This is a genomic window from Streptomyces sp. NPDC051173 (genome assembly GCF_040689515.1).
Classification (GTDB): domain Bacteria; phylum Actinomycetota; class Actinomycetes; order Streptomycetales; family Streptomycetaceae; genus Streptomyces.
This window is the reverse complement of sequence record NZ_JBFBBD010000061.1, coordinates 1-42269: the sequence shown is the minus strand read 5'-3', so window position 1 is coordinate 42269 and position 42269 is coordinate 1. Positions and strand designations below refer to the sequence as shown.

The 42269-nt window shown below is 70.4% G+C and carries 42 protein-coding genes and 1 rRNA gene; 24 read left to right on the top strand and 19 right to left on the bottom strand.

The genetic code is table 11. From position 1 onward, the window contains the following. Positions 1 to 295 precede the first annotated feature (295 nt). Positions 296 to 1153, top strand: coding sequence for a hypothetical protein (locus tag AB0435_RS26110; RefSeq protein WP_366007778.1), 858 nt, complete (start codon positions 296 to 298; stop codon positions 1151 to 1153). A 143-nt stretch (positions 1154 to 1296) separates the two neighbouring features. Continuing rightward, complete coding sequence (locus AB0435_RS26105; RefSeq protein WP_366428087.1) at positions 1297 to 2082, top strand: putative protein N(5)-glutamine methyltransferase; 786 nt, start codon at positions 1297 to 1299, stop codon at positions 2080 to 2082. Between the two features lie 12 nt (positions 2083 to 2094). Here the strand turns inward: AB0435_RS26105 and AB0435_RS26100 are convergent, their stop codons facing one another. Then, positions 2095 to 2553 carry a pyridoxamine 5'-phosphate oxidase family protein gene (locus tag AB0435_RS26100; RefSeq protein WP_366428086.1) on the bottom strand — a complete coding sequence of 153 codons (459 nt, stop codon included), beginning with the start codon at positions 2551 to 2553 and terminating at the stop codon, positions 2095 to 2097. 90 nt (positions 2554 to 2643) lie between these two features. Next, entirely contained in the window at positions 2644 to 3405 is a 762-nt protein-coding gene (locus tag AB0435_RS26095) for an NAD(P)H-binding protein (protein WP_366007775.1), read from the bottom strand. Between the two features lie 249 nt (positions 3406 to 3654). On the opposite strand from AB0435_RS26095, the gene AB0435_RS26090 reads away from it, so the two are divergent. The 3 genes from AB0435_RS26090 to AB0435_RS26080 all read left to right on the top strand — a co-directional run bounded on the left by AB0435_RS26090 (position 3655) and on the right by AB0435_RS26080 (position 5590). Then, positions 3655 to 4551, top strand: coding sequence for an RNA polymerase sigma-70 factor (locus AB0435_RS26090; protein WP_366428085.1), 897 nt, complete (start codon positions 3655 to 3657; stop codon positions 4549 to 4551). Further along, complete coding sequence (locus AB0435_RS26085) at positions 4539 to 5006, top strand: SRPBCC family protein (RefSeq protein WP_366428084.1); 468 nt, start codon at positions 4539 to 4541, stop codon at positions 5004 to 5006. Before AB0435_RS26090 ends, AB0435_RS26085 begins: the two co-directional genes overlap by 13 nt. An 89-nt stretch (positions 5007 to 5095) precedes the next feature. Continuing rightward, positions 5096 to 5590, top strand: coding sequence for a nuclear transport factor 2 family protein (locus AB0435_RS26080; protein WP_366428083.1), 495 nt, complete (start codon positions 5096 to 5098; stop codon positions 5588 to 5590). A 134-nt stretch (positions 5591 to 5724) separates the two neighbouring features. Here the strand turns inward: AB0435_RS26080 and AB0435_RS26075 are convergent, their stop codons facing one another. Continuing rightward, positions 5725 to 6018 (bottom strand): hypothetical protein, encoded by a 294-nt coding sequence (locus AB0435_RS26075; RefSeq protein ID WP_366428082.1) that lies wholly within the window; start codon positions 6016 to 6018, stop codon positions 5725 to 5727. Positions 6019 to 6356: 338 nt separating this feature from the next. Here AB0435_RS26075 and AB0435_RS26070 point away from each other — a divergent pair, with 338 nt between their 5' ends. The 3 genes from AB0435_RS26070 (at position 6357) to AB0435_RS26060 (ending at position 7799) form a co-directional block, all read left to right on the top strand. Then, complete coding sequence (locus AB0435_RS26070) at positions 6357 to 6734, top strand: helix-turn-helix transcriptional regulator (protein ID WP_361525517.1); 378 nt, start codon at positions 6357 to 6359, stop codon at positions 6732 to 6734. 16 nt (positions 6735 to 6750) lie between these two features. Continuing rightward, complete coding sequence (locus tag AB0435_RS26065) at positions 6751 to 7305, top strand: hypothetical protein (protein WP_366428081.1); 555 nt, start codon at positions 6751 to 6753, stop codon at positions 7303 to 7305. A 110-nt stretch (positions 7306 to 7415) separates the two neighbouring features. Next, positions 7416 to 7799, top strand: a complete 384-nt coding sequence (locus AB0435_RS26060; RefSeq protein ID WP_366007769.1) for a DUF2516 family protein — start codon at positions 7416 to 7418, stop codon at positions 7797 to 7799. 18 nt (positions 7800 to 7817) lie between these two features. Here the strand turns inward: AB0435_RS26060 and AB0435_RS26055 are convergent, their stop codons facing one another. Continuing rightward, complete coding sequence (locus AB0435_RS26055) at positions 7818 to 9095, bottom strand: fused response regulator/phosphatase (RefSeq protein ID WP_366428080.1); 1278 nt, start codon at positions 9093 to 9095, stop codon at positions 7818 to 7820. 917 nt (positions 9096 to 10012) lie between these two features. Next, entirely contained in the window at positions 10013 to 11038 is a 1026-nt protein-coding gene (locus tag AB0435_RS26050) for an NlpC/P60 family protein (RefSeq protein ID WP_366428089.1), read from the bottom strand. Positions 11039 to 11454: 416 nt separating this feature from the next. On the opposite strand from AB0435_RS26050, the gene pstS reads away from it, so the two are divergent. The 4 genes from pstS to pstB all read left to right on the top strand — a co-directional run bounded on the left by pstS (position 11455) and on the right by pstB (position 15569). Continuing rightward, positions 11455 to 12585, top strand: a complete 1131-nt coding sequence (gene pstS, locus AB0435_RS26045) for a phosphate ABC transporter substrate-binding protein PstS (RefSeq protein WP_366428079.1) — start codon at positions 11455 to 11457, stop codon at positions 12583 to 12585. A 110-nt stretch (positions 12586 to 12695) separates the two neighbouring features. After that, entirely contained in the window at positions 12696 to 13679 is a 984-nt protein-coding gene (gene pstC, locus AB0435_RS26040; protein WP_366428078.1) for a phosphate ABC transporter permease subunit PstC, read from the top strand. Continuing rightward, entirely contained in the window at positions 13676 to 14758 is a 1083-nt protein-coding gene (gene pstA, locus AB0435_RS26035; protein ID WP_366005226.1) for a phosphate ABC transporter permease PstA, read from the top strand. The genes pstC and pstA overlap by 4 nt, the downstream gene beginning before the upstream one ends. 31 nt (positions 14759 to 14789) lie before the next feature. Further along, the gene (gene pstB / locus AB0435_RS26030) at positions 14790 to 15569 is read left to right on the top strand and encodes a phosphate ABC transporter ATP-binding protein PstB (protein WP_366005227.1); all 780 of its coding nucleotides are present in this window, start codon (positions 14790 to 14792) and stop codon (positions 15567 to 15569) included. Positions 15570 to 15785: 216 nt separating this feature from the next. On the opposite strand, the gene AB0435_RS26025 is transcribed toward pstB, so the two are convergent. Together AB0435_RS26025 and AB0435_RS26020 are read right to left on the bottom strand one after the other, a co-directional pair. After that, a complete protein-coding gene (locus AB0435_RS26025) occupies positions 15786 to 16784 on the bottom strand; it encodes an inorganic phosphate transporter (RefSeq protein WP_366005228.1) in 999 nt (332 codons plus the stop codon). A 6-nt stretch (positions 16785 to 16790) separates the two neighbouring features. Continuing rightward, positions 16791 to 17411 carry a DUF47 family protein gene (locus AB0435_RS26020; protein WP_366005229.1) on the bottom strand — a complete coding sequence of 207 codons (621 nt, stop codon included), beginning with the start codon at positions 17409 to 17411 and terminating at the stop codon, positions 16791 to 16793. Positions 17412 to 17684: 273 nt separating this feature from the next. On the opposite strand from AB0435_RS26020, the gene AB0435_RS26015 reads away from it, so the two are divergent. After that, positions 17685 to 18086, top strand: a complete 402-nt coding sequence (locus tag AB0435_RS26015; protein WP_366005230.1) for a metal-sensitive transcriptional regulator — start codon at positions 17685 to 17687, stop codon at positions 18084 to 18086. A 49-nt stretch (positions 18087 to 18135) separates the two neighbouring features. Here AB0435_RS26015 and AB0435_RS26010 read toward each other — a convergent pair whose 3' ends face one another. Next, positions 18136 to 18312, bottom strand: coding sequence for a hypothetical protein (locus tag AB0435_RS26010; RefSeq protein WP_366005231.1), 177 nt, complete (start codon positions 18310 to 18312; stop codon positions 18136 to 18138). A 111-nt stretch (positions 18313 to 18423) separates the two neighbouring features. Beyond that, entirely contained in the window at positions 18424 to 19266 is an 843-nt protein-coding gene (locus AB0435_RS26005) for a hypothetical protein (RefSeq protein WP_366005232.1), read from the bottom strand. Between the two features lie 112 nt (positions 19267 to 19378). Here AB0435_RS26005 and AB0435_RS26000 point away from each other — a divergent pair, with 112 nt between their 5' ends. Next, positions 19379 to 19573 (top strand): hypothetical protein, encoded by a 195-nt coding sequence (locus tag AB0435_RS26000; RefSeq protein WP_366005233.1) that lies wholly within the window; start codon positions 19379 to 19381, stop codon positions 19571 to 19573. Between the two features lie 151 nt (positions 19574 to 19724). Here AB0435_RS26000 and AB0435_RS25995 read toward each other — a convergent pair whose 3' ends face one another. The 3 genes from AB0435_RS25995 to AB0435_RS25985 form a co-directional block, all read right to left on the bottom strand. Further along, positions 19725 to 20438 carry a phosphatase PAP2 family protein gene (locus tag AB0435_RS25995; RefSeq protein WP_366428077.1) on the bottom strand — a complete coding sequence of 238 codons (714 nt, stop codon included), beginning with the start codon at positions 20436 to 20438 and terminating at the stop codon, positions 19725 to 19727. A 196-nt stretch (positions 20439 to 20634) separates the two neighbouring features. Further along, positions 20635 to 21639 (bottom strand): bifunctional lytic transglycosylase/C40 family peptidase, encoded by a 1005-nt coding sequence (locus tag AB0435_RS25990; protein ID WP_366428076.1) that lies wholly within the window; start codon positions 21637 to 21639, stop codon positions 20635 to 20637. Positions 21640 to 22180: 541 nt separating this feature from the next. Next, entirely contained in the window at positions 22181 to 22603 is a 423-nt protein-coding gene (locus tag AB0435_RS25985) for a hypothetical protein (RefSeq protein WP_366428075.1), read from the bottom strand. A 1033-nt stretch (positions 22604 to 23636) separates the two neighbouring features. Between AB0435_RS25985 and AB0435_RS25980 the strand changes: the two genes are divergently transcribed. Beyond that, positions 23637 to 24449 (top strand): helix-turn-helix transcriptional regulator, encoded by an 813-nt coding sequence (locus AB0435_RS25980; RefSeq protein ID WP_366428074.1) that lies wholly within the window; start codon positions 23637 to 23639, stop codon positions 24447 to 24449. Further along, on the top strand, positions 24449 to 24718 hold the full coding sequence (locus AB0435_RS25975) for a DUF397 domain-containing protein (protein ID WP_366005258.1): 270 nt from the start codon (positions 24449 to 24451) through the stop codon (positions 24716 to 24718). Before AB0435_RS25980 ends, AB0435_RS25975 begins: the two co-directional genes overlap by 1 nt. A gap of 70 nt (positions 24719 to 24788) precedes the next feature. Here AB0435_RS25975 and AB0435_RS25970 read toward each other — a convergent pair whose 3' ends face one another. From AB0435_RS25970 to AB0435_RS25955, 4 genes are all read right to left on the bottom strand, one after another. Then, a complete protein-coding gene (locus AB0435_RS25970; protein ID WP_366428073.1) occupies positions 24789 to 24962 on the bottom strand; it encodes a hypothetical protein in 174 nt (57 codons plus the stop codon). An 80-nt stretch (positions 24963 to 25042) separates the two neighbouring features. Next, positions 25043 to 29638, bottom strand: coding sequence for a putative T7SS-secreted protein (locus AB0435_RS25965; protein WP_366428072.1), 4596 nt, complete (start codon positions 29636 to 29638; stop codon positions 25043 to 25045). Beyond that, positions 29638 to 30180 (bottom strand): hypothetical protein, encoded by a 543-nt coding sequence (locus AB0435_RS25960; RefSeq protein WP_366428071.1) that lies wholly within the window; start codon positions 30178 to 30180, stop codon positions 29638 to 29640. The genes AB0435_RS25965 and AB0435_RS25960 overlap by 1 nt, the downstream gene beginning before the upstream one ends. After that, on the bottom strand, positions 30177 to 30560 hold the full coding sequence (locus AB0435_RS25955; protein WP_366005249.1) for an SseB family protein: 384 nt from the start codon (positions 30558 to 30560) through the stop codon (positions 30177 to 30179). The genes AB0435_RS25960 and AB0435_RS25955 overlap by 4 nt, the downstream gene beginning before the upstream one ends. Positions 30561 to 30704: 144 nt before the next feature. Here AB0435_RS25955 and AB0435_RS25950 point away from each other — a divergent pair, with 144 nt between their 5' ends. Further along, a complete protein-coding gene (locus tag AB0435_RS25950) occupies positions 30705 to 30908 on the top strand; it encodes a DUF397 domain-containing protein (protein WP_361525583.1) in 204 nt (67 codons plus the stop codon). 375 nt (positions 30909 to 31283) lie between these two features. Here the strand turns inward: AB0435_RS25950 and AB0435_RS25945 are convergent, their stop codons facing one another. Further along, positions 31284 to 32570, bottom strand: a complete 1287-nt coding sequence (locus AB0435_RS25945) for a protein kinase (RefSeq protein ID WP_366428070.1) — start codon at positions 32568 to 32570, stop codon at positions 31284 to 31286. Positions 32571 to 32974: 404 nt separating this feature from the next. Between AB0435_RS25945 and AB0435_RS25940 the strand changes: the two genes are divergently transcribed. From AB0435_RS25940 to AB0435_RS25915, 6 genes are all read left to right on the top strand, one after another. Continuing rightward, positions 32975 to 33286: a hypothetical protein gene (locus tag AB0435_RS25940; protein WP_116213239.1), complete on the top strand. Its 312-nt coding sequence runs from the start codon at positions 32975 to 32977 to the stop codon at positions 33284 to 33286. Positions 33287 to 33564: 278 nt separating this feature from the next. Next, on the top strand, positions 33565 to 34452 hold the full coding sequence (locus AB0435_RS25935; RefSeq protein ID WP_366428088.1) for a hypothetical protein: 888 nt from the start codon (positions 33565 to 33567) through the stop codon (positions 34450 to 34452). Further along, a complete protein-coding gene (locus AB0435_RS25930) occupies positions 34442 to 35812 on the top strand; it encodes a hypothetical protein (RefSeq protein ID WP_366005251.1) in 1371 nt (456 codons plus the stop codon). Before AB0435_RS25935 ends, AB0435_RS25930 begins: the two co-directional genes overlap by 11 nt. Positions 35813 to 35814: 2 nt before the next feature. Beyond that, positions 35815 to 37368: an SCO6880 family protein gene (locus AB0435_RS25925; RefSeq protein WP_366005260.1), complete on the top strand. Its 1554-nt coding sequence runs from the start codon at positions 35815 to 35817 to the stop codon at positions 37366 to 37368. A gap of 193 nt (positions 37369 to 37561) precedes the next feature. Continuing rightward, entirely contained in the window at positions 37562 to 38980 is a 1419-nt protein-coding gene (locus AB0435_RS25920) for an ATP-binding protein (RefSeq protein ID WP_366005252.1), read from the top strand. Positions 38981 to 38983: 3 nt separating this feature from the next. Continuing rightward, on the top strand, positions 38984 to 40456 hold the full coding sequence (locus AB0435_RS25915) for a type VI secretion protein (RefSeq protein WP_366005253.1): 1473 nt from the start codon (positions 38984 to 38986) through the stop codon (positions 40454 to 40456). A gap of 30 nt (positions 40457 to 40486) precedes the next feature. Here the strand turns inward: AB0435_RS25915 and AB0435_RS25910 are convergent, their stop codons facing one another. Further along, entirely contained in the window at positions 40487 to 41023 is a 537-nt protein-coding gene (locus AB0435_RS25910; protein WP_366005254.1) for a GNAT family N-acetyltransferase, read from the bottom strand. A gap of 76 nt (positions 41024 to 41099) precedes the next feature. Between AB0435_RS25910 and AB0435_RS25905 the strand changes: the two genes are divergently transcribed. After that, positions 41100 to 42107 carry a hydroxyacid dehydrogenase gene (locus AB0435_RS25905; protein ID WP_366428069.1) on the top strand — a complete coding sequence of 336 codons (1008 nt, stop codon included), beginning with the start codon at positions 41100 to 41102 and terminating at the stop codon, positions 42105 to 42107. A 74-nt stretch (positions 42108 to 42181) separates the two neighbouring features. Here the strand turns inward: AB0435_RS25905 and rrf are convergent. Beyond that, positions 42182 to 42269, bottom strand: a 5S ribosomal RNA gene (gene rrf / locus AB0435_RS25900); the annotation flags it as partial.

Sequence of the window (42269 nt, the reverse complement as noted above, 5' to 3'; positions counted from 1 at the left end):
TTTCTTTTCAGCCCGTTGGGGGCACCTCCCAGCGGTAGCTGGGGGAGTTTGAGGACAGCGCGCGAAGCGTGCTTCGGGGGTCTGGGGGCTTGCCCCCAGTTTCGGGAAGGGGCGGGGTAGGGGAACAAAGCCCGCCGCAGGCGCCCACCAACCCGCACCCGGGGGCCTGGGGCACACGCCCCAGTTCGGGGAGGGGCGGGGCTGGGGAACAAGCCCGCCGCAGGCGCAACGCACCCACACCCACACCCACACACCCCGTGTAATTTGGCGAGCAGCCGATCCACCAGGAGAAACCATGCCCGCCGAGCCGAACCGCCGCCGCCTCCTCTACGTCACCGACCTCGCCTACGAGGCCCGCGGGCGCCGGTACTGCGACGAGGACATCTTCCTCTCCTCCCGGCTGCGCGGGGAATTCGACATCGCCCTGTGCCATCCCCTGGACGCGGCCGCGCTGATGGCGGACTTCGACGCGGTCGTGATCCGTAACAGCGGGCCCGTGCTGCACTACCAAGCCGCGTACGACGATTTCCGCGCGCTCGCGGAGAAGCGCGGGGTGCGGGTCTACAACCAGTTGTCCGGCAAGGCCGACATGGTCGGCAAGCAGTATCTCCTCGAGCTGACCGCCGCCGGTTTTCCCGTCATCCCGACCATCGACGACGCGCGGGACATCGGCCGTCTGCCGGAGGCGGACGAATACGTCGTCAAGCCGAAGCTCGGCGCGGATTCCATAGGTCTGGAATTCGTCTCCAGGGACCGGCTCGCGGAACTCCCTTACGGGGACGTCCTGGTGCAGCCGCGCATTCCCTTCGCCTACGAGGTGTCGTTCTACTTCGTGGACCGGGATTTCCAGTACGCCCTTTACGCGCCGCGGCCCGACCGGCGCTGGGAGCTGGTGGCGTACGAACCCACCGCCGCCGACCTGGAGTTCGCGCAGCGGTTCGTCGACTGGAACGACATCGACCACGGCATCCAGCGCGTGGACGCCTGCCGGGCGCCCGGTGGTGAACTCCTCCTGGTGGAACTGGAAGACCTCAATCCGTATTTGTCCCTGGACCTGCTGGAGCCCGCGGCCCGGGACGCCTTCGCCGCGAGCATGGCGGCCTCGGTCCACAGGCTGATCGCCGACGGCCTCCCGGCCGGACCCGTCGGGTAGGGTGGGCGGTTCAGGCAGTACGCAGATCGAGGAGGTGAGACCCATTACCGCTGTTCAGGCCGGGTGCTCTCCCCTCGTGGCCGTACGGTCCGCCCCGCGCGGGTGAACCGCGAGAGCGCCCTTCGGTTTCCCGGAAGGCTCTCATGTCTGCTCCCACACCTCTCGTTTCCCCCTCCGTCGTCACCCGGCTGCGCGCCGCGGGCTGCGTCTTCGCCGAGGAGGAGGCCCGGCTGATCCTCACCACGGCCCGCACGCCGGAGGACGCCGCCCGCATGGTCGACCAGCGGGTCGTCGGCCTGCCTCTCGAACACGTCCTCGGCTGGGCCGAGTTCTACGGCCTGCGCATAGCCGTGGACCCGGGCGTCTTCGTGCCCCGGCGGCGTACGGAACACCTCGTCCGGCAGGCCGCCGCGCTGTCCGGCGGCCCCTCCCCCGTGATCGTCGACCTGTGCTGCGGCTCCGGCGCGGTCGGCGCCGCGCTCCTCGCGGCCCTGCCCGGCGCGGAGTTGCACGCCGCCGACATCGACCCGGCCGCGGTGCGCTGCGCCCGCCGCAATCTCGCGGCGGGCGCCCCGGTCCACGAGGGCGACCTCTACGCCCCGCTGCCCGCCACGCTGAAGGGCCGCGTCGACGTCCTGGTGGCCAACGCGCCGTACGTCCCCACCGAACAGATCGAGTTCCTGCCGCCCGAGGCCCGCGTCCACGAGCCCCATGTGGCGCTCGACGGCGGCTCGGACGGTCTCGCGGTGCAGCGCCGCGTGGCCGCCGAGGCCCTCACCTGGCTCGCGCCCGGCGGGCACCTCCTGGTCGAGACGAGCGGACGCCAGGCCGCCGCCACGGCCGCCTCGTTCACCCGCGCCGGCCTGATCGCCGAGGTGACCCACGACGAGGACCTGTACGCCACGGTGGTCTCGGGCAGGCGCCCCTGAACCGGGGCTCCGTCAGACCACCCACGCGCCGTCGCGCATGATGTGACGGCCTTTCAGTTCGCGCTCCTCGTGCCACGCCTGGACGGACTCGGGGCGCACCTGGAAGTACGCGTACGGTTTGCCGCTCCCGCGCGGGTCCCAGCCCGTACGCCGCTGGAACGCCTCCGCCGCCGCGGCCGGGACCCCGGCCGCGGTGAAGGTCTCCACCGCGCCGTCGATGATGACGACGTCCCGCGTGTGACCGAGCGCGAGGCGGGCCCGGCCGGTGTCGCGGAGGTTGCGCCCGGTCGGGTTGGTGGCGACGGTGGAGAGCCACAGCGCCCCGTCGTGCCACACGAACCACAGCGGGACCAGGCACGGCGCCCCGTCCGCGGACGCCGAGGCGACCCAGATGTCCAATTCGCTCTCCAGCCGCGCCAGTACGTCGGCCTTGCGCCGCTCGGGGCCGCGGGGCGGGTCCATGATCTTCATGACCGGTGACGCTACCGACGCGGCACGCGGGACACATCGGGCCGAGGTCGTAGGCGTGCGGACGGAAGCCCCACGCGCCCGGCGGACCGACTACCCCACCCGTTCCGCCAGGAAGTCCTCCCACGTCCGCCTGCCCACGACCGCGCCTTCGAGCGTCAGATTGGCACCGGAGCGATAGGCGCGGCCGACCTTCCCCGGCATGCGGACCGGCAGCGTCAACCGCTTCTTGCCGCACGCCCGCAGATATCCGTGGGTGAGCTCGGCGAACCCGTACACCGCGGGCCCGGCCAGGTCCGGCACCAGGCCCGCCGGTTCGCCGAGGGCCAGTTCCACGAGCCGGGCCGCCACCTCGCGGGAGTCGACCGGCTGCCACCGGAGCCCGCCCGGCGCGGGGACGACCGGCATCTTCGCCATCTTCCCCGCCACGGTCAGGGCCAGGTCGTGGAACTGGGCGGCGCGCAGCGTGGTCCAGGGCAGGCCGGATCCGGCCACGGCCCGCTCCGCGCCCAGCTTGGACCGGAAGTAGCCCAGCGGGATCGTGTCCGCCCCGATGACCGAGATGTAGATCAAGTGCCGCACCCCGGCGCCCACGGCGGCCCGCACCAGGTTCCGGGTCGCCTCGTCGTCGCCCTTGGCGCCGCCCGCGAGGTGCAGCACGACCGGGGCCCCGGCCACCGCGGCCTCGATGCCCTCGTCCTTGAGCAGGTCCCCGGTCACGTACTCGACGCCGTCCACGGACTCACGGACGCCCCGGCTGAGCACCCGCACCTCGCGGCCGGCCGCCCGCAGCAGGGGGACGACATGGCCACCCAGGGTGCCCGTACCGCCGGTGACCAGGATGGTCGGTGTCATGGCTGCTCCACATCTCGTCGGCTGTGCTCCGCGGGATCCCGTCGGCTGCGCTCTGCGGGTTCCGCGGATCCACAGCGATGACTCCCGGCGGGGCGGGAATGTGACGCGGCGGCCGGGGCGAACCCCTTCGGAGGCTGTGACGTGAACCACAGTCGCGACCTGTCACGGTTCGCCGGTGCGGTGTGTCTCATGGGCGTACGGCCCGGTGGGCACACGACGACCGGTCCGAGGAGAGGAGCGGGATCAGCCATGAGCGAGGACGCCTTCAGCGAGCACCGGCCGCTGCTGTTCACCATCGCCTACGAGATGCTGGGCAGCGCGGCCGACGCCGAGGACGTGCTCCAGGAGAGCTATCTGCGGTGGAGCGCGGTCGACCCGGCCACGGTCGAGCACCCGCGGGCCTACCTCGTCCGCGTGGTGACCCGGCAGGCGCTCAACCACCTGCGGGCGGTGAAGGCGCGGCGCGAGGAGTACGTCGGCAGCTGGCTGCCCGAGCCGATCCGCACCGCGCCCGAGGTGAGCGAGGACGCGATCCTGGCCGAGTCGGTGTCGATGGCCATGATGCTCGTCCTGGAGACGCTGGGACCGGCGGAGCGCGCGGTGTTCGTGCTGCACGACGTGTTCGGCTACACCCACGGCGAGATCGCCGCCTCGATCGGCAAGACCGAGGTCACCGTCCGGCATATCGCCCACCGGGCCCGCCGTCACGTCCACGCGCGGCGGCGCCGCTTCGAGCCCGACTCCGACGCCGGCCGGGAGATCGTCCAGCGCTTCCTGCTCGCGGCGTCGACCGGTGAGGTCCAGGCGCTGATGGACCTGTTGGCGCCCGACGTCGTGCAGATCTCCGACGGCGGCGGGAAGGTCGTCGCCGCCCGCCACCCGATCACCGGCAGCGCCGACGTCGCCCGGTTCGTCATCGGCGTGCTCCGTACGACGACCGAGGCGACGCGCGTCGAGCACGCCACGTACAACGGCATGCCCGCGGCACGGTTCGTCACCGGCGGCGAGCTCGACTGGCTCGTCGCGTTCGAGATCCACGACGGACGGATCACGGGCCTCTACGGCATGCGCAACCCGGACAAGCTGCACCGCGCCGAGGCGGTGCTCCCACTCGACAGAGGAGGCCACCAACCGTGGAAACCATGACAGTTGAGCGTGTCATCGACGCCCCGATCGAGGACGTCTTCGCCTGGCTCACCACGACCACCAACTACACGAAGTCGCCCCTGGTGGTGCGCTGCCGGCTGACCCGGCGGGGCGAGTCGGCGCCGTACGGCGTCGGCGCGGTGCGCAGCCACCTCTGGCTGATCGGCTGGTTCCGGGAGCGCATCACCCTCTACGACGCGCCGTACGCCACGGAGTACGTCGTCGACCGCAGCTTCCCGCCGTCGAGGCACGAGCTCGGCCGCATGACCTTCGCCGAGACCGACGCCGGCACCCACGTCCGCTGGACCACCCGGGCCGGACTCCCCATCCCGCTGATCGGCCCCGCCCTCACGCGCCACGCCGTACGCCCGATCCTCACGCGCACCTTCACGAACATCCTCGAAGCGGCGGAGCGTGACCTGACTCAGCACACCGACCGGTCGGCCCAGCTCTGAGCGGCCCGACCGCGTCACCCACCTGGGCAAGGGACATATGGGCAGGGGACATACGCTGAAGACCGCTCGTCCCGCCCCTGGAGGAGACCTTGTCCACGCCCGCCCGTACGCCCGCCGACCCGACGCCGAGCCACCGGGCGGTCGAGAACCTGATCGCGCGCTACGCCGAGCTCGTGGACGACGGTGATTTCGCGGGGCTCGGCGCCCTTCTCGCCGAGGCCGTCTTCATCGGTTCCACCGGCAGCGGCGCACCGGTGAGCGGCCGCGACGCGATCGAGAAGATATTCCGGGACACCGTCATCCTCTATGCCGACGGCACACCGCGGACCCAGCACGTCACGACCAACATCGCCGTCGAGGTCGACGAACAGGCCGGCACGGCGGTCTCCCGCTCGTACGTCACCGTGCTGCAGGCCCTGCCCGACCTGCCACTGCAGCCCATCGCCGGCGGCCGCTACCACGACCGCTTCGAACGCCGCGACGGACAGTGGCACTTCACCGAACGGCGGGTCCGCATCAACCTCGTCGGCGATGTGACCCGCCATCTGCGCCGGGCCGGGGCGAACGATCACGGCTGCGACTGAGCGTTGCAGGTGGCCAGTTGAACGGTTGGCGAGCAGTACGGCGCGCTGCCGCATGGTGTCGACCGGGCGCGGGTGCGGGGGTTCCGCTGCCCTCGCGGTGGCGGCCGACGCGAGATCACCGGCCGGGGCGCCGCCTAGTGGAAGGCGACAGACCATGCGTGCGGCACTGTCCCTTCCTGCAACGGCAGCACAATGGAGATGAACTGCTCGCAGTACAGGTCCGAGTACACGTAGGCGATGCTGTCGGTGCCGTTGATGATCAATGCGGGGTCGCCGGGCCAGTTGCTCGCGTGGCAGCCGGTGGGGTTCTCCCAGCGGCCACCGTTGAACATCAGGGTTCCGGTCGCGGCCGAGGCCGATTGAGTGAGACCGAGCGTGAGCGCAACGCTCGAGCCGAGCACTCCGAGTGTGGTGGCAAGACGCCGCATGCGAATCTCCCTTGATCCGAGCCGTCGGCCCCGCCCCGCGCCTGTCCGGTGAGGGGCGGCACCTGAACGACCCGAGCGTGCCGGGCACCCCGCCCGCGCCGCCACAAAATCCAGGCACTCCGGAACGCGGAAACGCTCTTCGACCAGGGCAGCCGCAAGCCGCCTGGAACGCGAAGCCGGAACGCCTGACGCCGTCCTTCCGGGCGCGACCGCAGCCACCCCTCCCAGGCCGGCCACAACACTCACGGGCCACCTACAGCGCTCAGCCACACACCGCCACAGACACTTTTGCAAGCAGCCGCTTGCAAAAGTTAGCAACGTGGGGCAGCATCGAGCGCATGGGATCACTCAACGTCGGCAATCTCGGTGAGTATCTGCGGGAGCAGCGGCGCAACGCGCAGCTGACGCTGCGGCAGCTCGCCGATGCCGCGGGGGTGTCCAATCCGTATCTCAGCCAGATCGAGCGCGGCCTGCGCAAGCCGAGTGCCGAGATCCTCCAGCAGCTCGCGAGGGCGCTGCGGATCTCCGCCGAGACCTTGTACGTGCAGGCCGGGATTCTCGACGAGCGGGACCGGGGCGACGCGGAGGTCCGCAGTGTGATCCTCGCCGACCCCGCGATCAACGAGCAGCAGAAGCAGGTGCTGCTCCAGATCTACGAGTCCTTCCGTAAGGAGAACGGGCTCGCGACGGACGACGACAGCAAATCTTCGAGCTGACCGGGAGACCATCGCCATGGCCACCACCCAGGATTTCCGCAAGGCCGCGACCGACACCGCGTACGCCGCGGCCGGGGCCGCCGACCTCACCTTCGAGGTGATCGGGCAGGTCGTCGCCGAGGCCCCCCAGCGCTTCGAGCAACTGCGGAACACCGACCCCAAGGCCCTTCAGCAGAAGGTGACCCAGCGGGCCAAGGAGACGCAGGCGACGGTGAGCGCGAAGTTCACCGAGATCGTCGGCAACTTCGACAACGACGCGAAGAAGTTCGGCCAGTCCGCCCAGGACCTGCTGCTCCAGGGCGTCGGCCAGGCCGTGGGCTACGCGGCGAAGGCCGGCGAGCAGTACGAGAAGCTGGCCGAGCGCGGGCGCGTCGCCGTGAAGACCTGGCGCGGCGAGGCCGCCGACGAGGTCGCCGACATCGCCGTCGCCATCGAGCCGGAGAGCGACGCGAAGCCCGCCGCCGACGCGCAGGACGCCGACGCCAAGCCCGCCGCGGCACGGAAGCCCGCCGCCGCCCGCAAGACCGCGGCCGCCCCGAAGAAGACGGACGCCAAGTCCGAGGACCAGTAAGCAGGACGGGCCGGGAGCGGTCCGGGGCGGTGTGCCGCGTGCCCGGACCGTTCTCCCGGTACCGTGGCGGGCGCAAGCGCCCGTAACGGAACGACCTTGAGGTGAGCCACGTGTTGGTTGACGGGTTCGGCAGCGCCATCGGCTGGCTCGCGGAATGGCTCCCCAGGGTGCTGTGCCTGTTCGCGCTGGCGGCCGTCGTCGACGCGGCCACCACCCGCGAGGACGCCTTCCGCGCGGCCGACAAGCAGACGAAGCGCTTCTGGATCACTGTCATGGCCCTGGCGGCGCTCGTCTCCGGGCTGCCGTCGGCGCGCTATCTGGGCGGCGGCTGGGCCGCGCTGGCGGGCATCTTCGGCGGCCTCGGCTTCCTCCTGATCCTCGCGGCCCTCATCGCCACCATCGTCTACTACGTGGAAGTACGGGCGACGCTCAAGCGAATCAACGGCCGGCGGAGCTGGCCGAGGCGGGGACCGCGGGGCGGCGGCAGGTACTGAGCCGCGGACGGACGGGCCTCAGCCGCGGTCCAGCAGGAGCACCGCCAGGTCGTCCGTCAACTCGCCGCCGTTCAGCGCCCGTACCTCCGTCACCGCCGCGTCGAGCAGCGCCTCCCCGGACAGGCCGTCCTTGACCTGCCGGGTGACCAGCTCGACGATGCCCTCCTGGCCCAGGCGCCGCGCGCCCTCGCCGATCCTGCCCTCGATCAGGCCGTCGGTGTACATCATCAGGCTCCAGCGGCCGCCCAGTTCGATCTGCCGGCGCGGCCAGCGGGCGTGCCGGAGCAGGCCGAGCGCGGGGCCGCCGCTGTCCTGCGGCAGCAGGCGCGGGGCCTGGCCGGGGCGTACGAGCAGGGGCGCCGGGTGGCCCGCCAGACTCAGGCCCGCGCGGCGCCCGTCCGGCGATATGTCGACGGCACACAGCGTCGCGAACGTCTCCTCGTCCGCGCGCTCGTGCTCGAGCACCTGCTGGAGCGTGGAGAGCAGCTCGTCGCCGCACAGCCCGGCGAGCGTCAAGGCCCGCCACGCTATGCGGAGTTCGACGCCGAGCGCGGCCTCGTCCGGCCCGTGGCCGCTGACGTCGCCGATCATCGCGTGGACGGTGCCGTCGGGCGTCCGCACGGTGTCGTAGAAGTCGCCGCCGAGCAGCGCACGGCTGCGGCCCGGCCGGTAGCGGGCGGCGAACCGCAGGTCGGAACCGGCCAGCAGCGGCGTCGGCAGCAGCCCGCGCTCCAGCCGGGCGTTCTCCTGGGCGCGCAGCCGGGACTCGGTGAGCTGGTGCTGGGCGAGGTCCGCGCGCTTTCGCTCGACGGCGTAGCGGATGGCCCGGCTGAGCACCCGCCCGTCGAGCTCGTCCCGGAAGAGGTAGTCCTGCGCCCCCACTCGTACGGCCTCGGCGGCCCGCTCGGCGTCCGTCTCCGCGGTCAGCGCGAGGACGGCGTGCCGGGGTGCGAGGCGCAGCACCTGGCGCAGGGTGTCCAGCTCGTCCCGGGCCTCGGGCACGTGCGCCTCGCCGTCACCGGCACAGCCGGCGGTGACACAGGCCGGCTCGCAGACCCGGTCGGGGGCGGGCAGGGCGAGGTCGAGAAGGATGCAGTGCACGTCGTCGGTGAGCAGCCGCTCGGCCTCGGTGAGGTTGCGGGCGGTACGGATACGGACCGGCTTGCCCGCCGGACCGGACATCTCAGCCATCTCGGGCACGGACAGCGAGCCGCCGGGGTCGCTCTCGATCACCAGCAGGGTCAGCCCGGCGTCGAGCGGGGGCGCCTCCGCAAGCCTCGGCGCGGGTACGGACATGGTGACGGCTTCCTTCCGTTCCCCCCGAGAACACGGCGCCCACCGATCGGTGAGCGCCGAACGCGACCCTAGCGGCCGCCGCGTTCGAACGGAATGGAACGGGGCCACTCGCCGCTGTCATATGCGCTTGCCTGGACGGCATTTGGCGCGTGAGGGGAGAAACACGCAATGAGAAACGTCACCCCATGGGGTGACGGGGGTCACATGGGATGACGCGTCCGGCGCCTGCCTGGCGCTTTCGCTTCGCGGCGCCGCGCTGGGCTCTTCGGGGTTGCGGGTTCGTTGTGCGGGCCCGTGGCGCCTGCGGCGAGCTTCTTCCCCAACCCCGCCCCTTCCCGGCTGCATCTGATCCGCGGCTCCGCCGCGCGGGGGGCGCGCCCCAGCCCCCGAGTGCGGATCCGTGGCGCCTGCGGCGGGCTTTCCCCCACCCCGCCCCTTCCCGTAACTGGGGCGCTGCCCCAGACCCCGACGTGCGGGTCCGTTGCCGCCTGCGGCGGGAGCTCCCCCAGCTACCGCTGGGAGGTGCCCCCAACGGGCTGAATTTCGCGCACCCGGCGGAAAAGAAAAGACCAGCGCACCCGGCCGAAGGAACAGCGCATCCGCCGGAAAAGGATCGCGCGCCCGGCTGAAGAGGAAGGCGCCACCGGCCTTCATGTTGCCCACCGGCGGAGGGGGTGGGGCCGGAGGGTGAGGTTCTGGAACGCGGTGCGTCGTCACGGCACTCAATACGTAAGGCGGCGCCACGCACCGCGTTCCAGGTCCTCAGCCCGGAGGCCACACCCCCGGCCCAGCCACCAACCCAGCCCGGCCGGCACCTGAGGCCACACCCCCGGCGGCCCAGCCACACACCCAGCCCGGCCGGCGCTTGAGGCCACGCCCGAAGGGCGAACCAACCCCAGCCACACACAAACCCGCCGTCACCCAGGCCGCACAACCCCCAAGATCGGCATAGTCCCCGCCCCCGCAAGCGTCACCTGCCGCCCAGGCCGCGGCGCATGCACGATCGTCCCGTCCCCCACGTACATCCCCACATGGCTCGCGTCCGCGAAATAGATGATCAGGTCGCCCGGCCGCATGTCTTTCACGTCGACCCTGGGGAGCTGTCGCCACTGCTCCTGGGAGGTCCGCGGGATGGCCCGGCCGGCCGCGGACCAGGCCTTGAGGGTGAGGCCGGAGCAGTCGTACGTGTCGGGGCCCTCCGCGCCCCACACATAGTCCTTGCCTATCTGGGCCGTCGCGAAGTCGACGGCCCGCTTGCCGTCACCGGAGGCCGAGGACGCGGCGCCGGCGCCGGAACCCTGGAGGGCCTCCTCGACGGTCACGCCCTTCTCGGACCGGGAGGCGAGCCACTTCCGCTGGTCCTCGCGGGCCCGGTCCTCCTCCAGTTGACGCAGCCGTTCCTTCTCCTTCGCCTCCAGCCGCGACTCCAGCTCCTTGGCGGCGGCGAGCTTCGCCTCGATCTCCTTCTTCGCGGACTCCTTCTTCTTCCGCTCGCCGTCCAGCGTCTTCCAGCGCTCGCCGGCGGCCTTGGCGTAGCCGTCCAGGGTCTTCTGGGTGGCCGCCTGCTGGGCGATCACGCCACGGGTGGCGGCCTCGCCCTTGTGGGCGAGCGCGATGCCGTCGAGGAAGGTCTCGGGTGAGGGGGAGAGGAAGAGCCGGGCCTGGGGCGGCATGCCGCCGTCGCGGTAGCGGGCGCGGGCCAGGGCGCCGGCCTGGTCCTTGAGCCGGTTCATCCGCTCCTGCGCGGCGGCCGCGGAGCGGGCGAGCCCGGCGATGGACTTCTCCTGGAGGCGCTGTTCCTCACCGGCCGCGTTGTACGCGTCGGTGGCGGCCTCCGCCTGCCGGTAGAGGCCCTCCACCTCCTTGTGGACGTCTTCGAGGGCGCGTGGCGGAGGGCTGGGATCCGCGTACGCCGCGCCCGGCAGGAACGCGGCCCCCGCCACGGCCACCACGCAGACCAGGGCCGTCGTCGCGATCGGGCGGCCGCCGCCCCCGGGCGTCCCCGTGTCCCCACTGCCCGTACCCCTGCCGTGCCACCTCACAGGCCACCTCCGCGGCTTCCGCCCTCAGGTCTGACATAGCGTCACGCGAGAGTCGGATGCTGCCACGGCGACCGGAAAACGGACAGAGATCTGCGTCACACTGGCAGCAAACTGGCCGCCCGACCGGCTACCACCCTGACCGGTGAGGTTCACCCTCCGTTCACTCCGCCCCATCGACCGCTTCACCTGTTCTGCCTAATTTCGGTCGTAGAGGGTGCGGGTCCCGGGCATTCGGGGCCACAGCGGAACGGCTGGACCGCACCGACCACCTCTCGCACGCCGCCCCAGCGGCGGCTCCCGGAAGGAACTCCCGAAAAGTGAAGCTTCAGCGCAAGAACCGGCTCCGCGCCGTCGCCTTCGGCGCCATCGCCGTCTCCGGCGCCCTGGTCCTCACGGCGTGCGGTTCGGACAACAACAGCGGCAGCGACACCAGCAGCGGTGGCGCCACCAAGGCCGCAGGCAACATCAAGTGCGACGGCAAGGGCCAGCTGCTGGCCTCGGGCTCGACCGCGCAGAAGAACGCCATGGACCTCTGGGTCAAGAACTTCATGGCGGCCTGCAAGGACATCCAGATCAACTACAAGCCCACTGGTTCGGGCGCGGGCATCCAGGAGTTCCTCCAGGGCAAGACCGCCTTCGCCGGCTCCGACTCCGCGCTGAAGCCGGAGGAGGTGGCCAAGTCCAAGAGCGTCCTCAAGGGCGGCCAGGGCATCGACCTCCCGATGGTCGGCGGCCCCATCGCGATCGGCTACCACCTCTCGGGCGTGGACAACCTGGTCCTGGACGCGGACACCCTCGCCAAGATCTTCGACGGCAAGATCGAGAAGTGGGACGACCCGGCGATCGCCAAGCTCAACAAGGACGCCAAGCTGCCGGCCACCAAGATCCAGGCGTTCCACCGCTCGGACGAGTCCGGCACCACGGAGAACTTCACGAAGTACCTCAAGGCGACCGCCGACAAGTCCTGGCCGTACACGCCCGCCAAGGCGTGGGCGCCCAAGAGCGGCCAGTCCGCCGACGGCTCCGCCGGTGTCTCCTCGCAGGTCAAGCAGACCGAGGGCGCCATCTCCTACTTCGAGCTGTCCTACGCCACCGCCAACTCGATCAAGACGGTGAAGCTCAACACCGGCGCCGCCGCCCCGGTCGAGGCCACCTCGGACAACGCCTCCAAGGCCATCGCCGAGGCGAAGATCGTCGGCACCGGCCAGGACCTCGCGCTCCAGCTCAACTACAACACCAAGGCCGAGGGCGCCTACCCGATCACCCTGGTGACCTACGAGGTCGTCGGTGACAAGGGCAACAAGGCCGACACCCTGGCCGCCACCAAGTCCTTCCTGACCTACATCGCGAGCGAGGACGGCCAGTCCGTCCTCAAGGGCATGGGTTACGCCCCGCTGCCCGCCGAGATCGCGAAGAAGGTCCGCGAGAACATCGCGAACCTGTCCTGACCCCGTGTGCGGCCGGACCCCCAGCGGGCGTCCGGCCGCACCGTCCGGTGCACCGCCGCGCCAGGAGAGCGGCCGGCCCCAAGGCCGCCTCCGCAGACCGGAGACAACCCATGGACATATCCAGCACGACCGCAGCGGGCCCACCCGGCCCCGCGGCCCCCGCGGGACGGCCGAAGTCCGCCGCCCGCGCCGGCGACCGCGTCTTCCTCGCCCTCTCCCGGGGCTCGGGAATCCTGCTGCTGGTGATCATGGCCGCCATCGCGGTCTTCCTCACCGTCCGGGCCGCCAACGCCCTCTCGCACGACCACGGAAACTTCTTCACCACCTTCGAGTGGAACGCCAACGCCACCCCGCCGGTCTTCGGCATCGCGGTCCTGGCGTTCGGCACGGTCGTCAGCTCGCTGATCGCGATGGTCATCGCGGTCCCCGTCGCCATCGGCGTCGCGCTCTTCATCTCCCACTACGCGCCGCGCAGGCTCGCCACCCCGGTCGCGTACGTGATCGACCTGCTCGCCGCCGTCCCGTCCATCGTGTACGGCCTGTGGGGCGCCCTCTTCCTGGTGCCGCACCTCGGCGGGCTCTACAGCTGGCTCGACGACTACTTCGGCTGGACCGGCGTCCTCGCCTACCACGACGGCGCCGCCCGCTCGCTCTTCACCATCGGCATCCTGCTGGCGATCATGATCCTGCCGATCGTCACCAGCGTCAGCCGCGAGGTCTTCCTCCAGGCCCCGAAGATGCACGAGGAGGCGGCGCTGGCGCTCGGCGCCACCCGCTGGGAAGTCATCCGGATGTCGGTGCTCCCCTTCGGCCGGTCCGGCGTCATCAGCGCCTCGATGCTCGGTCTGGGCCGCGCGCTCGGCGAGACCATGGCCGTCGCGACCGTCCTCTCCCCCAGCTTCCTCATCGGCAAGAGCCTGCTCGACCCGGGCGGCGGCACGTTCGCGCAGAACATCGCGAGCAGCTTCAAGGAGTCCGGCGAGATCGGCAAGGACGCCCTGATCGCGTCCGGCCTGGTCCTGTTCCTGCTGACCCTGCTGGTCAACGGCGCGGCACGGATGATCATCGCGCGTCGCAAGGAGTACTCGGAATGAGCGACGTGACGATCGACCAGCCGCGGGTCGCCGACCAGGCCCCGCAGCCCGGCAGCAGCCTGCGCCGGCCGCGCCTCCCCCGCTGGGCACCGCCCGCCGTCGCCGTGGCCTCGGCCGCCGTCGGCATCGCGATCGGCCTCGGCGCCGGCCTGAGCAGCCGGATCCAGTGGGGCCTGATCGCCGCGCTCCTCTTCGTCCTCGGGATGTACGGCCTCGCCGCCCGCGTCGAGGGCCGCAGGCAGGCCAAGGACCGGCTGGCCACCAGCCTGGTGTGGGTCTGCTTCCTGGTGGCCGTCGTCCCGCTGGTCTCCCTGGGCTGGGAGACGGTCAGCCGCGGCTCGAAGGTCCTCGACGGCACCTTCCTCACCCACTCGATGGCCGGCGTGCTGACCATCCAGCCCGGCGGCGGCGTCTACCACGCGATCATCGGCACCCTGGAGCAGGTGGGCATCGCCACCGCCATCGCGGCACCGGTCGGCCTGCTGACCGCGGTCTATCTCGTGGAGTACGGGCGCGGGCGGCTCGCCAAGGTGGTCACCTTCTTCGTGGATGTGATGACGGGCGTCCCGTCGATCGTCGCGGGCCTGTTCGTGCTGAGCTTCTGGATCCTCATGCTGGACTTCGGCTACTCCGGCTTCGCCGGGTCGATGGCCCTGGCGATCCTGATGATGCCGGTGGTCGTCCGCTCCACCGAGGAGATGCTCAAGCTCGTGCCGAACGAGCTGCGCGAGGCGTCCCTCGCCCTCGGCGTGCCGAAGTGGCGCACGATCCTCAAGGTCGTCCTGCCCACGGCCATCGGCGGCATCGCCACCGGCATGATGCTGGCGGTCGCCCGCATCGCCGGCGAGACCGCCCCCATCGTCCTCCTGGTCTTCGGCTCCCAGGTGATCAACAACAACCCCTTCGACGGCGCCCAGTCCTCCCTGCCGTACTACATCTACGAGCAGTGGGCCGCGGGCAACGAGGCCAGCTACGACCGCGCCTGGGCCGCGGCCCTGGTCCTCATCGCCTTCGTCATGATCCTCAACCTGGTGGCCCGCGGCATCGCCCGCTGGAAGGCCCCGCAGACCGGCCGCTGACCGGCAGTTCACGAAAGAAGCAGTGATTCCCATGGCCAAGCGCATCGACGTCGGCGGCCTCAACGCCTACTACGGCAACCACAAGGCCATCGAGGACATCTCGATGACCGTCGAGCCCCGCTCCGTGACGGCCTTCATCGGCCCCTCCGGCTGCGGCAAGTCCACCTTCCTGCGCACCCTCAACCGGATGCACGAGGTCACCCCGGGCGGCCGCGTCGAGGGCAAGGTGATGCTCGACGACGAGAACCTCTACGGGCCCGGCGTCGACCCCGTCTCCGTGCGCCGCACGGTCGGCATGGTCTTCCAGCGCCCGAACCCCTTCCCGACCATGTCGATCTACGAGAACGTGGCCGCGGGCATCCGCCTCAACGGCGGCCGGGTCCGCAAGGCCGACATGGACGCGACCGTGGAGAAGTCGCTCCAGGGCGCCAACCTCTGGAAGGAGGTCAAGGACCGGCTGAACAAGCCGGGAGCGGGCCTCTCCGGCGGTCAGCAGCAGCGCCTGTGCATCGCGCGGGCGATCGCGGTGGAGCCGCAGGTGCTGCTGATGGACGAGCCCTGCTCGGCGCTCGACCCGATCTCCACGCTGGCCATCGAGGACCTGATCGGCGAGCTGAAGGAACGGTTCACGATCGTCATCGTCACGCACAACATGCAGCAGGCCGCGCGCGTGTCGGACCGTACGGCCTTCTTCAACCTCGCGGGCGTCGGGCAGCCCGGCAAGCTGGTCGAGATCGACGAGACCGCGCGCATCTTCTCGAACCCCTCCGTCCAGGCCACCGAGGACTACATCTCGGGCCGCTTCGGATAAGGGCCGCCTACGGCGGAGCGGGCCCCTCGCCGGGCGGGCCGCTCCGCGTACGGGCTTCCCCCGGGGGCCCACGCCCCCGGCCCCGACCGCCTTACGGCGCTGCTTGGCGGTGCCGCCGCAAGGCGAAGGGCCCGCCCCCTGTCGGTAGCAGGGGGCGGGCCCATCCGTATGTGACGTGTATGTGACGCCCGCGGTGAGACGGGCGGGTGGGAAAGGTCAGCCGAAGGCCAGCAGCACGAGCCAGTAGCTGAACGCGGCCACGAGCGCCGCGGCCGGCATCGTGATGAACCAGCCCATAACGATGTTCTTGGCCACGCCCCAGCGCACCGCGCGCGACCCCTTCGTGGAGCCCACACCCATGATCGCGGAGGTGATGACGTGCGTCGTGGAGATCGGCGCCTGGAACATGAACGAGGACGTGTACATCACGGACGCGGCCGTCGTCTCGGCCGCGAAGCCCTGCGGCGGGTCCAGCTCGATGATCCGGCGCCCGAGCGTCCGCATGATCCGCCAGCCACCGGCGTACGTACCCGCGGACAGCGTCAGCGCGCACGCGAGCTTGACCCACAGCGGGATCGCGTCGCCCTTGCCCTCGACGTCGCCGATGACCAGGGCCATCACGACGATGCCCATGGTCTTCTGCGCGTCCTGGAGACCGTGGCCGAGCGCCATGCCCGCCGCGGAGACGGTCTGCGCGATACGGAAGCCGCGCTTGGCCTTGTGCGGGTTGGACTTACGGAACATCCACATGATCACGACCATCACCAGATAGCCGAGGATCAGACCGACGAAGGGCGAGAGGAACATCGGGATGACGACCTTCTCGATCACCCCCGACCAGATCACCGTGGTGCCGCCCGCGAGCGCCGCGCCCACCATGCCGCCGAACAGGGCGTGCGAGGAGGACGACGGAAGCCCGAAGTACCAGGTGATGAGGTTCCAGGCGATCGCGCCGACCAGCGCCGCGAAGAGGATGCCCATCCCCTTCTGGCCCTCCGGCGTGGCGATCAGGCCCTCACTGACGGTCTTGGCGACGCCGCTGCCCAGGAAGGCACCGGCGAGGTTCATCACCGCCGCCATCGCGAGGGCCGCCCGCGGGGTCAGCGCCCGCGTGGAGACCGAGGTCGCGATGGCGTTCGCGGAGTCGTGGAAGCCGTTCGTATAGGTGAAGCCGAGCGCGACCCCGATGGTCACGACGAGAGCGAAGGTGTCCACCGGGGGTCAGGACTCCTTGACCGCGATGGTCTCGACCGTGTTGGCGACGTGCTCGAACGCGTCGGCGGCCTCCTCCAGCACGTCCACGATCTGCTTGAGCTTCAGCACCTCTATGGCGTCGTACTTGCCGTTGAAGAGCTGGGCCAGGAGCTTGCGGTGGATCTGGTCCGCCTGGTTCTCGAGGCGGTTCACCTCGATCCAGTACTCGGTGAGGTTTGTCATGGTCCGGAGGTTGGGCATGGCCTCGGCGGTGAGCTCGGCGGCCCGCGCGAGGACCTCGATCTGCTGCTCGACGCCCTTCGGGAGCTCCTCGACCTGGTAGAGCACGACCAGGTCGACGGCCTCCTCCATGAAGTCCATGATGTCGTCGAGCGACGAGGCGAGGTTGTAGATGTCCTCGCGGTCGAACGGCGTGATGAAGGAGGAGTTCAGCTGGTGGAAGATCGCGTGGGTCGCGTCGTCCCCCGCGTGCTCCGCTGCCCGCATCCGCTCGGCGATCTCGGCTCGGGCGGACGCGTCCGCTCCGAGCAGTTCCATCAGGAGCTTGGAGCCCGTGACGATGTTGTCCGCTGACGCGGCGAACATGTCGTAGAAGCTCGTCTCCCTGGGGGTCAGACGAAAGCGCACGTGGGATCCTCGGGGTGCAGCGGATTCGGTCTCGTTGATGCTAGGCGCATCATCCGGCCACGGCTAACTGGCATTCCCTCAGTGTCGCCCATCGGGCAGAGTGCTCACGAAGGCAGGTACCGCCTCCGGCCACCGAATTCTGTACCATATACCGGCCGGGGGTATGCGAGTGGGGTATACCCACCGACAGGCGCGACACCCTTGGCCCAGGGCCCGGGCCGGCGCCCGGTGCACCCCGGACTCCAGCTCCGGGAAGGGACGACGGAGGACGCCATGACCACCACGGAAGCCGGAGCCGGCACGACCGGCGCCACGTCCTGCCACGGCGAGGCGCCCGGCGCGGACGCGTCGGCCGAGCAGATCCAGGGGCAGGCCCAGGGGCACGGCCACGGCCCGCACGGCTACAGCGACCAGAAGGACCAGCACCTCAAGCGCCTGCGCCGGATCGAGGGCCAGATCCGCGGCCTCCAGCGCATGGTCGAGGAAGACGTCTACTGCATCGACATACTCACCCAGGTGTCGGCGAGCACGAAGGCCCTCCAGTCCTTCGCCCTCCAGCTGCTCCAGGAGCACCTGCGCCACTGCGTGGCGGCCGCCGCGGTGAAGGGCGGCGACGAGATCGACGCGAAGGTGGCGGAAGCGAGCGCGGCGATCGCGCGGCTGCTCCGTACGTGACGCCCGGGGCTCCGCACGGAGCGCCGGCGGCGTGCCGCGGACCGGGCCGTTACTCGCCCCGCTTCTTCTCCGCCGCCCGGACGACCTTCAGCACCTCGTCGATGCGGTCCGGGCTCAGGCGGTCCTCGTCCGCGCTCGAGGCCGCGATCATCAAATCACCGTAGAGATCGATCTCGATGAGGGCCACGGGATCCGGCCCACCCGACGAACCGCGTCGCGAAACCACGTGATTCACCTCCTCGGGTCCTGGTTCTTCGACTTACCAGCGTAGTGATCGGTACACATGGCGCGCATGGCACAGAAGGACCATTTCCATGGCCAAGCACACCGTGCCGCGTTATTTCCGCGGCGAACCCACGGTCCCCGCATAGATATCGGCGGAAGCCGGGAGTGCCACATCGAACTTGGTGCCGAAGTCGTAGAGGTCGACGGTCGAGACGACCGTCATCGGCGCCGCCGGCCCGCCCCGCACGACACCGAACCGGTGGGAGAGCCTGCGCGGCAGGCCCTGCCGGTCGAGGTACGCGTCGAACCGCACCGTGCCGCTGGAGAACCCCCTCGCCGCCACGGCCAGCGGACCGCGGTCCCGCTCGGGCGCGGCGCGCGCGGCCCGGCCGAGGTCGACGGTGCCCCAGTAGTGCCGCACGCGGACCCCGTCCACCCACTCGTCCCTCATATACGTCACCTCACGCGCCCCGCCGAGCAGTTCCGCCGCCGCGAGCGGGTCCGTGGCGCCGTTGGTGAGCAGATTGCCGTCGGCGAAGGCCGGCGTCGACAGCCTCACCCACTTGTCCGCGGGGACGCCCGCCCCGCGGTTCTTCATGAAGAGCGCACCGGGCACGAACACCTCGGTGACGGCACGGTGTTCGGTCGCACCCGCCGCGTCCGCGGGCACCAGCACCGTCAACTCACCGGCGGGCCGGGCGAAGTCGTAGCCGCCCGCCCCGCGGATGATCAGCCGGGTGCCGCCGCTGACGGTCTCCATCGACGTACGCACCTTCGCGCCGCCCGCCTCGGCGAGCGCCCGGGCCGCGCGGCGCAGCGCCTCGCGGGCCCGGCCGGGGTCGTCCGCCTGGCGGGCCTCGCCGCTCAGGCTCTCGAGATCGCCCCGCAGCTCCGGCCGCGCCTGGCCGGCGCAGCCGGACACCAGCAGGCCGAGGGCGATGCCGCCCGCCGTCACGCGTCCTCTCCGCCGCACCACCATGACCGTCAGCCCCCTGCCAGCGCGCTGTGGAACCCGTAACTGTCAACGACCCCCGGTGACCGCCGTCACGGCCGGGTAGCGTGGTCACGTGTCCGACACAGCCGCCGCGGGCCCCTCCGCGGCACACTCCACCAGTACCGGCGAGACGGGTTCCTTCTGCAGCGCCCGCTGCACCTGCGGCTGGCGCGGCCCGGCCCGCAGGGCCCGCTCACTCGCACGCGAGGACGCGGCGTCCCATACGGCGACGGCTTCGGGCACGCAATTCAGCCCGTCCGGCGTTTGAGGACAACGCGCGAAGCGTGTTGCGGGGTCTGGGGCGCATCCCCAGTTTCGGGAAGGGGCGGGGTGGGGGAAAGCCCGCCGCAGGCGCGAACAACCCGCAGCCGTGGGGGCCGGGGCGCAGCCCCGCACGCGGCGGAGCCGCAGGCGCCCCGCTACGCCGCCAGGTCGTTGTCCCGGGGCAGCGGCCGCTCCGGCCGCCCCGCCGCCGCGACCACGGGCGCCACCGCCCCGCCCGACCGCACCAGCCACCCCGCCCGCGACCCCGCGAGGAACCGCATCGCCGGAGTGAGCAGCATCATCGCCAGTGGAGCCAGCAGCAGCGCGACCGCCGTGCCGAGCGCGAGCCCGCCGACGACGTCCGTCGGATAGTGCACGCCCATATAGACGCGGCAGAAGCCTTCCAGGAAGGCGAGGCCGATGCCGATGAGGCCGTACTTCCGGTTGGCGACGAAGAGGCCCACCCCGAGCGCCATGGTCAGCGTCGCGTGATCGCTGACGAAGGAGTAGTCGGTCTTGCCCTTGACGAGGACGTCCAGCCCGGTGTGGTCGACGAAGGGCCGCGGCCGCTTGACGAAGTCCCGGATCGGGATGTTGACGAGCAGCGCGATCCCGGCCGCGAGCGGCGCCCACAGCAGCCCTGCCACGGCGGCCGGCGCGTCGTCCCGCTTGCGGACGCTCCACCAGGCGCAGACCATCAGCACGGCGAGCCCCAGGACGATCCCGTACTCGCCGATGAACTCCATGGCGTGATCCAGCCAGTTGGGGGCCGCCTTGGCGATGCCGTTGATGTCGTAGAGCAAGCTGTTGTCGGGGCCCGGCCCGCCCCCGGCCTCCGACACGAGGTGCCCCACCGCGAGTCCAGCCATGTGTCGTGGCCCCTTATCTGTCGCCTCGTGCTACGTCCAGCTGCCGACCCCCGTGGTCCGTTGCGCACGCCGATGGCGGCGCTGCTTTCCCACTCTCATGGAACGCGCCACTCCGGCCGGGCGTTCCACTCTCCACTCAATGATCACCAGGACGTTATCGAAGGGTGACCCATCGTCGCGGTCCGGGGTCGGGAGTTCAGCCCCCCTTCGCCTTGGGCAGCGCTTTCGCGCCGTCCTCGGTGACCCGGGTCGCCCCGATGTAGTCCGGTGTGTCGATCTTGTCGAAGCGGATCAGCGCCCCTGTGTGCGGCGCATTGATCATGTACCCGCCGCCCACGTAGAGGCCCACGTGGTGGATGCTGCGGGGGTCGTTCAGGTCGTGCGCGAAGAAGACCAGGTCCCCGGGGAGCAGCTCGTTCCGCTTGGGGTGCGCGCCCGCGTTCCACTGGTCGTTGGCGACGCGCGGCAGGGTGATGCCCACCGTTTCGTACGCGGCCTTGGTGAGCCCCGAGCAGTCGAAGCGCCCCCCGTCCGCGGCGGTGCCGTCGCCACCCCACAGATAGGGCGTGCCGAGCTTGTCCTGCGCGTAGTAGATGGCACCGGCCGCCTGCTGCGAGGGTGCCACCCGGGCGACGGGCCTGGCGAAGCTCTTCGCGAGCGTACGGATCTCCTTCACATAGCCCTGCGTCTCGTTGTACGGCGGCACGCCGCGGTGCTGGATGACCGCGTACGCACCGGCGTTGTACGACGCCAGCATGTTGTCCGACAGGTCGCCCGGGACACTCTGGACGTCCTTGGAGAGCTCGCAGTCGTAGACGGCCGCCGACGGGATGGCGTCCTGCGGGTCCCAGATGTCCCGCTTGCCGTCCTTGTTGGCGTCGATGGCGTGACTCGCCCACGTCTCGGGGAGGAACTGCGCTATCCCCTGGGCGTTCACGGGGCTCACGGCCTTGGGGTCCCAGCCGCTCTCCGAGTAGATCTGCGCGGCGAGGATGGCCGGCGACAGGGCGGGGCAGATGTTCCCCCAGTCCTGCACCAGCTTCTGATACTCCGCCGGAACCGCGCCGCCCGCCAGCTCACCCGACCCGCCCCCGCCGCCGACCAGGTTCGCCGCGGCCGTGTACACGCCGACGACGAGCAGCCCGATGAAACACAGGCCCATCCCGATCCCGACACCCACGCCCACCCAGACCTTCCGCACCCCGCAATCCTCCCCCACGAGCCCGCCGTGTATCCGTCAAATTCCATTGACATGAGGAGCGTCGGGGAAGCGCGCGGGGTGACCGGCTCCACTGAGCTTCGCGCAGACCATGTCGCACCCGGGCGGGGATCCGGTACCGTAAAGCGCGAAGGGCCCCCGCCCAGGAACCGGAATCCGTAGGCGGGAGCCCACGCCGAAAGCCAGGGGCTATCGGCCTGAGCCTCGTGCTTCGGGGCTCAGGTCAGCCCTTGAGCCACCTCCCCAGCATTCGCACGACACGGACCAGAAGGTCCTCGACGCGCTGCCGTACCGATGGCTTCGGCTTCCCGCGACGCCCCATGGGCGCCTCCCCTCAGACCGGCTGCCGAAATCCCGGTCGGCAACCATCTTCAGGTTCGGGCCGGGCCCCGAGGGCCGGGGTCCGGAGACGATCCATGAGGGGAGGCGCACCGCAGTGCGCGAGGCCACTCTACCGCCCAACTCGCGGCGCACGTCTGCGTTCTGGCAACTTCCGCACCGCATCGCGGGTGAGCCTCAAGCGCTAAGCCGGAGCCATCACGACCTCCACCCCACGTAGCGCCGCTCTCGCAACGGCCGCGCCGCGGAGTGCGGCCGCCACGGCGCCCGACGTGTCGTCAGCGGGTGGGGCGGGGGCGGTTGGCCGTACGGGCGGTGGTGGTGGCGTGAAGCGCTGTTCGGCAGCGCGTTGCTCCGCGAAGGTGGGGGCGTCCGGCATCTTGCGGAGTAAGCGATTCCGGATGATCCCGGCGGCGAAGTGGACGTGATCGGGCAGACCACCGGTGAGCGCCTCCCGGATCTCGGCCAGAGACGCGCCCCGCTGGAACCACTCCCCGGCGAGCGGAGCGAGGCTGGCGATGTCCATGACGGTCAGACGCAGCCGCCGTTCGGTCCGGGAGACGGAGGTCAGGGCGTGGGCGCCTTGGGCGACGAAAGGCGCGGGCACGAACGCGGAGCGGTCGGGAGGCGGGGCGGCTTGGGGTTTTGGCGGGGATGCGGGCGCGGGTGCTGGCGCGGGTGCTGGCTCCGGCGTCGGCTGTGGCGTCGGCTGTGGCTCCGGTTCGGGCTCTGGCTCCGGTTCGGGCTCCGGTGTTGGCTCCGGCCCCGGCCCCGGTTCTGGCCCCGGCCCCGGCCCCGGTTCTGGCCCCGGTTCTGGCCCCGGCCCCGGCTCCGGTGTTGGCTCCGGTTCGGGCTCTGGCCAAAGGTCCGGCTCAGGCCGGACGGGTTGGGGAGGTTGGGGAGTGTTCTTCCCTGAGTCTTTATCTTGGTAACGGCCGACGGACCGACTCTGCGGCTGACCGACGGCTGGAATCTGCGCACCCGGCTGCCCGGCCCGCACGGCGGCGGCTTCCTCGGCGGTGAGCGGCACGCCGGAGACGAGCTGCTCGGTGGCCCACCGCCCGCCCCGCCCCTGCTCGCGCCACTCGTGGTAATAACCGGCAGCGGCCAGCTCGCGCTTCGCACGGATGAACCCGGTGGTCTTGATCCCGGCGCGCTGCGCGACTTGCCACAACGGCAGGTCGACGCCGGGCGGCAGGGAGAGCTGCCAGATGAGCAGCCGTACGGCGTCCGAAGAGAGCTTCGGATTACGAATGATCTCGTTGGAAACCTGCGTGAAGGAACGCGCAGGCGCGGTAGCATGCCGGAACACTTGGTGGGATCCATTCTCCCGACCGGGTACAGGCCCCTGGACTGGTGTTCGTAGCACCGCCAGGGGCCGCCCCACATCGGCGTGAGGGCAACCCGTCTGCGGCCACCGTAAAGCACAACTTCGGCCTGGAACCGGCCACTTGACCCGCATCACCCGAATGGGTATCGAGAGCGGGGTTTACCCACGTACGGGCGGTACCGCCGCATGTCAAGGCGACCGCTATTTGTTCTACCCTTCGTGTGTTCCATCCTCGCGGGGCGGGCAACTCCGGTGTAGGGCAACGAGAGTTACCGTACACACGTGTCCGCACCAGGAAGGGCCCACGCTCATGACCGCTGAGGCCGACCGGCCGGACCCGACCGAGAGCATGCTGGCATTCTTCGGGTCCGAGGCGCTGCGACTGCGCACGAAGGCTGGGTGGTCACAGGAGAAGACGGCCAAGGAAGCGTTCTCGACGCAAGCGATGATCAGCTACGTGGAGCATGCGAAACGAGTGCCGTCGAAGGAACTGGCGGCGAGCCTCGACGCGGCGTTCGATACGGATGGGCACTTCGGGCGACTGCATCCGCTCGTCATGCGATACGCGTACCCGAAGTGGTTCGTTCGCTACGTCGAGTTGGAGCAGGAAGCGGCGACCGTTCACGAGTTCCAGTCCCAGATCATCCCGGGCTTGTTGCAGACCGAAAACTACGCGCGCGCCATGCTCGAAGCTGTACGCCCCGAAAACCTGGACGACCTCGTGGCGGCGCGAATGACACGACAGAGCCTGCTCAAAAGTGGCACCCGGTGCTGGTTCGTGGTGGACGAGCCCGCGCTGCTCCGCGCCATCGGCGGGAGGAAGGTCATGCGAGAGCAGCTCGCACACTTGCTGACGGCAGGACAGGAGCCCCGTACGGTGGTTCAGGTAATTCCCCGCACCGTACCCGCTCATGCCGGCTTGGCCGGCCCGTTCACGATTCTGGGCTTCGACGAAGGCGCGGACGTGCTCTTCGTGGACGGCTTCTCACAAGGCCGGACCACGGCGGACGCGAACGAGGTGAACGCAGCAACCCACGCCTACGGCCTTCTCCGGGCGGTGGCCCTGTCCCCCAAAGAGTCCGCAGACCTGATCAGTTCGCACTTGAAGGAGCTAGGCCCGTGATCCGAGCAAGTGACCTCGCGACGAGGTGGCAGAAGAGCAGCTACAGCACCAACGGTGGCAACTGTGTGGAGGTCGCGGTCGACTGGCGGAAGAGCACCTACAACAGCCCCAACGGCGGCGAATGCGTAGAGATCGCCGACAACATACCGACCGCCATACCCATACGCGACAGCAAGGACCCAGCCGGCCCCGCGCTCCTCGTCACGCCAGAGGCATGGACGTCATTCCTCGCCGACGTCAAGAACACGAGGATCGGGGCCAGCCGGTGAGCATAATCCCTGAGCCACCGAACACACCAGGATCTCCCGTGAAGTCGTGACGACAGTGTTGTACCGGAACTTATCCCCCTTCGCTCGTCAGCTCCCATTCGACGACCCAGCGCGCTTCCGCGAAGAACTGCTGCAAGGAAGCTTCATCCTCCACCCAGAAGTCCCCTCCCGCGGTGAGGAATTCGCGGTCGGCTGCGGTGAGGATCAGATAACTTGGCGGGACATCCGCAAGCTCCTTGATCATCACATACCTCCCTTGTTCGTCCCCGGAAGCGATGCGTCCTACGATTCCGATCTTAATCATGACCACAGCCCTCTTCTAGATTAATCAGCCAACGGGACATGATTGTTCACCATGGACTTCTTGTCGCCAGGATTCTCGAATATCTCCATGTGTACGTGGGGTACATGTGGCCAGTGGCCCCCTGCCAGAGAGTCCTGGTCCATTCGGAACTGGCGCAACCCGTCAGCGCTTCTGAAGACACCGCGATTCATTCCCAGCTCTTTGTAACCATCGCCAAGGAAGTCGATTCCTGCTTTAAGGGCCTCATCAGCGCTCATCGGGTGAGCACTGATGATACTTCCCTTACTGCCCCGGGTTTCAGAGATTGCTGCTGGTTCGCAGCTCATAAGCCCCAGCGGGTCCACCCACATGTGTGGGTTCGTGACGTAAGTCGCCGGATTCGGCGCCGGCGCCAGCCCCAACGGATCCGGAGACGTATACCGCCCCGTCTCCGGGTCGTAGTAACGGTGGAAGTTGTAGTGGAGACCCGATTCCGGGTCGAAGTATTGGCCTGGGAAGCGGAGAGGGGTGTACGTCGTGCTGTCCGTGGGCCAGGACGTCGTGCCCCAGAGTGCGGAGCGCGCGTGCCACGCTACGTCGCCCGATTCCGAGATCAGTTCGGTCGGGGTGCCCACCAGGTCGGTGACTATCGCGAAGGAGCGCTGGCCCATGGAGCGTTGCGGCGCGTCCGCCGCCGATATTCGTTCCGTTTGGGAGACCGGGCGCAGACCCTCGTGGTCCCACGTCAGCGTGATCGGGTTCGGCAGGTCGACAGAAGTTGTCGTCTGTTCCGCCAGCGTCGCGCCGTCCCAGGTGAAGTCCACCCGTTCCGTCACCTCGCCCGACGCCGACAGGCGTTGCTTCGCCACGCGGCGGCCCAGCGGGTCGTACAGATAGCGCCACCGCGTCCCGTCCGGGGTGACCACGGACGTGAGGCGGTCCTCCGCGTCCCACTCGTACCGCCACACGTCCGGCTTCCGCGACAAGCGCGTCCGGCGGCGGAGGGTGACGCGGCCCAGCGCGTCGTGTTCGTAGTGGACGCCGCCCGCGCGAGTGAGGCGGGTGCCCGTGTACTCGCGTGGGCCCACCGCCTCCTGCCCGGGGCCGGGCCAGGAGGCGGACGTCTGGTTGCCCGCCTCGTCGTACGCGTAGCGTTCGGTCCAGCCCGGCGCGTCGACCGCCGTCACCCGGCCCGCCGCGTCCAGTGAGAAGTCGCGGTCGTCGATTGAGGTGAGATTGCCGTCGCGGCGGTAGGCGTACGTGTGGGAGCGCACCACTCCCGCCGCGCCGGTCAGGGTCTGATCGGTCAGTCGACCCGAGGGGTCCCAAGCCTGGGTCAGGGTCATCCCGGAGCCGAAGTGGCGCGCGATCTCCCGGCCCGCCGCGTCGTGTTCCATCGTGAACGCGTGGCCGGACGCGCTCATGGACGTGCGCCGCCCCGCCGCGTCGTACTCCCAGGTGCTGACCGCGCCCATCGGGGTGACCCGGCGCCTGCGGCGGCCGAGTTCGTCGTAGGCGAAGGTCAGCGTCCGGCCGTCGCAGGTCTCCGACTTGATGCGCCCGAGCCGGTCTCTGCCGTACACCAGGGTCGTGTCCGGACCTGCCGCCTCCAGGAGCCGACCGGCCGCGTCGTGGACGTACGTCGTGACCGATCCGGCCGCGTCCTTGCGGACGGTCCGGCCCAGGGCGTCGCGTTCGTAGGCGATCCTCTGGCCCAGCGCGTCCGTCCGGGAGACGAGCTGCCCGGCGTCGTCGTACGCGTAGGACAGCGTCCTGCCGTCGAAGTCCGTCTCGGTGGCCAGGCGACCCGCCGCGTCGTACTCATAACTCCAGGTCAGGCCCTGAGGGTTGAGTACTTCGGTGAGGCGCAGAGCCGTATCGTGCGTGAATTCGTGACGTACGCCGTCCGGGCCGGTCCGGGCCGTGAGCAGGTCGAAATGCGTGTACTCGGAGCGGGTGACTCCGCCAAGCGCATCCGTGTGCGTGACGCAGTTGCCCTCGCCGTCGTACGTCCACCGCTCCTCCGCGCCGTCGGGCGCGACGCGGCGGGCGAGCTTGCCCTCGACCGTCCACGTCAGACGCGTCGTCGCGCCGAGCGGATCGATGACGGTCGTCACGCGGCCGAAGGCGTCCCGGCGGTAGGTGGTCACCCCGCCGAGCGGGTCCGTCACGTCGGCCGGGAGCCCGGCGACATCGCAGCGCACCCGCGTCGTGCTGCCGAGGGCGTCGGTGACCGAGGCGGGATGGCCGTACGCGTCGTACGTGAAGCGCGTGGTCGTGCCCGCCGGGTCCGTGACCGACGAGCGGTTGCCGGAGTCGTCGTACGTGTGCCGCCAGACCGAACCGTCTGCGTGCGTGATGGTGTCGGGGAAGCCCAGCAAGGTGTACGAGGTGGTGGCCACGCGGCCGTCCGGCCTGGTCACCGAGGTGAGACGGCCGTCCTCGTCGTAGCCGTACTCCGTGGTGCGGCCGAGCGGGTCGGTGTGGGACAGCAGGCGGTCGTAGCGGTCCCACCGCATGACGGTCGCGGCGCCGTCCGGTCCGACACGGGCGACGTTCTGGAGCGCGTCGTTGAAGACGTGGCGGGTGATGTGGCCGAGGGAGTCGGTCACCGTGGTGACGCGGAGACCGGTCGCCGGATCCGGATCGCCGTACTCCAGGGTGCACCGCATATGGCCTTCGGTGCCGGACTCGAAGACGCAGCGGCCGCGTTCGTCGTAGGTGTAGCTGTAGTGACGGTCGTTGCGGTCGGTCCAGGACGTCACCCGGCCGTGCGCGTCGTAGCCGAACCGCAGCGGCAGACCGGAGGAGTTGACGACCTCCGTGAGGTCACCGTCGGTGTAGCCGTAACGGACGATCTCCGTCTCGGCGCCGTCCTCGGTCACCAGGTGGAGGGCGGTGATGCGGCCCGCCTCGGTGGTGAAGCGGATGCTGCGGCCCGCGTCGTCGGTGATCGCGGTGGGCGTGCCGTCGGGCGCGTACGCGAAGGTGAGCGCGCGGCCACGGCGGTCGGTGACGCGGGCCAGTGGGGCGAACGTCTCGTCGTACGGCGTGAAATGCCAGGCCCGGCCGGTCAGCGGGTCGGTGACGACGTAGTCGCCGTCCGGCGTGCGCGACAGCGGGTGGCGCGGACCCTCGGCCGGGAGCGTCGGCACGCCGGGGGCCGGATGGGGGTAGGACAGCAGCGTGCCGTCCTCGCCGACGAGGACGACGCCCTCGGCGTCGATCTCCAGGCGCTGGTCCGCGGTGCTCGACCAGGACGGACCCAGCCAGCGGCCCGCGCGGTAGCCGGACTGCACCTTGCGGAAGAACACCAGCGGCAGCGCACCCGGAAGCACCACGTCCGTCTGCGGGAGGAACATCTTCCCGGTGGCCAGGTCCACCGGGTCCGTGCCGTCGGTGCACTTGACCTTGTCCTGGACGGCCGGTTCGCGCGCGTCCTCGGTCACGGCCTTGCGGGCCGCGCCGTTGGCCGCGCCCTCCTCGCCCGCCTGCCGCGCGATCCCGCGCTCCGCTCCGATCGCCATCCGCTCGCCCGCGTTGGCGGCCGTGCTGCCGCCGCCCGTCGCCACCGCCATCGTGATGTTGCCCGCGAGGCGGCCCAAGGCCTCGGAGGGGTCCGAACCCCAGCCGTCGCCGAGGAGCGTGCCGGGGATGCGGCCGGGGTGGGCGGCGAGCGAGAGGAGGCCGGCGTCGGTCTGGACGACACCGTCGAGGTACGCGGCGGGGTGGGTGATGTTGTACGGGTCGAGCGGGTTGAGGGTACGGGCGAACCGCGTCATGTCCGCCACCGAGCGGACGGCGCCGCCCAGGAGGTGCATCGCCTCGACCTGACCGCCGTCGAAGAGGTCCTTCGCGTCACCGGCGAACCGGTCGGAGAACTTCGGCAGCTTCGGGGCCAGTTCGACCGCTTTGCTGATCTTCCCCTGCGCTTCCGCGGCCGCGGTGTTGCGCTGCTTCCGCGCCTCGGTGAGGATCCGCTGCGCCTCCTTGCGGTCGGCGATGCCGGGGTCGGTGCACGGGGGCGGGGTCGGCCCAGGGTCCTGGCCGGCCTTCACCTTCGCGTTGTACGCGTCGGCCGCCTTGTTGTAGTCGTCAACGGCCTTCTTGGCGGCGTCCTTGCCCTGCTTGTAGAGGCGCACCGCTTCCCTGGCCTGCGCCTGCGCCCAGGTGACGGTGTGCGCGTACGCGGACAGGGCGGTCGCCGCGTCCTGACAGGAATCGGCCGCGTGCGCCCACTTCGGGGCGTGCTCGGCGAATTTCTGCGCGAAGTTGTCCGATCCCTCGCCCTTCCATCGCGCGGGATCGACTTTCTGTATGCCGGCGTGAGCGGTGTTGAAGGCGGTACGGAAGCTCCGCAAGTGGCCCGCGGTCGCCTCGATGCGCTTCGCGTCGCCGTGCACCAGCTCCTTGGGGTCGTCGGTCGCGTCGAGCTGCTTCTCGCCGACCTCGGCGCCCAGCTCGGCCGCGCGCTTGTCGGACCAGTCGTCGACGGCGTGGGCCGCGCGGTGCAGACCGACACCGTCGAGACCGTCGCCGATCTTGTGCCCGCCCCATTCGACGGCCTCACCGAGACCCCTCTTGCCCGCGTCGACGGCGTGCTCGATCTTGTCGCCGATGCCGTCCCAGATGGCCATCAGTGACGCTCTCCAGTCCGTGGTGACTCGCCCTTGATGTCCGCGATGGTCCGCGCGAGCGTCTCGTCGGTGTGATGGGCGGCCTGCTTGAAGGAGCCGGCGCTGTAGTCGGGGTGGGCGATGTCGTTGACCGGGTTGTCCGAGAGCGTCTGCTTCCAGGACTGCTGCTCCGCCTGCTCCTCGGTCATGTGGGGGTTGCCCATAAGGGCGTTGGTGGTCACCTTGAAGGTGTTCGAGATATACGCGTCGCCCTCGTGGTAGTAGCCGGCGGCCAGCCCCACGCGCTGCGCGAACTGGCTGCCGTCGTGCACCAGCGCCCGGACACCCCACTCCCACCGGTGACAGAACGACTTGAAGGCGTCCGTCAAGCCCTGGTGCCCTGTCTCCATTCCCGAGAGGGTGAGTTCGGAGAAGCCACGGCCGGTGGCCGCCTCACCGGGCGATCCGCCGGACTTCTTCAGCTCGTCGATGGCGCCGTTGATCCCCTTGGCGATGTTGTCGAGGGCGTCCTTGGGCGCGTCCATACCGTCCCCGTCGCTCATCGGGCGACTCCGTCGACGGCCGCGTGCTCAGGCACGACGCCCACCACGGGCGGGAACATCATGGGCCACTCGCCGCCCACGTCCAGCGCCACACCCGTCGGTTCACCGACGGCCGGGACGACCACGTCCAGCAGCCGGGCGCCGAGCACGGAGCGGTACGCCCAGTCGCGCTCCGCCTCACCACGGGCCGCGGCGAACCGGGCCAGCGCGGTCTCGTCCGTGAAGGCGTGGACCCACTGGACCCCGCCGAACTCCGCGGTCCACAGCCCGCCCTGGTCGTCCAACGGCACGAGCACCGCGGTCCGCCGGAACTCGCCGATCAGCGCGGCCGGCCGCCCTCGCAGCGCATGAATCGCGCCAATCTCATCCGTCAACGCCACCGTGGCCCGCTCCTCCCCTTTCAGGGAAGCGTATACAGCGGGCGACAGAAATCGAACGGAGGGTCAGGAGAGCACGGGCGGGGCCACCGGTGTTCCTCTATCGTGAGCAACGGCATTCAGCCGTACATCCCTTGAGGGGGGACCGTGGCAGAACTCAACTGGATTCCGGCGACCGAGGGTGACGAAACGGAATATCTGGAGGTCGCTTTCGGTGACGACGGCAATGTCTACATCCGCGAGAACCACCGGCCGGACGAGGTCGTGGTGACCACCGACGCGAAGTGGGACGCGTTCGTCCTGGGCGTGAAGGCGGGCGAGTTCGACCATTTCGTGGAGGGCGTGGAGTAAGGGCGTGGCGTGGGGGAGCGGACGGCGCCGCACTGTCGCGGGACGGGCTGCGTCGCGAACGCCCTCGCCGGCCGGGCCGGTTTATGGGCCGCGGTGCGCGATCCAGCCGGTCCGACGCTTGAGGACAACGCGCGAGGCATGACGCGGGGCCTGGGGCGCAGCCCCGACTCGGCGAAGCCCCCATGGCAGAGCCGCACATCAGATGCTGCCGGGATAGGGGCGGGGCCCGGGAAATCAGCCCGTCCGGCCCTGAGGACGCTCCCCCGGCAAGGCACCCCGCCAACGGCGGTGAACCGGCCCGCGGCCGGGGTCCCGGGGCGCGCAGCCCCGGTTGTGGGAAGGGGCGGGTAGGGGAAAGAGACGCACCGCGACCGATCAGTCGTCGGACTCCCGGCCCACTTCGCCCCGCTTCCCATGCCCCTTCTTCCGCACCTCGCCCGAAGGCGGAGCAGTCGCCTCCGCCGGAACGACCCGCTGAACGCCCGGCCCCGGCTGCCGCGCTCCCCCGCCCCCACCGGACCCGAACGCCCAGGCACCGAACACCGCGGCCAGCACGAACGCCACGGCTCCGGCAACGGCGATGCCCAACGTCTTCGACTTCCGCGCCTCCTTGCGCCCACGCCGCGCGGACGCGGAAACCGGCGCGGCCATCGGCGCGGAAGCCCGGGCGGACACCGGCGCCGGGACAGGTGCGGAGACCGGTGCGGAAATCGGCATCGACACAGGAGCGGGCATACGCGCGGACGCAGGCGCGGGCACCGGCTGCCCCACCGGCGGCGCGGCAGCCCGCATCGGCGCGGGAGCCGTGCCCCCGACAGGCCCCGGCGCGGCCAGGGGCGCGGCCGGAGGGGCACCCTGCCACGACGGCCCCGCGAACCACTCCGCCACCTCTTCCGCCGACGGCCGCTCCTCCGGCTGCTTGGCCAGCATGCGCAGCAGGCAGGACTCGAAGGCGGGCGGCAGGTCGGCCCGGTGCCGGCCCGGCGGCTCGGGCGCCGCGTCGACGTGGAGATAGAGCAGCGCCGTCGGGCTGTCCGCCCAGAACGGCGGCCGGCCCACGAGGAGCTGGTAGAGCACGCAGCCCAGTGCGTACACGTCGGAGGCGGGCCCGGCCATCCGGCCGAGCGCGCGCTCGGGGGCGAGGTAGGTGCTCGTGCCGACGATCTGGCCGACCCTGGTCAGCGCCGTGGACGTCTCGTCCACGAAGCGGGCGATGCCGAAGTCGCCGATCTTCAGGGTGTCGTCGGCGTCGAGCATCAGATTGCCGGGCTTGACGTCCCGGTGGACGACTCCCTGCCGGTGCGCGGCCGCCAGCCCGGAGGCCGCCTGGGCGGCGATGCGGGCGACGCGGGCGGGATCCAGGGTGCCGCGCGCGGCGAGCTCCTGGGCCAGGCTCGGGCCCCGGACCAGCTCCATGACCAGATAGAAACGCCCGTCCCAGGCCCCGAAGTCGTAGACACCGACCACTTGGGGGTGATTCAGGCGGGCGGCCGTCTGCGCCTCCAGCCGGAACCGCGACGCCGCCGACTCGTCGGCCCCGTCGCCCAGCAGCAGCTTCACCGCGACCTGACGGCCGAGCACCTCGTCCCGGGCTTCCCAGACTTCGCCCATGCCGCCGCGGCCGAGGAGCTCTCCCAGCCGGTACCGATCGGCTACCAGCACCCGTACCACCCTTGTTCTCGACGCCCCCGGAGCGCCGGACACAGGCGGCGAGGGCGACGCACACGGCGATCAGGCCCCACAGCCACGAGGCCCGGTGGTCAACCGGGCGGCGCGGGCTCCAGCGTACCGACCGAACACACCGCCACCCGAACATCCGCATGGGCCCCCACCTACCCGATCATTGCTCGCCGTCCATACGCGTGATACACAGAGTCACCATAGAACTCCCCACTGACAGCGCCTCGCGCCGCAGGTCGCACCGGCATCGTGAAACGCGTACGGGTTCCGGCAAAAAATGGCGCCAAGTCGACATGCCGGAGCGGCATCGTCGGCGAAGATAGGTCCTGACCTTTGCCAGGCGGTGGAGGGGTTGACAACTACCCATAAGGGGCGGTGAGTTACAAATGTTTTTGGCGGCCGGCGACAAGGGTGACATCAACACCATCATTGGCGGAATTGCCCCGAAATGGGGGCCGTTCGGCAGCCTGGGCAACGAGGCGCGCGTTCTGGTCGAGGTCGTGATGGCGGCGGCCATCCTGCTCTGCCTCGCCATCGCGATCTGGGGCGCGGCGAAACAGCGCATCGGGGCGACGGCCTTGCGGGACACTTTCAGCGCCGAACAGGGCAAGGGACTGATCGTGGCCGGACTCACCGGCGTATTCATCATCGGCTCGCTCGGCACTCTCTTCACCATTGTCTACGGCATGGCCATCTGACCCACGCGATCCGGCCTTACCGCGCGGCCCTCTTGACGAACCGGCCCCACCGTCCGGCCATCTCTTTATCGTCGGCCCCAACCGCCCCACCGATCCCATGAGTCCCGCCGCGCATCACCCCCGCGCAGACCCTCTCGTCCCCGAGTCCCCCCGCACCGAGGCTGCCACCTGATGCCCCCTCACACCCCCTCGTACTCCTCCCCCCAGAACCGCTCCGCGCCGCTACCGTCATATGCGGGTGCCACAGCGGCGAAGACGTATGAGGGGACGTGCGCGCGATGAGTCTCGGTGACGACGGCTACGGCCAGGAACCCGGCCGTCCGGGCGGCGACTACGACGAGCCCGCCGGCTTCGACCGCCACCTGACGCGCACCCGCCTGCCGGAGGGCGAGGCCGACCCGTACGGCCCGAACCGGCGCCCACGCGGCGGCGGTCGGGGCGGCGGCCTCTCCAGTCGGCACCTGATCACCGTCGTCGGCGTCGTCGTCCTCCTCATCGCGGCGATCGCCTTCGCCAACAGAGGCGGCGGCTCCTCCTCCGACTCGGATACGAGCGGCGGCAAAGCGAGCGCGCAGCCGACCGCTCCCACGGGAGTGAAACCCGTGACGGGCAAGGACGGGGCGACGGGGATCGCGTCGGGGTTCGCGCATACGGAGCAGGGGGCGCAGTCGGCGGCTTCGAATTACGCGGTTGCGCTCGGCGGGGACGGAATGTTCAAGACGGACACCCGCCACGCGATCGTGGACAGCGTCCACACCCCCGACGCGGCACCCGCTCTCCAGACCGCCCTGGACAAGGCGTACAGCGCCGACTTCTTCAAGAACGTCGGCCTGAACACCGATGGTTCGGCGCCGAAGGGACTGACCTTCGTGTCCCGCACGGTGCCCGTCGGCACGAAGGCCACCGCGTACAGCGACGACGAGGCGACGGTCGCGGTCTGGTGCACGGGCCTGGTGGGCCTCGCGGGACAGGGATCGACCAAGCCGGTCACCCAGACGTGGTTCACCATGACCCAGAAGCTCCGCTGGGTGGGCAACGACTGGAAGATCGCGTCATCCGATCAGAAGCAGGGCCCGGCCCCCGTCAGCGGTGACGTACCCGCCGCGGGAGCCGAGGAGATCACGAACGCGGTCAACGGGTACGGAGGGTTCACTTATGCCAGGTAGCCGTCGTCTTCGCGGCCTCTCCGTCACAGCGGTGGTGGTCTCCGCCCAGGTGGCCCTGTTCACGCTCGCCTCAAGGGCGACGGCGGCTCCCCCTTCGCCCTCGGCCCCGAACCCGTCCGCACCACCGTCCACGCCGCCGTCGACCGCCCCTTCGACGTTGCCCTCCCCCGGCGCCAGCCACAGCAAGAGCCCGTGCGACCTGATCTCGGGCATGGCGAAGCAATACTGCGAGGGCGGCAAGCAGGACGGCGGCTCCACCACCCCCGACCCCCAATCCTCCACAGACCCCCTCAACTCCCTCGCCAAAGGCTGCGCCGACGCCGCCTCCTGGATCATCAAGAAGCTCTCCGAAGCCGTGCACGCCACCGGCAACGTCGACTTCACCAACGCCACCTTCCTCCAGCAGTACGCCGTCGTCTTCGCCGCGTCCAGCATCCTCACGCTCGTCCTCTGGCTGCTGGCCGTCGCCAAGCGGGCCGTGCGCGGCGTGCCGTTCACGGAGGCGTTCACGGAGGCCGTGGGGTTCCTGTGGCTGACGGTGCTCGCTTCCGCGTTCACCCCGTTGATCCTCTACACCCTCGTCTCCGCCACCGACGCCGTCACGGCTGTCATCGCCACCGGCAGTGGTTCGAACAACGACACCTTCTTCGGCGCCTTCGCCGACGCCCTCCAGAAGGGCGACCACATCGGCGGCGGGCCGATCATGCTGATCGTGGTGTCGCTCGTCTCCGTGCTCGCCGCCGGCGTGCTGTGGCTGGAGCTGGTCATCCGGGCCGCCCTGCTCTACGTCGGCGCCCTGCTCGGCACCGCCGTCTACGCGGGTCTGGTCGACAAGAACATGTGGGGCCACGTGCGCCGCTGGGCGGGCGTCATGATCGCGGTGATCCTGGTGAAACCGATCATCGTCGTGGTGCTGGGACTGGCCGGAGCCCTGTCCTCCGGAAAGGGCCCGAACTCCTTCTCGGCGGTCGTCTCCGGGCTCGCCATCATCATCCTCGCCATCTTCGCCAGCGCGATGATCTACCGCTTCGTCCCCGGCTTCGGCGACGAGATCGTCCACACGCGCAACGCCAGCAAGGACGCGGCCTCCCGGCAGGCGGCCGCCGTGATCTCCTCACCCGCCGCCCTCGTCAAGCAGGGCATCACCACCCACAGCACCCGCGGCAACGGCGGGGGCGGCGGGAACGGCGGCGCCCAGGCCCGTCCCGGCAACTCCGTCTCCGGCGGTGTCGCCGCCCACAGCACCCGCGCGCCCGCGCGCCCGGAAGGCGGGAAGGCCGGCAACGGAAGCGCCCCCTCCGCCGTACCGGCGCCTCGCGCGCAGAACCGCAGCAATACGCCAGGAGGTGAGCGGAGTTGACGATCCAGGCCCAGTCCCAGCCGATCGCGGCCCGCCGTACGTATCTGATCGGCCGCGCCCGTCCCAACGCGGTCGTCGGCAAGAACCGGGAGACCGGCGAGATCGCCCTGATCATCGCCGGCGCGTTCCTCGGCATGATGTGCGGCCTCCTGGTGCCGATCCTCCCGCTGCGGATCCTGACGCTCAGCGGCTTCCCGGCGCTGGCGCTGGCAGCCGTGTACGTCCCGTACAAACAGCGCACGTTCTACAAGTGGTTCGAGATCAACCGCACGTACAAGCGCACCCTGCGCCGCGGCACCACGTACCGCTCGTCCGCGGCCGAGGCCGGTACGCGCCTGGACGGGCGCGAGATCGAGGTCGGGCCGCCGCCGGGGATCGGGCGGATCAGCTGGCTCGCGGCGCCGTTCGGCCCGGACGAGATCGCCGTCCTGCTGCACGCCGACCGCCGTACGGTCACCGCGGCGATCGAGATCGAGGGGCCGGGCGTCGGTCTGCGCGACTCGGAGGACCAGGAGGCGCTCGTCGACCGGTTCGGCACGCTGCTCAAGCACGTCGCCAACGGGGACGGCTATGTGACGCGCATCCAGATGCTGGCCCGTACGCTGCCCGCCGACCCCGACGCGCACGCCAAGGACGTCGAGCGCCGGGGCGACGAGAAGTCTCCCAAGTGGCTCAAGGACTCCTACGACCAACTGCAGTCCATGGTCTCGACCTCCTCCGAGCAGCACCGCGCCTACCTCGTCGCCTGCATGCACTACACCCGCGACCTGGCCGCCGAGGCGCAGACCATCGCGCGCGCCTCCCGGCACGAGGGCGGCGCACGGCGGCTCGACCGGGACGGCGGGCTCGCCGTCGTCATGGCGCGCGAACTCACCGACATCTGCGCCCGGCTCGCCGAGGCGGACATCCGGGTGCGCCAGCCGCTCGGGCAGGGGCGGCTGGCGTCGCTGGTGCACTCGATGTACGACCCGGACCACCCCATCGACCACATCCAGGCGATGACGCAGCGCAACGCGTGGCCCGCCGAACTGGACGCCATGGAGCCGACGTACCTCCAGGCGAAGACACGCGAGTCGTCAACACGCGCACCCTGGTGTCACTCCACCGCCTGGGTGAAGGAATGGCCGATGACGCCGGTGGGCGTCAACTTCCTCGCGCCGCTGCTCGTGCACACCCCGGACGTCATCCGGACGGTCGCCGTCTGCATGGATCTGGAGCCGACGGACGTCGCCATCGAGCGGATGCTGACGGAGAAGACCAACGACGACGCGGACGCCTCGCGCGCCGCCAAGATGAACCGGGTCGTCGACCCGCGCGACGTCGCCCACCACTCCCGCGTCGACCAGCGCGGCGAGGACCTCGCGAGCGGCGCGGCCGGCGTCAACCTCGTCGGATACATCACCGTGTCATCGCGCTCACCGGAGGCACTGGCGCGCGACAAGCGCACGATAAGAGCGTCGGCGGGCAAGAGCTACCTCAAGCTGGAGTGGTGCGACCGCGAGCACCACCGGGCCTTCGTCAACACGCTGCCGTTCGCGACCGGCATCCGACGATAGGGGCAACCGCCGTGCTCAAGCCACCGACCGTACCCACCGAGGCGTTTGCCGCCGGCGCACAGCCGACGAGAGACAGCAGCGCTGTGCAGGCCCGCCCTCGCGCTCCGCGCCACTCGTGCGACCGCGAGCACCACCGGGCCTTCGTCAACACGCTGCCGTTCGCGACCGGCATCCGACGATAGGGGCAACCGCCGTGCTCGACCCACTGGCCGTACTCACCGAGGCGTTCACCAGCTTCCTGTTCGGGAAGGTGGAGACCACCCGGCTGCCCGTGCGGACCTCCACCGGGCAGGCCCAGGCCGTCTATCTGCCGACCGCGGCCCCGGGCCTCGGTGACTCCGGCGTCGTCATCGGGCGCGAGGTCTACTCCGGCAAGGGCTACATCTACGACCCCTTCCAGCTGTACGGGCAGCAGCTGCCGGCCCCGCACTGGCTGGTGCTCGGTGAGTCCGGCAACGGCAAGTCGGCGCTGGAGAAGACGTACGTCCTGCGCCAGCTGCGCTTCCGCGACCGGCAGGTCGTCGTCCTCGACGCACAGGGCGAGGACGGCGTCGGCGAGTGGAACCTCATCGCCCAGCAGCTGGGGATAACGCCCATCCGGCTCGACCCGACGGCCGCGCTCAACGGCGGCATCCGGCTCAACCCGCTGGACCCCTCGATCACCACGACCGGACAGCTCGCCCTGCTGCGCACGATCATCGAAGTGGCCCTGGGCCGCGGCCTGGACGAGCGGTCCGGTTTCGCGCTCAAGGTGGCGCACGCGTACGTCAACGAGACGATCCTCGACCGTCAACCCGTGCTGACCGACATCGTCGAGCAACTCCGCCATCCGGAAGCCGAGTCCGCGGAGTCGATGAATGTCGACATAGACGATGTACGCGCGTGGGGACTGGACGTCGCCCTCGTGCTGGACCGGCTGGTCGACGGTGACCTGCGGGGCATGTTCGACGGGCCGACGACAGCCGGCATCGACCTCGACGCGCCGCTGATCGTCTTCGACCTCTCCCACATCGACCGCAACTCCATCGCCATGCCCATCCTGATGGCCATCGTGGGCGTGTGGCTGGAGCACACCTGGATCCGCCCGGACCGCAAGAAGCGAATCTTCCTGGTGGAAGAGGCCTGGCACATCATCAACTCACCGTTCGTGGCCCAGCTCTTCCAGCGTCTGCTGAAGTTCGGCCGACGGCTCGGCCTGTCGTTCGTGGCGGTGGTGCACCACCTGTCGGACGTGGTCGACGGCGCGGCCGCGCGGGAGGCGGCCGCGATCCTGAAGATGGCCTCGACGCGCACGATCTACGCACAGAAAGCCGACGAGGCCCGCGCCACCGGAAGGGTCCTCGGCCTGCCGCGGTGGGCCGTCGAGATCATCCCCACGCTGACGCCCGGCATCGCCGTGTGGGACGTCAACGGCAACGTCCAAGTGGTCAAGCATCTGATCACCGACGCCGAGCGGCCCCTGGTCTTCACCGACCGCGCGATGACCGAGAACGGTGAGGACTATCTGGCCCGCGAACTCGCGGCGGAGGCGGCGGCCGCCGAACGCGCGGCCGCAGCCATGGAGGCACAGCTGACCGACGGGGCGTACGGCTCCGAGTCGACGGTGGCCTGACCCGTGAGCGGATCCCGCCCCACCGGAGAACGCAGACCCGAACGTGGCATTCCGGACGGTCTGTTGGTCGGCGTCATCGCCTTGTTGCTGGGTCTGACCCTGCTGGTGTGGGTGACGACCGGCCTCGCCGGCCTGGCCGTCCACGGCGACTGGCCGGACGGCGTCAGCCTGGACCGTACGCCCGTGGCCCTGCGCCACCTGGCCACCGAGCCGCACGACCTCGCGGCCGCCTGGCCGGACACCCCTCCGGCCGCCCTCTCGGGATACGGGCTCTTCTGGGGCCTCCTCATCGGCGAGTTGCTGGCGCTCGTCGTGCTGGGCGTCTTCGTGCTGGGCACGTGGACCCGCTGGCGGGCCGTACGGGCCCGGAGGCGGGCGGAGGCGACAGCGGGGACGCCGACGGCCGCACAGGCCCCGACAGAGGCTCCTGCGAGCTCTCAGACCACCTCCCCCGCGGAGACCGAGCCCCCACCGGCCGCGACCGCCGTACCGCCGCAGCCCACGGAACGGCAGCAGCCCGCCGCGGCACCTCCCGCTCCGCCCATGGACGCCCCGACGCCGCGCGTCGTCCACAGCACCGACCGGCGCGGTGCGGCGGCGCGCGCGATCCTCGAAGCGGCCGGGCCCGTGCTGGTGACCACCAGCGACCCGGGGCTGTGGGCCGACACCAAGGACTCCCGCGCCAAGCTCGGCCCGGTCCACGTCTTCGACCCGAGCCATCTCCTCGACACCCCCAGCCGCCTCCGCTGGTCCCCCACCACCGGCTGCGAGGTCCGCGACACGGCGGCCACGCGCGCGGCCGCGCTGCTCGCGCCCGTGCGCCCGCGGAGCGCCCTTGACTCGGCGACGGCCGACACCGCGGAGACCCTGCTGCGCTGCTGGCTGCACGCGGCGGCCGTGGACGGCCGCCCGTTCCGCCAAGTGCACCGCTGGGCCCAGGGAACGGGGGCTCACGAGCCCGTACGGATCCTCCGTACGCACCCCAAGGCGGCGGGTGGCGCGGCGGGCGAGCTGGAGTCGGCACTGACGGGCCATCCGGAACGTCGGGATATAGCACAGGAATTGACGAGTCGGGCCCTCAATTCCCTTTCGTCCATCCATATTCGGGACGCGTGCAATCCCAATCGAGCCGATGCGCTCGCGTGGGAATCATTCATCGCCGAAGGGGGAACCCTGTACGTGATGGGTGAGGCGATTGAGGATCCCCGCACCCGCCCGGGTGCGATGCCCCTGCTGACCGCACTCGTCGCAAGCGTGGTCGAGCTCGGCCGGGGCATGGCCGGAGGGTCATCTGCCGGTCGGCTCGACCCACCACTGACGTTTGTCCTGGACGACGTCGCGGCGGTGGCGCCGGCGCCCTCCCTGCCCGGTCTCCTGGCGGAGGGCGAGTCCTTGGGCCTGCCGGCGTTCGCCCTCCTGCGCTCGGAGGAACAGGCACGCGCCCGCTGGGGCCGCCCCTTGCAGGCGAGCCCATGACGCGGCCGCGCGCCCGTCTCCCCGTACGCGTCAGACAGCGGGCCGGGCGAGCGCCATCTCGTACTCCAGCGCGGACGGATCGCCCTGCATCGGCACGGTGACGCCGGTCCGCTCGAAACCCAGCTTCCGGTACAACCCCTCGGCACGAGTGTTCCGTTCGTGCACATAGAGCCGCGCACGAGCGACCTGGGGCTCCGAAAGCCCCCACGACCAGTCGAGCGCCGCCCGGAAGAGAGCCTCCGTCAGTCCCGTGCCGCGGTGCTCAGGGCGTACGAAGACTCCGACCAGATGCGTCTGCGGCACGACCGCCGGAGCACCGAAAACGCCCTCGGCACCGGGCAGTTCCACCAAGACGGTCGCATTCCCCGCCCATTCGCCGTCCGGCCCCTCGGCGACGAAGGACGTGGAGAGCGCCCTGCCCTGCCAGAACTCGTCCGGCTGGGCGACAGCTTCGTCATAGGTACTGAGAAAGGCGATCGGCGCGACCGGGTCGGAGAGCGCGATCAGGCGCAACTCCTTGACCTTCCGCCACTCGTCGGGCCGTACGGTTCTGATCAGATGCTCCATCTGCCGATGGTCAACCTGCGCCCATGGCCAGGGCAAATCAGTTTTCCCGCTTTGCCACGAGGGCATGGGAGAGCGCGTGAACGGTATACGGGGGATGGTCGTAGTCATAGCCATGGGGGCGGACGAAGCCGCGGCGGTCCTGCCCCCCGATCTACGGGCCAGGCTCGCGGAGCTCGCCGCTCCGGTGCTCGGCACACTCGTCGGACCACTCACTACTCCGGAGGCCCGCGCGGCCCTGGAAGGCGCCGACATCCTCATCACCGGCTGGGGATGCCCGGCCCTGACGGAGGACGTACTGGAATGCGCGCCCCGACTGCGGGCCGTCGTCCATGCGGCCGGGTCGATAAAGGAGTTGGTGACGGCGGGGGTATGGGAACGCGGCATAGCTGTCTCCTCCGCCGCCGGGGCCAATGCCGGCCCGGTCGTCGACTTCAGCCTCGCCGCCATCACCTTGGCTACAAAGAAGGCCCTCTCGACCGCGGCGGCCTATGAATCCGGCTGGCCCGCCTTCCGTGACCGCCAAGGCTCCGACGGCCGCGCCATCGGCATCATCGGCGCCTCCCGCATCGGCCGCCGCGTCATGGCCCGCCTGCGCGCCTCCTGCGTCGGATATCGGCTCCTCCTGCACGACCCGTACGTCTCCGAGGCCGAAGCGGCGAGCCTGGGAGCGGAATCCGTCGGCCTGGCGGACCTCTGCCGCGCGGCCGGCATCGTCAGCGTGCACGCCCCGCAATTGCCCGAGACACACCATCTGTTGGACGCGGAACACCTCGCGCTCATCCCCGACGGCGGCACGGTCGTCAATACGGCACGCGGCTTGCTGATCGACACGGAAGCCCTCACGCGCGAGTGCGCCTCGGGCCGCCTGGACGCCTTCCTCGACGTCACCGACCCCGAACCACTGCCTGCCGGGCACCAGTTGCTCCAGCTACGGAATGTGCTGGTCACCCCGCACATCGCCGGCGCGCAGGGCAGCGAGGCCCGTCGGCTCGGGGTCTACGCGGTGGACGAGGTGGCACGGCTGGTGCGCGGTGCGCCGCTGTTGGGACGGGTGACGCGCGACCAGTTGGAGCGGCTCGCGTGAAGTAAAAGTGTCCGGGAACGCAGAAATGCCCTGGCAGGAACCGGAGTTCCCACCAGGGCATTTCATCAAAATTTGTTCGGCGGCGTCCTACTCTCCCACACGGTCCCCCATGCAGTACCATCGGCGCTGAAAGGCTTAGCTTCCGGGTTCGGAATGTAACCG

Excerpts from the sequence above, each read along its gene's own strand:
- AB0435_RS26110 (WP_366007778.1), top strand. The coding sequence starts at position 296 with ATGCCCGCCGAGCCGAACCGCCGCCGCCTCCTCTACGTCACCGACCTC.
- AB0435_RS26105 (WP_366428087.1), top strand. The coding sequence starts at position 1,297 with ATGTCTGCTCCCACACCTCTCGTTTCCCCCTCCGTCGTCACCCGGCTG.
- AB0435_RS26100 (WP_366428086.1), bottom strand. The coding sequence starts at position 2,553 with ATGAAGATCATGGACCCGCCCCGCGGCCCCGAGCGGCGCAAGGCCGAC.
- AB0435_RS26095 (WP_366007775.1), bottom strand. The coding sequence starts at position 3,405 with ATGACACCGACCATCCTGGTCACCGGCGGTACGGGCACCCTGGGTGGC.
- AB0435_RS26090 (WP_366428085.1), top strand. The coding sequence starts at position 3,655 with ATGAGCGAGGACGCCTTCAGCGAGCACCGGCCGCTGCTGTTCACCATC.
- AB0435_RS26075 (WP_366428082.1), bottom strand. The coding sequence starts at position 6,018 with ATGCGGCGTCTTGCCACCACACTCGGAGTGCTCGGCTCGAGCGTTGCG.
- AB0435_RS26070 (WP_361525517.1), top strand. The coding sequence starts at position 6,357 with ATGGGATCACTCAACGTCGGCAATCTCGGTGAGTATCTGCGGGAGCAG.
- AB0435_RS26065 (WP_366428081.1), top strand. The coding sequence starts at position 6,751 with ATGGCCACCACCCAGGATTTCCGCAAGGCCGCGACCGACACCGCGTAC.
- AB0435_RS26055 (WP_366428080.1), bottom strand. The coding sequence starts at position 9,095 with ATGTCCGTACCCGCGCCGAGGCTTGCGGAGGCGCCCCCGCTCGACGCC.
- pstC (WP_366428078.1), top strand. The coding sequence starts at position 12,696 with ATGGACATATCCAGCACGACCGCAGCGGGCCCACCCGGCCCCGCGGCC.
- pstA (WP_366005226.1), top strand. The coding sequence starts at position 13,676 with ATGAGCGACGTGACGATCGACCAGCCGCGGGTCGCCGACCAGGCCCCG.
- pstB (WP_366005227.1), top strand. The coding sequence starts at position 14,790 with ATGGCCAAGCGCATCGACGTCGGCGGCCTCAACGCCTACTACGGCAAC.
- AB0435_RS26015 (WP_366005230.1), top strand. The coding sequence starts at position 17,685 with ATGACCACCACGGAAGCCGGAGCCGGCACGACCGGCGCCACGTCCTGC.
- AB0435_RS25995 (WP_366428077.1), bottom strand. The coding sequence starts at position 20,438 with ATGGCTGGACTCGCGGTGGGGCACCTCGTGTCGGAGGCCGGGGGCGGG.
- AB0435_RS25980 (WP_366428074.1), top strand. The coding sequence starts at position 23,637 with ATGACCGCTGAGGCCGACCGGCCGGACCCGACCGAGAGCATGCTGGCA.
- AB0435_RS25970 (WP_366428073.1), bottom strand. The coding sequence starts at position 24,962 with ATGATCAAGGAGCTTGCGGATGTCCCGCCAAGTTATCTGATCCTCACC.
- AB0435_RS25965 (WP_366428072.1), bottom strand. The coding sequence starts at position 29,638 with ATGGCCATCTGGGACGGCATCGGCGACAAGATCGAGCACGCCGTCGAC.
- AB0435_RS25960 (WP_366428071.1), bottom strand. The coding sequence starts at position 30,180 with ATGAGCGACGGGGACGGTATGGACGCGCCCAAGGACGCCCTCGACAAC.
- AB0435_RS25940 (WP_116213239.1), top strand. The coding sequence starts at position 32,975 with ATGTTTTTGGCGGCCGGCGACAAGGGTGACATCAACACCATCATTGGC.
- AB0435_RS25935 (WP_366428088.1), top strand. The coding sequence starts at position 33,565 with ATGAGTCTCGGTGACGACGGCTACGGCCAGGAACCCGGCCGTCCGGGC.
- AB0435_RS25930 (WP_366005251.1), top strand. The coding sequence starts at position 34,442 with ATGCCAGGTAGCCGTCGTCTTCGCGGCCTCTCCGTCACAGCGGTGGTG.
- AB0435_RS25910 (WP_366005254.1), bottom strand. The coding sequence starts at position 41,023 with ATGGAGCATCTGATCAGAACCGTACGGCCCGACGAGTGGCGGAAGGTC.